Source organism: Photorhabdus heterorhabditis (assembly GCF_018448905.1).
GTDB lineage: Bacteria > Pseudomonadota > Gammaproteobacteria > Enterobacterales > Enterobacteriaceae > Photorhabdus > Photorhabdus heterorhabditis.
Map to the genome: position 1 here is coordinate 1 of NZ_RCWA01000032.1, position 54,676 is coordinate 54,676.

The 54,676-nt window shown below is 40.8% G+C and carries 44 protein-coding genes, 1 rRNA gene and 3 pseudogenes; 17 read left to right on the forward strand and 31 right to left on the reverse strand.

What is annotated here, in order from left to right:
* The first annotated feature begins 4 nt into the window (after positions 1-4).
* Positions 5-120, forward strand: a 5S ribosomal RNA gene (rrf, locus tag EAE89_RS17215).
* A gap of 516 nt (positions 121-636) precedes the next feature.
* On the opposite strand, the gene EAE89_RS17220 is transcribed toward rrf, so the two are convergent.
* The 4 genes from EAE89_RS17220 to acs all read right to left on the reverse strand — a co-directional run bounded on the left by EAE89_RS17220 (position 637) and on the right by acs (position 6,352).
* Positions 637-2,151, reverse strand: a complete 1,515-nt coding sequence (locus EAE89_RS17220; protein WP_235525453.1) for a phosphoethanolamine transferase — start codon at positions 2,149-2,151, stop codon at positions 637-639.
* A 222-nt stretch (positions 2,152-2,373) separates the two neighbouring features.
* Complete coding sequence (gene actP, locus EAE89_RS17225; RefSeq protein WP_054478686.1) at positions 2,374-4,023, reverse strand: cation/acetate symporter ActP; 1,650 nt, start codon at positions 4,021-4,023, stop codon at positions 2,374-2,376.
* Positions 4,020-4,331 (reverse strand): DUF485 domain-containing protein, encoded by a 312-nt coding sequence (locus EAE89_RS17230; RefSeq protein ID WP_054478688.1) that lies wholly within the window; start codon positions 4,329-4,331, stop codon positions 4,020-4,022. Before EAE89_RS17230 ends, actP begins: the two co-directional genes overlap by 4 nt.
* 65 nt (positions 4,332-4,396) lie before the next feature.
* Positions 4,397-6,352, reverse strand: a complete 1,956-nt coding sequence (gene acs, locus EAE89_RS17235; protein WP_054478690.1) for an acetate--CoA ligase — start codon at positions 6,350-6,352, stop codon at positions 4,397-4,399.
* Between the two features lie 374 nt (positions 6,353-6,726).
* Between acs and sodA the strand changes: the two genes are divergently transcribed.
* From sodA to EAE89_RS17255, 3 genes are all read left to right on the forward strand, one after another.
* Positions 6,727-7,353: a superoxide dismutase [Mn] gene (sodA, locus tag EAE89_RS17240; protein WP_054478691.1), complete on the forward strand. Its 627-nt coding sequence runs from the start codon at positions 6,727-6,729 to the stop codon at positions 7,351-7,353.
* A gap of 119 nt (positions 7,354-7,472) precedes the next feature.
* The gene (yiiM, locus tag EAE89_RS17245; RefSeq protein ID WP_054478693.1) at positions 7,473-8,144 is read left to right on the forward strand and encodes a 6-hydroxyaminopurine reductase; all 672 of its coding nucleotides are present in this window, start codon (positions 7,473-7,475) and stop codon (positions 8,142-8,144) included.
* Between the two features lie 654 nt (positions 8,145-8,798).
* A complete protein-coding gene (locus EAE89_RS17255; protein WP_214086303.1) occupies positions 8,799-10,778 on the forward strand; it encodes an autotransporter outer membrane beta-barrel domain-containing protein in 1,980 nt (659 codons plus the stop codon).
* A gap of 269 nt (positions 10,779-11,047) precedes the next feature.
* Here the strand turns inward: EAE89_RS17255 and trpS are convergent, their stop codons facing one another.
* The 11 genes from trpS to pilM form a co-directional block, all read right to left on the reverse strand.
* Positions 11,048-12,085, reverse strand: a complete 1,038-nt coding sequence (gene trpS / locus EAE89_RS17260; protein WP_054478697.1) for a tryptophan--tRNA ligase — start codon at positions 12,083-12,085, stop codon at positions 11,048-11,050.
* 4 nt (positions 12,086-12,089) lie between these two features.
* Positions 12,090-12,794: a phosphoglycolate phosphatase gene (locus EAE89_RS17265; protein ID WP_054478698.1), complete on the reverse strand. Its 705-nt coding sequence runs from the start codon at positions 12,792-12,794 to the stop codon at positions 12,090-12,092.
* Positions 12,784-13,464, reverse strand: a complete 681-nt coding sequence (gene rpe, locus EAE89_RS17270) for a ribulose-phosphate 3-epimerase (protein WP_054478700.1) — start codon at positions 13,462-13,464, stop codon at positions 12,784-12,786. The genes EAE89_RS17265 and rpe overlap by 11 nt, the downstream gene beginning before the upstream one ends.
* Positions 13,465-13,526: 62 nt before the next feature.
* A complete protein-coding gene (gene dam / locus EAE89_RS17275; protein WP_054478702.1) occupies positions 13,527-14,339 on the reverse strand; it encodes an adenine-specific DNA-methyltransferase in 813 nt (270 codons plus the stop codon).
* An 84-nt stretch (positions 14,340-14,423) separates the two neighbouring features.
* The gene (locus EAE89_RS17280; protein ID WP_054478704.1) at positions 14,424-15,341 is read right to left on the reverse strand and encodes an SPOR domain-containing protein; all 918 of its coding nucleotides are present in this window, start codon (positions 15,339-15,341) and stop codon (positions 14,424-14,426) included.
* A gap of 148 nt (positions 15,342-15,489) precedes the next feature.
* The gene (aroB, locus tag EAE89_RS17285; RefSeq protein ID WP_214086304.1) at positions 15,490-16,590 is read right to left on the reverse strand and encodes a 3-dehydroquinate synthase; all 1,101 of its coding nucleotides are present in this window, start codon (positions 16,588-16,590) and stop codon (positions 15,490-15,492) included.
* 46 nt (positions 16,591-16,636) lie between these two features.
* Positions 16,637-17,158 (reverse strand): shikimate kinase AroK, encoded by a 522-nt coding sequence (aroK, locus tag EAE89_RS17290; protein ID WP_012776266.1) that lies wholly within the window; start codon positions 17,156-17,158, stop codon positions 16,637-16,639.
* A 367-nt stretch (positions 17,159-17,525) separates the two neighbouring features.
* Positions 17,526-18,560: a type IV pilus secretin PilQ gene (pilQ, locus tag EAE89_RS17295; protein ID WP_054478708.1), complete on the reverse strand. Its 1,035-nt coding sequence runs from the start codon at positions 18,558-18,560 to the stop codon at positions 17,526-17,528.
* Positions 18,553-19,098, reverse strand: coding sequence for a hypothetical protein (locus tag EAE89_RS17300; RefSeq protein WP_214086305.1), 546 nt, complete (start codon positions 19,096-19,098; stop codon positions 18,553-18,555). Before EAE89_RS17300 ends, pilQ begins: the two co-directional genes overlap by 8 nt.
* On the reverse strand, positions 19,085-19,636 hold the full coding sequence (locus EAE89_RS17305; RefSeq protein ID WP_244866560.1) for a PilN domain-containing protein: 552 nt from the start codon (positions 19,634-19,636) through the stop codon (positions 19,085-19,087). The genes EAE89_RS17300 and EAE89_RS17305 overlap by 14 nt, the downstream gene beginning before the upstream one ends.
* On the reverse strand, positions 19,636-20,466 hold the full coding sequence (gene pilM / locus EAE89_RS17310) for a type IV pilus biogenesis protein PilM (protein WP_054478714.1): 831 nt from the start codon (positions 20,464-20,466) through the stop codon (positions 19,636-19,638). Before pilM ends, EAE89_RS17305 begins: the two co-directional genes overlap by 1 nt.
* Positions 20,467-20,586: 120 nt before the next feature.
* Here pilM and mrcA point away from each other — a divergent pair, with 120 nt between their 5' ends.
* Positions 20,587-23,115 carry a peptidoglycan glycosyltransferase/peptidoglycan DD-transpeptidase MrcA gene (gene mrcA, locus EAE89_RS17315; RefSeq protein ID WP_054478716.1) on the forward strand — a complete coding sequence of 843 codons (2,529 nt, stop codon included), beginning with the start codon at positions 20,587-20,589 and terminating at the stop codon, positions 23,113-23,115.
* A gap of 52 nt (positions 23,116-23,167) precedes the next feature.
* Here the strand turns inward: mrcA and nudE are convergent, their stop codons facing one another.
* Positions 23,168-23,716 carry an ADP compounds hydrolase NudE gene (nudE, locus tag EAE89_RS17320; protein WP_214086306.1) on the reverse strand — a complete coding sequence of 183 codons (549 nt, stop codon included), beginning with the start codon at positions 23,714-23,716 and terminating at the stop codon, positions 23,168-23,170.
* A 335-nt stretch (positions 23,717-24,051) separates the two neighbouring features.
* On the opposite strand from nudE, the gene EAE89_RS17325 reads away from it, so the two are divergent.
* The 4 genes from EAE89_RS17325 (at position 24,052) to pckA (ending at position 29,356) form a co-directional block, all read left to right on the forward strand.
* Positions 24,052-26,157, forward strand: coding sequence for an IgaA/UmoB family intracellular growth attenuator (locus EAE89_RS17325; protein ID WP_149617402.1), 2,106 nt, complete (start codon positions 24,052-24,054; stop codon positions 26,155-26,157).
* 63 nt (positions 26,158-26,220) lie between these two features.
* Positions 26,221-26,637 (forward strand): ribosome-associated heat shock protein Hsp15, encoded by a 417-nt coding sequence (gene hslR / locus EAE89_RS17330; protein WP_054478721.1) that lies wholly within the window; start codon positions 26,221-26,223, stop codon positions 26,635-26,637.
* Between the two features lie 26 nt (positions 26,638-26,663).
* A complete protein-coding gene (gene hslO / locus EAE89_RS17335) occupies positions 26,664-27,536 on the forward strand; it encodes an Hsp33 family molecular chaperone HslO (RefSeq protein WP_149617403.1) in 873 nt (290 codons plus the stop codon).
* Between the two features lie 200 nt (positions 27,537-27,736).
* Positions 27,737-29,356 (forward strand): phosphoenolpyruvate carboxykinase (ATP), encoded by a 1,620-nt coding sequence (gene pckA, locus EAE89_RS17340; protein ID WP_054478725.1) that lies wholly within the window; start codon positions 27,737-27,739, stop codon positions 29,354-29,356.
* 79 nt (positions 29,357-29,435) lie between these two features.
* Here pckA and EAE89_RS17345 read toward each other — a convergent pair.
* Positions 29,436-29,570 (reverse strand): annotated as a pseudogene (locus EAE89_RS17345) (pirin family protein); the annotation flags it as partial.
* A 683-nt stretch (positions 29,571-30,253) separates the two neighbouring features.
* Here EAE89_RS17345 and EAE89_RS23750 point away from each other — a divergent pair.
* The 3 genes from EAE89_RS23750 (at position 30,254) to pulA (ending at position 34,603) form a co-directional block, all read left to right on the forward strand.
* Positions 30,254-30,589, forward strand: a complete 336-nt coding sequence (locus EAE89_RS23750) for a hypothetical protein (RefSeq protein ID WP_054478727.1) — start codon at positions 30,254-30,256, stop codon at positions 30,587-30,589.
* A gap of 152 nt (positions 30,590-30,741) precedes the next feature.
* Positions 30,742-31,014, forward strand: a complete 273-nt coding sequence (locus EAE89_RS24190; protein ID WP_338049382.1) for a hypothetical protein — start codon at positions 30,742-30,744, stop codon at positions 31,012-31,014.
* 316 nt (positions 31,015-31,330) lie between these two features.
* The gene (pulA, locus tag EAE89_RS17355) at positions 31,331-34,603 is read left to right on the forward strand and encodes a pullulanase-type alpha-1,6-glucosidase (RefSeq protein WP_149617405.1); all 3,273 of its coding nucleotides are present in this window, start codon (positions 31,331-31,333) and stop codon (positions 34,601-34,603) included.
* 232 nt (positions 34,604-34,835) lie between these two features.
* On the opposite strand, the pseudogene EAE89_RS17360 reads toward pulA, so the two are convergent.
* Positions 34,836-35,141, reverse strand: a pseudogene (locus tag EAE89_RS17360) (LysR substrate-binding domain-containing protein); the annotation flags it as partial.
* A 90-nt stretch (positions 35,142-35,231) separates the two neighbouring features.
* A pseudogene (locus EAE89_RS23755) lies at positions 35,232-35,385 on the reverse strand (type II toxin-antitoxin system HigB family toxin); the annotation flags it as partial.
* A 174-nt stretch (positions 35,386-35,559) separates the two neighbouring features.
* Here EAE89_RS23755 and EAE89_RS17365 point away from each other — a divergent pair.
* Both EAE89_RS17365 and cynS read left to right on the forward strand, forming a co-directional pair.
* Positions 35,560-35,742: a hypothetical protein gene (locus EAE89_RS17365; protein WP_054478732.1), complete on the forward strand. Its 183-nt coding sequence runs from the start codon at positions 35,560-35,562 to the stop codon at positions 35,740-35,742.
* 51 nt (positions 35,743-35,793) lie between these two features.
* Entirely contained in the window at positions 35,794-36,264 is a 471-nt protein-coding gene (gene cynS, locus EAE89_RS17370; protein WP_054478734.1) for a cyanase, read from the forward strand.
* A 100-nt stretch (positions 36,265-36,364) separates the two neighbouring features.
* Here the strand turns inward: cynS and EAE89_RS17375 are convergent, their stop codons facing one another.
* The 4 genes from EAE89_RS17375 to EAE89_RS17390 form a co-directional block, all read right to left on the reverse strand.
* The gene (locus EAE89_RS17375) at positions 36,365-37,876 is read right to left on the reverse strand and encodes a flavin-containing monooxygenase (RefSeq protein WP_214086307.1); all 1,512 of its coding nucleotides are present in this window, start codon (positions 37,874-37,876) and stop codon (positions 36,365-36,367) included.
* Between the two features lie 26 nt (positions 37,877-37,902).
* The gene (locus EAE89_RS17380) at positions 37,903-38,778 is read right to left on the reverse strand and encodes an alpha/beta fold hydrolase (RefSeq protein ID WP_149617445.1); all 876 of its coding nucleotides are present in this window, start codon (positions 38,776-38,778) and stop codon (positions 37,903-37,905) included.
* Between the two features lie 708 nt (positions 38,779-39,486).
* The gene (locus EAE89_RS17385; protein ID WP_422615517.1) at positions 39,487-39,732 is read right to left on the reverse strand and encodes a DJ-1/PfpI family protein; all 246 of its coding nucleotides are present in this window, start codon (positions 39,730-39,732) and stop codon (positions 39,487-39,489) included.
* A gap of 62 nt (positions 39,733-39,794) precedes the next feature.
* The gene (locus EAE89_RS17390) at positions 39,795-40,979 is read right to left on the reverse strand and encodes a BaiN/RdsA family NAD(P)/FAD-dependent oxidoreductase (protein WP_214086308.1); all 1,185 of its coding nucleotides are present in this window, start codon (positions 40,977-40,979) and stop codon (positions 39,795-39,797) included.
* Between the two features lie 300 nt (positions 40,980-41,279).
* Here EAE89_RS17390 and pitA point away from each other — a divergent pair, with 300 nt between their 5' ends.
* Complete coding sequence (pitA, locus tag EAE89_RS17395) at positions 41,280-42,770, forward strand: inorganic phosphate transporter PitA (protein WP_054478744.1); 1,491 nt, start codon at positions 41,280-41,282, stop codon at positions 42,768-42,770.
* A 53-nt stretch (positions 42,771-42,823) separates the two neighbouring features.
* Here the strand turns inward: pitA and uspB are convergent, their stop codons facing one another.
* The 6 genes from uspB to EAE89_RS17425 form a co-directional block, all read right to left on the reverse strand.
* On the reverse strand, positions 42,824-43,159 hold the full coding sequence (gene uspB / locus EAE89_RS17400; protein ID WP_166308230.1) for a universal stress protein UspB: 336 nt from the start codon (positions 43,157-43,159) through the stop codon (positions 42,824-42,826).
* 473 nt (positions 43,160-43,632) lie between these two features.
* Complete coding sequence (locus EAE89_RS17405; RefSeq protein ID WP_214086309.1) at positions 43,633-44,829, reverse strand: hypothetical protein; 1,197 nt, start codon at positions 44,827-44,829, stop codon at positions 43,633-43,635.
* A 40-nt stretch (positions 44,830-44,869) separates the two neighbouring features.
* Positions 44,870-45,163, reverse strand: a complete 294-nt coding sequence (locus EAE89_RS17410; RefSeq protein WP_214086310.1) for an alpha/beta hydrolase — start codon at positions 45,161-45,163, stop codon at positions 44,870-44,872.
* 148 nt (positions 45,164-45,311) lie between these two features.
* Complete coding sequence (locus tag EAE89_RS17415) at positions 45,312-45,893, reverse strand: ATP-binding cassette domain-containing protein (protein ID WP_054478751.1); 582 nt, start codon at positions 45,891-45,893, stop codon at positions 45,312-45,314.
* 535 nt (positions 45,894-46,428) lie between these two features.
* Entirely contained in the window at positions 46,429-47,319 is an 891-nt protein-coding gene (locus EAE89_RS17420) for a multinuclear nonheme iron-dependent oxidase (RefSeq protein WP_149617442.1), read from the reverse strand.
* The gene (locus EAE89_RS17425) at positions 47,306-48,265 is read right to left on the reverse strand and encodes a hypothetical protein (protein WP_214086311.1); all 960 of its coding nucleotides are present in this window, start codon (positions 48,263-48,265) and stop codon (positions 47,306-47,308) included. The genes EAE89_RS17420 and EAE89_RS17425 overlap by 14 nt, the downstream gene beginning before the upstream one ends.
* A gap of 1,277 nt (positions 48,266-49,542) precedes the next feature.
* Between EAE89_RS17425 and uspA the strand changes: the two genes are divergently transcribed.
* The gene (gene uspA, locus EAE89_RS17430; protein WP_054478764.1) at positions 49,543-49,974 is read left to right on the forward strand and encodes a universal stress protein UspA; all 432 of its coding nucleotides are present in this window, start codon (positions 49,543-49,545) and stop codon (positions 49,972-49,974) included.
* 259 nt (positions 49,975-50,233) lie between these two features.
* Positions 50,234-51,577 (forward strand): NADP-specific glutamate dehydrogenase, encoded by a 1,344-nt coding sequence (gene gdhA / locus EAE89_RS17435; protein WP_054478766.1) that lies wholly within the window; start codon positions 50,234-50,236, stop codon positions 51,575-51,577.
* Positions 51,578-51,612: 35 nt separating this feature from the next.
* Here the strand turns inward: gdhA and rsmJ are convergent, their stop codons facing one another.
* Positions 51,613-52,356: a 16S rRNA (guanine(1516)-N(2))-methyltransferase RsmJ gene (gene rsmJ, locus EAE89_RS17440; protein WP_054478768.1), complete on the reverse strand. Its 744-nt coding sequence runs from the start codon at positions 52,354-52,356 to the stop codon at positions 51,613-51,615.
* A gap of 6 nt (positions 52,357-52,362) precedes the next feature.
* Positions 52,363-54,405 carry an oligopeptidase A gene (gene prlC / locus EAE89_RS17445; RefSeq protein ID WP_149617441.1) on the reverse strand — a complete coding sequence of 681 codons (2,043 nt, stop codon included), beginning with the start codon at positions 54,403-54,405 and terminating at the stop codon, positions 52,363-52,365.
* Positions 54,406-54,676 lie beyond the last annotated feature (271 nt).

A 54,676-nucleotide genomic window follows, 5' to 3' on the forward strand; every position in this document is an offset into this window, starting at 1 on the left:
TATGCCTGGCGGCGATAGCGCGGTGGTCCCACCTGACCCCATGCCGAACTCAGCAGTGAAACGCCGTAGCGCCGATGGTAGTGTGGGGTCTCCCCATGCGAGAGTAGGACACTGCCAGGCTTTAAATCCGGTGAACCCCCTCAGCGTAAGCTGGGGGTGTTTGCGTTTGGGGGTCAGAGACGCGATGACATGTCGGCTCGCCTGGGGTATCCTGCGCGGTTGAGCCGGTTTGAAGGCATTCATGCAGTCAAACATTCGGATAATTGCCTGCACAATCGCTCATGGGACGGCTCCCAGTGGGTAAAGTCTGTATGCGCTAGGTAACCGGCTGATGTGGATGTGGAAACTCGCTTAGCGGTTTTGGGTTTTCATCCGATGGCGGCTTTTTAAGAGTCCGGCAGCTTATCTGCCTGTGAATCATTAAAACCGGTTATAGTCATAGCCGGCCCGAAAAATAACTGAAACCCGGTTTCTTCAGGCTGATAGACAATGGCGAATGCTAAAGCTAGCCCGTTATTATGGCTTACTATTGCATTAAGAGTTTTAAAAATTACGGATTAGTTATATCCTTATCTTATGTCTACGAATTATTCTTTTAAGTTGATGCTAGAGGCAATAGATCTGAGCATCTAGAAATCACTTACCTGAAGCTTTGATATCTTTTTCGTCGGGGAGATTGCTGTATTGCATCAGGTTTTTATTGCCATCTATTACCATTAATTCTTTTGACGGTTTAAAACAGTTGCTTAATGGAGAGCGGCAGTGTTCTGGAGATTTATGGTGAATACCTAGCCAGTCACTAATAAGGTAATAATTATCTGAAGTTGAGAAGTGGGTGTTTATCACGCCGGTGTGGCGATATTGTGGATTAACATTATTGTTATACCAGATAAATAGAGGGATATTATAAGCATCTTTTCGTGGATTACTGACACCATGATGATAACGAATATTGCCATCTTTATCTAAACGTTGTAATCCATGATCTGAAAAATAGAGAATAGATGCTTTATTTCCTTTGATTTTGTTAATTATTTTTCTTATTAACTGATCTGTATAAGCTATTGAGCTATCATAGCAGTTGTCATCCTCATTTGAGGAGAAGGAAATTAGTTTATTGTCTGGAAATCGGTTACAGGATGGTTCATGACTGCCGTAGATATGCATGATGATAAGTTTTTTACCTTTCTGTTCTAGTGTGTCATCTAAATAGGGTAGTAACTCTTCATCATATCCAATATATTTATTCCATTTTTGATTATCAGACATATTAGAAATAGCTGTGATCAGACTGTTACTTTTCCCGGCTTTCCCTTGGTTACTTATCCAGATTGTTTTAAATCTGGCATCTTTAGCTAATGATATAATATTGTCGGCATAGTGCGTTTTATTTCTAAGCTGATATAAGGTGATGTTAGAAAGTGAAATAGGTACGGATAATATAGTCACTGGTGCTGGAGAAATAGCTTGATTAAATATCAGCATATTTTCTCGCATCATGTCCAACGTTGGTGTTGTAGTTTTATCATAACCGTACAGGGACATATGGTCTCTTCTTGCTGATTCTCCTATCAGTAATATATAAAGATCAATATCCTTGTCTTCTTGTATATAATTGAAATTTACTCTAACAGATCCGATTTTCCTGATTTGTTGATTTTCGTATATTGCCCTTACCATTGCTGATGAGTTATAGAATGGTGTTCCCATTAAAAAGTGTTCTGACAAAATAATTTTCCCGGAATGTTTTTTTCCTGAAATATAATAATCAATAGGTACTAATAGGCAGGCAAAGAACAAAGCCCATACACTGGATTTAAGTAATCGGTTATCTATATTTTTTGAGAGCCATCGAATAGATAAGAAATATATTAACAGCATGAAAATAAAGAAGAATACATAGTATTTATTGTAAGACAACATACCTACAGCTTCATTGCTATTCGTATTGATAAAAGTATTTGCAATAGTTGAGGAAAAACTTATCTGGTGTTCGTTGGAGAAAAAAAATGATGTGGATGTATTGATCGACCATAATAAAGAGGTAAGTACAACTAAAGGTTTAAAATATTTTAAATGATAGAAAAAAGCGTTAGTACCTGCTAGCAAGAAACCCAATAATACTATTTTTAACTTATACTCATTAGTCATATTGCCAATGAAAATTATTGGCAATATAGCGAGGACGAAGACAATAAGAATAGACCATTTATTTCGCATATTGGTTAATAATGTTAGGTAGCGAATTGAAATAAAAAGTTAATCATTAACCTAAGAATAAAACAAGAGCTTAATTTGTGAAATAGCTCTGAATTTGGAATGCTTCTTAATAAAACAACCTCTCCCGAAGGAGAGGTTGGGTATAAAATCGTATTAGTGTGTTTTTCCTTGAGCGATACCAAGCCCTGTTTGTGATCGAATAAACTGATTTCTAAATTGTTCTCTTTCTTGTATACCTTGTAGTGAATTATCGGTAATGGAAAATAGCCATGAACCAGTGAAAGCGACAATCATTGAGAATAGTGCTGGATACTCGTAAGGATAAATTGGTTTTTCATGGCCGAGAATGCTAACCCAAATTGTTGGACCGAGAATCATCAGAACCACAGCTGTGATTAACCCAAGCCACCCTCCGGTTAATGCACCTCGGGTTGTAAGTTTACGCCAGTACATAGACAACAGAATGATTGGAAAATTACAGCTTGCAGCAATAGAAAATGCCAATCCAACCATGAAGGCGATGTTCTGATTCTCAAATAAAATACCTAATCCGATTGCGACAAACCCAAGTATCACAACAGTAATTTTTGATACATTTAATTCATCTCGTTCATTGACTTTACCGTGTTTAATGACATTTGCGTACAAGTCATGTGATACAGCTGATGCACCAGCCAGTGTCAGACCAGCTACAACGGCTAGAATAGTGGCAAAAGCTACTGCGGAGATAAAGCCAAGGAATAAATTACCTCCAACTGCACTAGCAAGGTGAACTGCCGCCATGTTAGTACCACCGATAAGAGCACCTGTGGCATCTTTGAATGAAAGGTTTGGGCTAACGAGTAAAATAGCGCCGAAGCCGATGATAAAAGTCAGAATGTAAAAATAGCCTATGAAACCAGTAGCATAAAAAACACTTTTCCGTGCTTCTTTGGCATCATTTACGGTAAAGAAGCGCATAATAATATGAGGTAAGCCAGCAGTACCAAACATCAACGCAAGGCCCAGAGAGAGTGCAGAGATCGGATCAGAAACTAATCCTCCAGGACTCATGATAGCTTCTCCCTTTGAATGAACGGCAACAGCTTCTTTGAACAGTGTGTTGAAATTGAAGTTGACTGCTTTCATGACCATAAGAGCCATAAAGGTGGCGCCAGCCAGCAATAGAATGGCTTTGATAATTTGCACCCAAGTAGTAGCCAACATTCCGCCAAACAGAACATAAAACACCATTAGGATGCCAACCAATACGACTGCAATGTGGTAATCCAGACCAAAAAGTAATTCGATAAGCTTACCTGCTCCAACCATTTGAGCGATAAGATAAAGAGCAACAACAACCAGTGAGCCAATTGCAGATAATGTACGGATTGGACGTTGCTGTAACCGGTAAGAAGCAACATCTGCAAAAGTATAACGTCCAAGGTTTCTTAATCGCTCGGCAATCAGAAACAGAATAATGGGCCAGCCAATCAGGAAGCCTATAGAGTAAATCAGTCCATCGTAACCAGATGTATAGACTAGGGCGGAAATTCCAAGGAATGATGCTGCGGACATAAAATCACCTGCAATTGCCATTCCGTTTTGGAATCCAGTAATACGTCCGCCTGCGGTGTAATAATCGGTGCGGGAGCGTGTTCTTTTTGAAGCCCAGTAAGTGATATAGAGTGTGAAGCCAACGAACAGGATGAACATAATAATGGCTTGAATGTTGACCGGTTGCCTTTCTACGTTCCCAGAGATTGCGTTGGCCCAAGTGAGATTAGAAAATAGTAGTATGACTATCAGCAAAAATTTTTTCATTTTTTTACCTCACTGAGAATTTGTGAGGTAAGGGAATCAAACTCACTATTAGCTCTGATTACATATAGGCCGGTTAAGATGAATGAAATAACAATTAAGCCAATGCCAACTGGTATCCCACGGGTAATATGGGAGCCTGTGTAAAGGGGAGTACCTAGCCATTCGGGTGCAAATGCAATGATGAAAATAAAGCTGACATACAGAACCAATGTAATTATTGATAGCAACCATGCAAAACGGCCTCGTTTTTTAACTAATTCTTTGAAACGAGGGTTATTTTCAATCCCTTGGTAAATGGCGTCATTCATTAGAGTATATCCTCTTATATTTATTATATTAATTGATTACTGCCGCCTTGTGGCGGCATTGTCTGTCACGAAATACTCATTGTTTGTTTTTCTTCCAATAGTTTTTCTACTACTCCTGGATCTGCCAGTGTTGAAGTATCTCCCAAGTTACTAATATCGCCGGAGGCAATTTTGCGCAGGATGCGGCGCATAATTTTTCCTGAACGAGTTTTTGGTAAGGAATCTGTCCAGTGCAGGATATCTGGTGTAGCGATTGGGCCGATTTCTTTACGTACCCAATTACGGACTTCGGTATATAATTCTGGAGAAGGTTCCTCGCCGTGAATTAACGTGACGTAGGCATAAATTGCTTGCCCTTTGATGTTATGTGGGACACCTACGACAGCGGCTTCTGCAATTTTGGGATGAGAAACTAAAGCAGATTCAATTTCAGCAGTACCTAGACGATGACCAGAGATATTCAACACATCATCAACACGGCCAGTGATCCAATAATAGCCATCTTCATCACGGCGTGCGCCATCACCACTAAAGTACATGCCCTTAAAGGTGGAAAAATAGGTTTGTTCGAAACGATCATGATCGCCGAACAGTGAACGTGCTTGTCCTGGCCAGGAATCAGTAATAACCAGATTTCCTTCACAAGCACCTTCTAATGGCTCACCAAGATTGTCAACCAGTGCTGGTTGAACACCGAAAAAAGGTAAAGTTGCGGAACCTGCTTTTAGTTCGGTTGCTCCTGGTAGTGGCGTTATCATGAAGCCACCGGTTTCTGTCTGCCACCAGGTATCAACAATCGGGCATTTTTTATTACCAATTTTCTGGTAATACCATTCCCATGCTTCTGGGTTAATAGGTTCACCAACTGATCCCATAATACGTAGGGAAGTACGTTTCGTTCCTTCAATGGCTTTATCTCCCTCTGCCATCAGGGCACGAATCGCTGTTGGCGCTGTATACAGGATATTAACCTGATGTTTGTCAATAACCTGACTTAAACGGTTAGCTGAAGGATAGTTTGGTACACCTTCAAACATCAGAGTAATAGCACCACAGGAAAGTGGCCCATAGAGAAGATAACTATGCCCAGTAACCCAACCGACATCTGCTGTGCACCAATAGATTTCACCCGGATGATAGTCAAATACATATTTAAATGTTAGGGATGCATATACAAGGTAGCCCCCGGTCGTGTGCAACACGCCTTTAGGTTTACCTGTAGAGCCGGAGGTATAGAGAATAAATAGAGGGTCTTCTGCATTCATTTCTTCAACTGGACAGTCAGCACTAACGCCTGCTGTTAATTCGTGCCACCAAAGGTCTCGACCAGAATGCCAGTTACCAATATTTCCCGTGCGTTTGAAAACAATCACATTGGATACATTGACAACAGCTGTGTTACTTAATGCATCATCAACATTCTTTTTTAGAGGAATGGCACGTCCTGCTCTCAAACCCTCATCGGCGGTAATGACCAGTTTGGTATTTGAATCAATAATACGTCCAGATACTGCATCAGGAGAAAAACCTGCGAAAATAACAGAGTGGATAGCACCAATACGGGCACATGCCAACATAGCAACGGCAGCTTCTGGCACCATCGGCATATAAATAGCAACAACATCGCCTTTTTTAATACCTATATTTTTCAATGCATTAGAAAACTGGCATACATCATGATGTAGTTCACGATAGGTTACAGTTTTGGATTCTGTTGGATCATCGCCTTCCCAAATAATAGCGGTTTGATCTCCACGCTCTTTTAAATGACGATCGAGACAGTTTGCGCTTAGATTTAGTGTTCCATCTTCAAACCAGCGGATATTGATATGTCCGGGATCAAAAGAGGTATTCTTTACTTTGGTGTAGGGTTTAATCCAGTCAACGATTTTACCGTTTTCACCCCAGAACCTTTCGGGATCTTGCAGTGATAATTGGTAGTTTTGCTGATATTGTTGTTTATTCATCAGGGTATGTTCTGCAATGGTAGCAGGAATGGGATATTTCATTATTTGGGTCATATTATATTCTCCTTGCGAATGTTAATATTATGTCAAAACAAAGTTAACTAAAGTGTAAAGAGAATTTTTGTTTTTTTTTTGCGCGGAAGATCACGCAATAAAAAGAATATTTTTCACAATATTGTCATTTAGTGTGGCAGGTTTATTTAGGTTTAATCGCTAAGCAAAAATAGTAATTTAAAATCCTAATCCAATAATAATGTTAAATATAGATAAATTGGCTGATAAGTCACTGAAACACAGTTGCATGATAAAACCATAGTGAGACTATGGTTTTGATAATCATTTCCAATAATATTTAATTAACTATAATGATCATGTTGTTCACAGAGATGTGGACTTGGAATCATTCTTATATGACTGGAGTACATGATATGAGCTATTCATTACCTTCTCTTCCTTATTCTTATGACGCTCTGGAACCTCATTTTGATAAGCAGACGATGGAAATTCATCATACCAAGCATCATCAGACTTACGTTAATAATACCAATAGTGCTCTGGAGGCTTTCCCTGAGCTAGCAAAGCTTGATATTGATGATTTGATCCAGCAATTAGATAAGATACCAGCGGATAAACGTACTTTTGTACGTAACAATGCTGGTGGTCATTCTAACCACAGTCTGTTTTGGAAGGGACTGAAATTAGAAACAACGCTGAAAGGCCCATTGAAAGAAGCTATTGAACGTGATTTCGGTAGTGTTGATGTTTTTAAAGAAAAATTTGAGCAGGCGGCAGCTACCCGTTTTGGTTCTGGTTGGGCGTGGCTGGTACTGAAAGATGATGGTAAACTGGCGGTTGTTTCTACTGCTAATCAAGACAGCCCATTAATGGGTGAAGCTATTTCTGGTGCATCTGGCTATCCGATTATTGGTCTGGATGTTTGGGAACATGCTTATTACTTGCAGTATCAAAACCGTCGTCCTGACTACATCAAAGCGTTCTGGCATGTTGTTAACTGGGATGAAGCAGCAGACCGCTATCAGGCAAAAGTGAAATAACTTTCTAACCCATTTTCTCTTTTCTGCTATGCCGGCTGATATTACTGCCGGCATTTTTATTGGCTAAGGTATTGGTTTATGATGATGCCGGGCTGATTTCAATTTAAGGAAAGTGAATTATGCATTATCCGCAGGTATATACAGGCAAAATTGAAATATCAGAAAAACTGTCTGCCAGTGCAATTAACAAACGGATGGTTGATGGCCGCTTGCATCTGACTTGTCTCGGATTAGAAGGTGATGAACAGGCTGAAACTCGTTTCCACGGAGGCACTGATCGGGCGCTTTGTCATTATCCTCGAGAACACTATGATTTCTGGAAACGTCAATTTCCAGAGCAGGAAGATTTTTTTATTGCGCCGGAATTTGGTGAAAATATTTCTACAATTGGGCTGACTGAAGAAAATGTTTGTATAGGTGATATTTTCAGTTGGGGAGAGGCAATGATTCAGGTAACTCAGCCTCGTTCACCTTGTTATAAACTCAATTCTCATTCCGGTATCAGCAATTTTTCTGTCATTATGCAGGAGAGTGGCCGTTGTGGCTGGCTTTATAGAGTCATTGCTTCGGGAAATATCAGCCCGGATGAGCCTCTTGTTCTTGTTTCTCGTAATAGCGATGTTTCAGTTAAAGAAGCGATAGCTATTGCTTTTAATATGCCATTTGATGAAGAGCAGTATCGGCGTTTAATGAGCGCAGCCGCGCTTTCTGCCAGTTGGAGCTTTACTATGCAAAAAAGGGTAAGGTTTGGAAAGATTGAAGATTTTAATCGCAGGTTGTTTGGGAAATAATAAAATGTGCACGTGGTAAACGTGCACATTGATTGCTGACTTTTGGCATCTCGACTGTTACCACCAGATTTTCATCAATAAAAAAATTTGTACTGGCAGTTTTAAATACCTTTTCATCGAATTTTGTTACTACCAAATGGTTTAACTTTGTGATTTAGCGCTTTTTATTTATTTCACAGAGCCTGACTTGCTCAGGTTAGATCATGTGGACTATCGTTTTTCATGGTATTTAGAAGCAAGAGGGGAGGCTTGTCATGAAAAAACAGGGTAAAAGCTTTAATCAATAAAGATAAAAATAAGTGATTAATGATTTTTTTATCAGGGGTATATTCACATAACAGGTGTAAAATCGTTAATCGGGAAGTAAACATGTTCGTATTCTCTTAAATAATTCATTCGGTGTTTTCCCTCCCCGTATTTTTCGGGGCCGATTATTTAATCAGTTTACTACAAAGCGGAAATATGCCTATCGATATCGATAGGCTGATCGCCGGGATTAAGCTTTGATGAAGACTTATTTGCTGACCTCAGCGGCACAACAATGTGCCATTTGATGACGGTGAACAGGGGTGAATGAAACATCAGAGCATTATCTGAAAGTTTCATACACCAGATTTGGTAATAACTCTTTAGATTCTATAGGGATGTAACTTTATGAAAGTTAATAATTATAAGAAAAGCGCAATATCAATCGGAATCGCTTCATTTCTTATCGGCTTGTCTAATACCGCATGGAGTTGGGATAGGTTAGATAATGAACAAATCAAACCTAATACTACTTATAATGACGCCGATCTCACCTTAGATAAGCAAACAAAAACACAACGGATTAAGATTACAGGCGATACTATCTTCAGAATACAAGGGGATAGTCAGGCCACCGATACGGTGGTTGAAGACAACTCTCATATTCAGATGAGCCAATTTGGCTATAACAATACTCTGGGTAATCCCGTTATCCAGAACACGACTGTCAATGGTCGCGGAAGAATCGATATGGGTGCGGGTTCAGTCTCATTCGGGCAGTTATTTATTGGTAAAGATGCTGAATTATCCATTGATAATAATGACATGTATTTTACCAACGTTTCCGTTAACTCCCCGGTTCCCGCAGGAAATGTCTATATCGAAAACCTGACACTTGCTGGAGTTGCGGATATTGCCTCAGCATGGACGGGCGACGGTGAAGATGGGGATGCTCCACTACCTGAAAAACCTGGCCCTGTACTGGTGACTCGCATTGATAATCTGACAATGCAACTTGGTAGTAAATTAAAAATGGAAGCATATGCTTCCGGTGTGCAGTTTAACCGTCTCGAGTTAAAAAATCTCTCCGGCGAAGGTAATTTTTATCTGACTACCAGTCTGGCTGATGGCCTTAGCGACAAAATATATGTATCAGAACGTGCTTCCGGTAAGTTTGGTTTACAGGTAAATGATAGCGGTCGGGAAGTCGTTAATCCAAAAAACGTCCAGTTGGTCTATATCAACAGCGGTGATGCGCACTTTAATTTACTGAATAATGGCGGGATTGTCGAAGCAGGTGTCTGGCAATACAAACTGCATAACAAAACAGAGAACGGACATACTGAATGGTACCTGGTGGGCGGAAAACTAGGGGAATTGGCACCACAGGAGACGAATACGCCATCTGATACAAATACAGATACACCACTAGGAAACAATAGCGCACCTTTAACACCATCTGTTGTTCCACATCCTGTACTGAGTAACAGCGCACGTGCAGTCATTAACATGGCAACGGCTCCATGGTATATCCTCGAAACGGAAACCAGCACCCTGCGCCAAAGAATGGGCGATTTGCGCCGCAATGATGGAAGTATAGGAGTATGGACTCGTTATCTGAGTGATAATTCTCGCCTGAACGACAAACGTTACAGCGCGTTCCATTCAAATTTAAACGGTATGCAGCTCGGTGCAGATAAAAAAACAGAATTTAGTAACGGAACTTTATTGCTTGGCGTTTTTACATCTTACAGCAAGAGCAACATCAAATCAGACAATACAAATAATGGAAATATCCGAAGTTATGGTGGTGGGGTTTACACCACATGGTTCGATAATTCTGGTTTATACATGGACACTCTGTTGAAAGCGAACCACCTCAGCAATGAGGTACGTACAAACATGAACAGCGGTAACAGCGTCAAAGGAAATTATAGCCAGAATACGATCACCGCATCAACGGAGGCAGGATATTCCATCAAGTTAACGGATGCGTTCAGTCTGACACCTTACGGCAAAGTAGCTTATTCCCGTACAGGAAAGGCTGACTACTCACTGGATAATGGCATGGAAGCAAATGTCCATGCGGCCAACAGTTTACGGGGTGAGGTTGGTACGTTGCTGGAAAGTGAATTCAGTATTGCGGAACACAGCGTCAGACCTTACGCGAAAACCGCAGTATCCCGTGAGTTTATCAAGAATAATGAGATAGAAATCAACAACGTTTCATTCGACAGTAACTATTCTGGCAACGTCGGTAAGTATGGTCTCGGTGTAACTGCAGACGTGGGAGGTAACGCATTGGTTTATACTGAAGTTAACTATCAGAAAGGTAACAAGGTAGAAACTCCGATCTATGCAACAGCGGGATTCAGAGTCAGTTTTTAAAACAGGTGAATGCCAGGAGTTGTCTTCACCGGGATTCACATTAATCCTAACACCCGCTGTAAAAACGTCCTGATGCCTCTCAGGGCGTTTTTAACAAACAACAGGAGAGAACAAAGATTTTGAGTGCTCTGATCTGGAATTCCAATTACAGGCCAGACGGAATTTTCGGCGGTTTGAGCGTGGAACCTCTAAGAAGATACATCTTGTTTTTAAATGGGTTTATCGGCAGCTTGAAATGTGCACGTGGTAAACGTGCACATTTATCTCTATCAAGGGTGGGCTATAAAGCCAATAGCTTCATACACTTTATCTAGTGTAATTTGGGCACGGGCTTTTGCCTTGGCTGCACCTTCTGCCATGATTTTATTCAGTAGAGCCTCATCATTGCGGAAATGATAGAAACGCTCCTGTAATTCAGTCAACATACCGGAAACTGCATCAGCTACAGCACTTTTTAAATGACCATACATTTGGCCTTCAAATTCAGCTTCCAGTTCAGGAATGGTTTTACCAGTAACGCCTGCTAAGATATCCAATAAGTTAGAAACACCTGGTTTTTGTTCCAGATTGTAACGAACGCGAGGGGGTTCTTCCGAATCTGTAACTGCACGCTTGATCTTTTTAGCAGCTGATTTTGGATCTTCCAACAGGGCGATAACATTATTGCGGTTATCGTCTGACTTGGACATTTTCTTTTCTGGGTCTTGCAGAGCCATAACACGAGCGCCACCTGTTGGGATAAATGGCTCTGGTACAGTGAATATATCGCCATAGATAGCGTTAAATCGCTGAGCGATATCACGACTCAGTTCAAGGTGCTGTTTCTGATCAATACCTACCGGAACTTGGTTTGTTTGATATACCAAAATATCCGCAGCCATCAGTACTGGATAATCAAACAGACCTGCGTTAATGTTTTCGGCATGACGAGCTGATTTGTCTTTGAACTGAGTCATACGGCTGAGTTCACCGAAATAGGTATAGCAGTTCAGAACCCAGCTTAATTGAGCATGTTGTGGTACATGGGACTGAACAAAAATGGTGCTTTTCTTCGGATCAATACCACAAGCCAGGTAGAGTGCCAATGTATCCAGAGTGCGTTTTCTCAATTCTTTTGGGTCTTGGCGGACAGTGATTGCATGTTGGTCGACGATGCAATAGATGCAGTCATAATCATCCTGCATTTTAACCCACTGACGTAACGCCCCCATATAGTTACCGATGGTTAATTCACCGGAAGGTTGTGCGCCGCTGAATACAATAGGTTTTTGGGAGTTTGGTTTTTCAGATACAGTGGGTTCACTCATTTTATTATGCTTCCTGAAGTTTCAAAGATGGGAGTCCAATTGTGGATAGCAGATCCGAGAAATTCGTTAATAGGTAGTCTGGATTGCTTAATTCAATAGATTCACCGTAGTTATATCCATAGGTTAAACCAACACAAGGGCAACCTGCCGCTTGCGCCGCTAAAATATCATTACGAGAATCACCGACAAAGAGCAATTCTTCCTTACGTAGTCCGAATGTGCCCATTGTTAGATAAATAGGTGCTGGGTGTGGCTTTTTCTCTTTAACATCGTCACCACCTAGTACCAATGAAAAATATTCACTGATGCCTAAAGAGGCCAGCAGAGGGGCAATAAAAGCGGTGGGTTTATTGGTGATGATACCCATTGGCAGGTTGTGTTTTGCCAATTCTTTTAATGTGGTTTTGACTGCCGGGAACAACTGACTACCTGTTGTTACGGTTGTTTCATAGAAATGGTCAAACAGCTCACGGGTTTCTTTATGCAATTGTGCAGTCAAGTTGACTTTAGCCCATGTCAGTGCACGTTCGACCATAATGTCTGCACCGTTACCGATCCAAACAGCAACTCGCTCTTTTCCCGCTGTGGGAAAACCTTTAGCTAACAGTGCCTGATCCAGTGCATCGGCTAGACCACCGGCGCTGTCTACTAATGTACCATCTAGATCAAAGGCGATAGCACGGATACCTTTTAATACCTTATTTGCCATGAGATACCTTTGACAATTCACTACGCATATTATCAATTACTGTTTTGTAATCTGGCTGACTGAAGATGGCTGAGCCAGCAACGAACATATCTGCACCAGCGGTTGCTGCCGCTGCAATATTGCTAGCCTTAATACCACCGTCTACTTCAAGACGAATGTCATAACCGCTTTTATCGATGATTTTACGAACCTGACGTAGCTTATCCAGTGTTCCAGGAATGAAAGATTGGCCACCAAAACCAGGATTTACCGACATCAACAGAATAATATCTAGTTTATCCAGGATATAATCAAGATAACTTAATGGAGTTGCAGGATTGAATACCAGACCTGCTTTACAGCCATGTTCTTTGATAAGTTGTAGACTACGGTCAATATGCTCACTAGTTTCTGGGTGGAAGGTAATGTAAGTGGCTCCTGCCTTGGCGAAATCAGGGATAATGCGATCAACCGGTTTTACCATCAGATGAACATCAATTGGTGCAGTAATGCCATAATTTCGTAGAGCCTGGCAGACCATAGGCCCGATAGTCAGGTTAGGAACATAATGATTATCCATGACATCAAAGTGAACGACGTCAGCACCTGCTGCCAGTACCTTAGCGGTATCTTCACCCAACCGCGCAAAATCCGCAGATAAAATGGATGGGGCAATTAGAAAATCTTTCATTATCTTCTCCAAATCGTTTCTATCATCCCTTAATTGCAAGGCAAAAAGGGGGTGGATAACAGTCAGCGATATAATGCTAAAAGTTCGTCTACTTTACTGCGAGCAAGAATATTCCTGCTGATAGTACGACGTGCTTTGACAATATGAAGTGAAGCCTGGTAGTACCATTCTCGGGTCATTGGCGTATCGTGGTTGGATATCAAAACAGGAATCGCACGTTCTGATGATAACTTAAATGCAATATGCGCCAGATTTTCCTGATCAGTAATGTTAAAGCTGTTGGTGTGATACGCCGTAAAGTTTGCGGTTGCTGATAAAGGAGCATAAGGAGGGTCGCAATAGATAACTGAACCTTTCCGTGCTTTATTCAAGGTGTATTGATAGTGCTCACAGATAAAAGTCGCATTTTGGGCTTTTTCAGCAAACCAATATAATTCATCTTCAGGAAAGTAGGGTTTTTTATAACGACCAAATGGTACGTTAAACTTACCATGAGAATTATAACGGCAGAGGCCGTTGTAACAATGGCGATTGAGATAAAGGAATAACACGCTGCGGTGAAACGGGTCAGTGCTTTGGTTAAATTGTTCCCGTAACTGATAAAAATGTTCGGCTGTGTTGTATTCTTGGGTAAACAGAGGGCGCGTATGAACGATAAACTCATTAGCCCTTAATTTTACTGTGTTGTACAGATTAATCAGGTCACTGTTGATATCAGCGAGGATGTAAGAATCGTAGTCTGTGTTCAGAAAGACAGAACCTGCGCCAACAAATGGTTCTATCAGACAACTACCGGCTGGCAGATGACGTCTGATGTCATCTACCAACGGGTATTTTCCACCGGCCCATTTTAAGAAAGCGCGTTTTTTTTTCATGCTGTCAATTAATTACTCAATCATTCCAGAGCCGCAGATTGTACTCTGTTTAGGACAGCATATCAGCGCCTAATAAATATTGTTTTATTTTCTCAGGTCTTGTTGCACTTGCTGCATCGTTCTGACCCAAGGTTTCTTTGCCTGAATTTCAGCCGGTAGAGATGAAACAGCCTGCTTCGCTTCAGAAACGGAATTGTAATCACCGTGAATCAAGACAAACCAGGTTTTTCCATTACGTTTAGTTTCGTAAACTTTGTAGTGGATGAGGTTATGCTTTTTAGCAAAAGCGGTCAGGGTATCTGAACGGCTGGCACTACTTAATTGCAAAGTGTAGTGGCTTACCGGGGTTTTCAGCAGATTATTGCCAGTGTTGGTCACATTATTTTTACTGTTAGTGTGACTTGTTGATGGTTTTGATTTAGCCGATTCCTCTGGTTTCAGTGGACGGATATTTTCCGGTTTCTGTTGTACCTCAGGTGGCGGTGTTACTGTTTGCGGTTGTTGGGTTTGATTCAGATTCTGCACCGCATGGTTTATATTACTTTGTTGCTGAATCAAAGCATCAGGAATCTTTCCTGATAATTCAATTCGTTGACTTTCGCCATTGTTAACTTGGTGCTGTTGAGGTTGTGTTGGAGTACCACTGACAGGAGGAATATTAATTTCCTGTGACCTGTTAATTGTATCTGAGGTGGTATTCTCTGATGTTACGGATTGATGGTTATCATCCTTGGATGGTGAACCCGATAAATCAATATTTTTCTCTGCAACATTTGGTGATTGCTGTTTTTCATGTTCAGTTGGCGCTTTTAAAGCAGAGCTGATAGCTATAATCAGTAGTAGCAGTACTAAAATCCCAATACCGAGCATCATTTGCTGGCGCGAGATTGCAAACTTGGGTTTGTTTAATTGCTGACGTGATCGTGAAGGGCGGCGATCTGAGGTATCTGGTTTAAACTCACTATCTGCCCTTTGCTCGTTTTTTGATTTGAATTCGTCCATATGCCCTCCAAACAGAGCTAATACTGCCAATTGCAATTAAAATCGGTCCGGTAGGTTGATCTAACTAGAATAAAAATTCGTCATTAAAGTAGCTACTTTATGACACAACAACCAGATGTATGCAAAAAAACATTTAATTTATTGATAATTACACATTCTCGGATGGTAAACACTGATGAATAGCTTCAAGAACACAATCATGTCTAATATCTGAGCATAGACCAGCTTTGCCAATTGCAGTTGGAAGAATCAGACGTAATTTCCCTGCTATAACTTTTTTATCTCTCATCATATGTGGAAGATAGGTTTCCGGCGGCATATTTTGTGGCCCGTGTACAGGTAGATTTGCCCTTCTCAGCAATCGGATAATGCGTTGAGTGTCTTGCTCAGAGAAATTCCCTGCGAGCTGGGCTGTTTTTGCCGCCATAACCATTCCCGCAGCAACAGCTTCTCCATGTAGCCAGATGCCATATCCCATTTCTGTTTCAATTGCGTGACCAAATGTATGACCAAGATTCAGCAGGGCACGCAGGCCGCTTAATTCTTTTTCATCTGCGGCGACAACTTCTGCTTTTAATTCGCAGCAGCGACGGATGCAGTAAGCCATTGCTTTGTTGTCGAGAGCCAGCAGTTTATCCATATTATCTTCAAGCCAGCTGAAAAACTCACTGTCGAGAATGATGCCGTACTTAATGACCTCAGCCAGACCAGAAGAGAGTTCGCGGGCTGGAAGCGTTTGCAGGCAATTGAGATCGACCATCACAGAAACGGGCTGATAGAACGCGCCTATCATATTTTTGCCGAGAGGATGATTTACTGCGGTTTTTCCTCCAACAGAAGAATCAACCTGAGCGAGAAGAGTGGTAGGGACCTGAATAAAACGGACACCACGTTGATAACAGGCAGCGGCAAAACCGGTCAAATCACCGATTACGCCGCCGCCGAGAGCGATAAGTGTTGTATCTCGACCGTGGTTATTTTCCAGCAGAGCAGAGAATACATCGTCTAATATGGAAAGAGATTTGTACTGTTCACCATCAGGCAGAATAATTTCATCTACCCGAACCCCGGCTTGTTGCAAAGTGGCTTTTACTTTTGCCAAATACAGTGGAGCCAGCGTTTGATTCGTCACCAGCATAACTTGCTGGTCTGCTTCTAGTGGTGCAAAAGCAGAAGGATCATCGAACAATCCTTGTGCAATGGTAATCGGGTAGCTACGCTCCCCTAAAGTAACAATTATCTTTTCCATAGCAGCTTTAGCCTTAATTATTTATCGCTGTACAGACTTGCCTAAATCAGTTTTTTTCCAGTAACTCGATGATTTGGTTAGCAACAACTTTCGCGCTTTGCTCATCGGTACGGATAGTGACATCAGCAATTTCCTCATACAGAGGATTACGTTCGTCCGCTAAATTTTCTAAAACTTCACGTGCTGGTGCATCAACTTGAAGTAAAGGACGTTTTTTATCGCGCTGGGTGCGTGCTAGCTGTTTTTCAATGGTGGTTTCCAGGTAGACTACGACACCACGGGCAGACAGACGATTTCGGGTTTCTCTGGATTTTACAGAGCCTCCACCAGTCGCCAGTACAATGCCTTGTTTTTCAGTGAGTTCGTTAATCACTTTTTCTTCGCGTTCGCGGAAGCCTTCTTCGCCTTCCACATCGAATACCCAGCCCACGTCAGCTCCGGTACGTCGCTCAATTTCTTGATCGGAGTCGTAAAACTCCATATTGAGTTGCTGAGCTAACTGACGACCAATAGTGCTTTTGCCGGCACCCATAGGCCCAACCAGAAAGATATTACGTTTCTCTGCCATGTTTTTGGTATTACTAAGACTATTCGTTAATGATAACCCGCCCCGCTAATCAAATCAGCAGCGGGACCTAAACTGAAACCTCATGAGCGGTAATGTGAGATCAGATGATGAAATTATCTCAGTTCACCAGCCAGTTTTGCAACTATATAAATCAATGATGAGCTTCCTGTAGCAGAAGCTCTAGTTTTATTGGCTTATTATTGTGATGTTAACCCGACCGCTCAATTAGCTAACCCTTGTATGCTAAATCGGACTCAGCGTCAAATCTATAAACAGGGTTAGCTGAAAAAATCTGCGCATGATCATACTGAATAGTCGTTTTTTTATTTTCAATTCATTGATATAACTGTTTTATTATTTTTTGTGGTTAAATATCCATCAGTTGAGGTGTGATAAATATTATCAGCTCTCGACGGCTGTGTTTATGACCTTTCTGATCAAATAGTGAACCGAGCAGAGGAATGTCTGATAGATAGGGGACTTTCTGAGTTTTCTCACCTTTTTTTTGTTGGAAAATCCCACCGAGAATAAGTGTTTCACCATTTTTTACAGTGACTTGAGTCATTATTTCCTGTTTGTCGATGGTCAGGTTTTCACCTCCTCCCTGACTTATTGAGATTCCTGGCATATTTTGACTAATTTTTAGAGAGAGTCTGATTTTGTCTTTTCTGAGTATATGAGGGGTGACTTCCATTCCCAGTACAGCTTCTTTAAATTGCACGGTACTTTTATCTTTTTCCTGACTGACATAGGGGATATCCGAGCCTTGCTTAATGCTGGCTAACTGTTGATGTGAGGCTGTCAGTCTTGGGCTAGCGATGATATCCAGTTGATTTTCTTGTTCCAGGGCGCTGAGTTCTAGTTCCAGTAAGCTGGTGTGAATACGGGCAATATTGAGCGAAAATCGATGCATATTGTCGTTGGCTGTTTGGTTGATATTGAGGCGATTTATACCTGTTGATGTATTAAGCTGTTCTCCTATCGGCATTCCCCAATAAATTCCCAGTTCATGCAGTGCTTCTCTGCTACTGGTCACGATATGTGCAGTAATCTGCACTTGCTGCTGTGGAGTATCTATTTCTTTCAGCCAACTTTTTATCTGCGCGATTGCGATGGGAGTATCTTGTAAAATTAGGCTGTTAGTTTCAGGATCAAAATCGGCTTTACCCTCTTTTGTCATGAGTGCCGGTATATTTTGTCTGAGATTAAGGGCAATTCTTTCTGCATCTGCATATTGTAATGCTGTTGCAAGGTACTGAATTTCAGTCTCATAGACTGACTGAGTAATTAGCTCAATGGGTTGTTCTTCTGCCTCTGTTATGGGGGGAGCAAAAGGATTTCTTATCTCTGCAACACAAATAACGGGCAGAAAAATCATAAATAGAATAAATTTCTTAGTCATAAAGTTCCTCATGTGAGGTTTCTGACAAGGTCATTTTGACATTTAGAGACTCACCTGACGGCGAAATAGAAAACTGTTTGATTAGCAGCGGTGGATATAACGCTTGTAATGCACTAAGAAAATCCAACATTTGTTCGTAGTTTAAATAAATCATTATTTGCCAGAGTGTTTTTTCTCCTTCTTTCTTACGCTGCCATTCAAGAACTTGCACACCAGAATTCATCAATGGTTGTTGCAGTTGTTTTACTGCGGAAATTTTCACGGTACTTTGTGATGACTTACTAAGTTCATGTTCTATTTGGTTTATGTGTTGTTGTATATTTTCCAATAAAGGTAACTGATTTAGTCGGTCATTAGTTGATTTTGTATTAATTTCCTGGGCTGCTATTTTCTGTGTCAGGTTTATTTCCTGTTCAATTCTCTCTTGCCAGAAGAAAAAATAAAACAGAATTAGAAATGGGGTAATGATAGTTTGCTGCCAAATAAAGAGTAACCAGACTGGTTTGGCAAACCACCATAAATTATCACTTTTTATCATTGGGTATCTCCGCCTGCCAGTTAGCGTCAATAGTAAATTGCTTGATTTGTTGCTCGGTTGTGGTCATTTTTTTTAGTTGAATTTCAGAAAGTTGTTCGTTGTTTTCAAGATTATCCAGTAGAGATGTCATACTGGAATAATCCAGACTATTAGCAACGAGTTTCAATTGACCTGCATGGTCATCGAAAGCTGTCAGCCAACTCCCTCCCGGAAGCAAATCCGGTAGTTGATTAAATAATTTCAAATGCTGCTGATTCTGTTTCAGCCGTGTTTGTTGTTGCTTTAATTTATAGGCCAGCTTGTTGTGAAGATTGAACGCTTCTTCTGTCTGAGTTATCTGTTGTTGCAAATGTAATTGCTGCTGGTTGAGTTGTTGCAGTTGCCTTTGATGCTGGTTAATCGTTTCCTGTTGTTTAAAAGAGATCCAAATAAATACGATTAGCCACAACATCAATTGCAGTAAGAGAAGAACAACCCACCAGCGATAGCGATGTTTCAGCCGTGTTTGTCGCCAGGGTAGAAAATTAACTTGATACATTATTTATCATCCGGTCTGAGTGCTAAACCACCGGCTATCACATACTCCATTAGTTGAATTGGAAGTGGGGGATGATAGTGACGGAATGCTGCCAGCATGTCCCAAGAGCAGGTTCCTTCAGGTAGAGCTTCCTGCTGGAAGCTGCTGTAATAAATATTTTTTTCAGTAATGGATGAGGCCGGTAATTGGCTAATAACCTGTTGTGGAGAGACAACAGTATTTGCTGATACCAAATCATAGGCAAAAGGTGCATTAGCCGGAGATACCCATAACCAACCGGATTGTTGCCTATGTAATAACCAGCTATCAATTGGCACGCCAGAATATTGCGCCATATAGCGAAGTGCGCAGGGAGCAATGTCAATGGCATCTGGGCATATTCCTGCTTGTGCAAGACATTGTAGCCAGAGGTCTAGGTCTTTCTGGCGAGCTGCGCTGATATAGGCATTTTGCTCAATAATACGATAATCCAATGTCAATTCACGGGTGTTAAAGGGAAATTGTTTTTCGGCACTGGCATTGATAAACCAACCTTGTTCCGGCTCTTTAAGACTAATATCTGAAGGTAAAATCAGATTCCGCTGCAACGTTTGCTGTACAGGTAAGGCGAGTCTGAAACTGATTTTTTTAGGTAATTTCTGCCGCCATTGATTTAAAATATCACGTAATATTTCTGGTCGTTGTAAACGACCTTCTGGCATAACCACATCAGGTAAAAGATATTGCCAGCAATGGCGAAGCTGCCAACCATCACGGCGTTTTATGGCTGCGACGGCACGAACGATGCCATTTTGGATGTCCAATCCGACATACCACTTTGGTGAGTACATATTGGTGATCTCCATATCAGTAATTTTAATAAAAGACCATATTCAAGGTGCTGTGTAACCTTTATACTACGCGCCGATTGTTTATAAACCACCCAACTAACGTGGCATGGGAAATTTCAGGTGAAGTTCGTAAAGTATTTTCTAATCCTTGTTGTGTGTTGCATTTTTCTGGGAACGGTCTCGATTTTTGGTATGTACAAATATATCGAGCCTCAGCTACCAGATGTGGCGACATTAAAAGATGTTCGATTACAGACACCAATGCAGGTGTTCAGTGCGGATGGGGAGCTTATTGCTCAGTATGGTGAAAAGCGCCGTATGCCTCTTACACTGTCCGAAATTCCACCGATTATGGTGAAAGCATTCATTGCAACGGAGGACAGTCGTTTCTATGAACACCACGGCGTTGACCCTGTAGGAATTATCCGGGCTGCATCTGTAGCGCTGAGTTCAGGACGTGCTTCTCAGGGGGCAAGTACTATTACTCAGCAACTAGCGAGAAATTTCTTTCTCAGTCCTGAGAAAACGTTGACGCGTAAAATCAAGGAAGTTTTTCTCGCTATCAGGATTGAGCAGTTACTGAATAAAGATGAGATCCTCGAACTCTATCTTAATAAAATTTATCTTGGTTATCGGGCTTATGGTGTTGGAGCTGCGGCCCAGGTTTATTTTGGTAAGAATGTCAATGAGTTGACTCTGAGCGAGATCGCCATGATTGCCGGTTTGCCAAAGGCACCTTCTACTTTTAACCCGCTTTATTCTTATGGCCGGGCAATTAATCGCCGGAATGTGGTTTTAGGTCGTATGTTCGATCAGGGTTACATTACTCAGCAGCAATATAATCAAGCCAGAAGTGAAAAGCTGGTGGCTAATTACCATGCTCCTCAAATTGCTTTTTCTGCTCCATATTTATCTGAGATGGTGCGTCAGAACATGATTGAGCGCTATGGTGAGAATGCTTATACCGACGGTTATAGAGTTTACACTACCATTACCCGTAAACTTCAGTTGGCCGCTGTAGAGGCGGCTCGTAATAACGTCATTGATTATGATGTCCGTCATGGTTATCGTGGGGCGCAGGAAGTTTTATGGAAAGTGGGTGAACCAGCTTGGGCTCAGGAGCAAATCCTCAAGAAGCTTAAGACGCTGCCAAATTATGACCCGTTAATGCCAGCAGTGGTGACCAGAGCAGGTACTGATCAGGCAACAGTGATGTTAGCTGATGGCAGTAATGTAGAATTACCAATGGCTGGTGTTCGTTGGGCCAGAAAGTTCAGATCTGATAGTACGCAGGGTGCTGTTCCTCGTAATGTGAGTGAAGTGGTTCAGGCGGGTGAACAGGTTTGGGTACGGAAAGTAAAAGATATTTGGTGGCTGGCACAGATACCGGAAGTTAATGTTGCTCTAGTTTCTATTGATCCTAATGATGGCGCTGTGAAGGCGCTGGTGGGTGGGTTTGATTTCAACTTGAGTAAATTTAACCGGGTCACTCAATCATTACGTCAGATTGGTTCCAATATTAAACCGTTTCTTTATGCGGCAGCAATGGATAAAGGGCTGACGCTGGCCTCTTTGCTCAATGACCTGCCAATCAGCCGCTGGGATGCGGGAGCGGGTACCGATTGGCGTCCGAAAAACTCACCACCAACTTACGTTGGGCCAATTCGTTTGCGTCAAGGGTTAGGGCAATCGAAGAATGTTGTGATGGTTCGGGCAATGCGGGCAATGGGGGTTGATTATGCTGCGGACTACCTACAACGATTTGGCTTCCCAGGGAAAAATATTGTTCGTACAGAATCTTTGGCTTTGGGGTCCCCATCGTTTACACCAATGCAGGTGGTACGTGGATATTCGGTGATGTCTAATGGTGGCTATCTGATTGATCCCTACTTCATTACTAAGATTGAAAATGAGGATGGAAATATTCTGTTTGAGACCAAACCTAAGATTGCATGTCTACAATGCGATATTCCAGTGATTTATGGTGATACTGCACGTTCAATCGAACTTTCTGAAAACTCGATTGAAAATGTCGCTCAATCTCACGTTAGCCAACAGGAGATATTGCCGTTACCTGAATTGGAAAAAGTGCCGGTAATTGATGGTAATGGAAATGAGCAAAAATATGCTCCTCATGTTATCAGTACTCCTCTAGCGTTTTTGATCCATGATGCTCTGAATACCAATATTTTTGGTGAACCGGGTTGGACTGGTACGGGTTGGCGTGCCTCACGTGATCTGAAACGTCGTGATATTGGTGGTAAAACGGGTACAACTAACAGTTCAAAAGATGCTTGGTTCTCAGGTTATGGGCCGGATATTGTGACAACCGTCTGGATTGGTTTTGATGACCACCGTAGAAGCCTTGGCCGTACTGCCGCCAGTGGTGGTGAGGCGGGAGCGAAGAGCGCACAGCCAATTTGGGATGACTTTATGAAAGTGGCGCTGGAGGGGGTTCCTGAAAAAGACATAGCGCCTCCGCAGGGCATTGTTTCTGTCGTGATAGATCGTAGGACAGGTAAACTTGCTGGTGGAGGCGGGGATACTCGCAGTGAATACTTCATTGACGGAACTCAGCCTACAGAAAGTGCGATACAGGAAGTTGGCACAACCTTGATTGAAGATGGTGAAAGCCAGGAATTGTTCTGATAATAAGACAGGCACAACTGGGAAAGATCTGTTGTGCCTGTTACTGTTAGCTTCAGCGACGCTGTAAGTATTTTTGTGCCAGAAACAGGGCACTAACATTTCGTGCTTCGTTGAAGTCAGCGTGATCCAGTAATGACATCATATCTGCTATTGGCCAGCGTATTTGTGGCAATGGTTCAGGTTCATCTCCTTCCAGATTTTCTGGGTAGAGATTCTCAGCAATAACAATGTTCATTTTATTAGAAAAATAGGAGGGGGCCATGGTGAGTTTGGCTAATTGTTCCATTCTTTGCGCACCAAAACCGACTTCTTCTTTTAATTCACGGTTAGCTGCTTCAAAGATACTTTCACCAGGGTCGATAGCACCTTTAGGAAAACCTAATTCGTATTGTTCAATACCTACTGCATACTCACGAATAAGTAACAATTCGTCTCCAAGGACTGGGATTATCAGAACGGCTTCCCGATTGGCCGGACGCATCCGTTCATAAACGCGTTTTACACCGTTACTGAATTCGAGATCTACTGATTGAATATGGAATAAACGTGAATGGGCAATATTCTCTATGTTCAAGATTTTAGGGTTTTTCGGGTCATTCATAATTGCCCCTGATGGTATTAATATTGGTTGAGTTGAGTATCTATGCATCATGAATTGTTTTGTTAACTTTAGATTTCATGGCGAAATTAGAGCTACTCCATAGCTTGACTAAATATGGCCGATTATTTTAATAAATGATAGTGATTATCGCTTGTCATTTCTGTTGCTGCTATCTTTAATCCTCATAGGGAATAGAGTTATGTTATAAATAGTTTAGGGTGTGATTACATAACTTGTTGTAAAGTAGATTAAAAAATGGGAATGGTCTGATTCAGAACTTAACGTGTGGTTGTTATTCTGCAAACAGTAATATTGTCATGGATGTGGGGGGAGAAATGAGCGTAACGGTCATTATATTGGTTATCTTGATCATTAGCCTGATTATAATGGCTTCCTTTCTGATTTTCAGATGGAAGCTGCATGATAATGTCCGTTATCTGCCTTCTGTTGCTGAGCCAAGCTGTCGTAAACTTAATGCTGATGAATATCAGGCTATTGAATGTTATCTGAACCGTGTATTACCTCCGGTTATGACTGATCGTATCAATAAAACAGGGCCAGCCCAGGTAGGCAAAAATGACACGATTTATACTATCTGTAATTCCATTACCCGGTTTGCTATTGCTACAGATGAACCACATAGCTGGCGTTATTATATTGATATGGCAGAAGTTCATTTGCCGTTTTTCTTTGAGCCTTTTATCAAACAGCAGAATATTATTGACGTAGTTCATACTGCGACAATACCGCTTGTCATTTCGATTAATGGTCATTTTTTAAAAGATTTTCAGCGGGATTTCCTTTCAGCTCTGGTCGTTTCAGATGTGCCTCATCAACAGGCATCGATCCAGAAAAATGATGATACCAGCGTAAGATTACAAAGTATCCGCAAAGAGACGCCGGAAGAATACCGGTTGAATCACTCATCGGGTGTTTGGGAAGGAGGATTTTTGTGTCTCGGATTTTTTATTTGGTTCCTTGCTTTGTTTTCACCTGCATTATTTTTGCCTTGGCTGATATTGATTGCAGGCAGTTTAATGGCTGTTAGCTTCTGGTTGTTGTTCTGCCCATTCTCAGTACGTCGGCGTCAGGATATTCATTGTTTTACCGGCATACCAAAACGATGGGGATTATTTGGAGAGTTTGAACAAGGGCAAATGAGTAATATTTCTCTTGGTGGGATTGATTTGATTTACCCACCTCACTGGGAACCTTATGTTATTCACAATCTTGATCAAAAAACTAATATTGATATTTACACTAATGGTCAGGTAGTCAGGCAAGGGCATTATCTTTCTCTGCATGATGAAGAGAAGAATTATCCTTATCACCGTTATGGAAAGAATCTGATGATGATTAGTAGCAGCTTGCTTATTATGTTACTGCTCTATTTTTATCAGCCAATTAGTGTCCCAATGAAGCTGAGTTTTGCCTGGTTGCATGGTAGCAGTACAAAGGTTGTCACCGATGCTAATGTGATGGAAGGGATGGAGTTGCGAGTTGGGGATGTATTGAAAGCAAAAGGCGTTGGTATGTGTTATGTGCCGCCAAATAATATGAATGGCAAAGCAGACGCACATTTTTCTCCATTCGATTGCTCAGGAATATATTGGAATAGTGCTAACCCACTGCCAATGCCAGAATCAGAAATTATAGAAGATGCGGCTAAACTCATTGCAACCGTTAATAAGCAACTGCGCTTACAGGAAAACAGTGATGTAATTAATCTAGGTCTTGCTCAGGAAATTTCCAAATCTGGTATGATTTTGTTAGATAATTTCTCTGATATCATATTGAAAACTAAAAGCTTATGTGGGAAAGACGCAGACTGTTTTCGATTGAAGAATGCTTTGGTTAACCTTGGCAGTGCCAATGATTGGGTAACTTTGTTAAAAGATGCAGAAAGTGGCAAGTTTGACGATACCCACGTTTTATTGCGTCCGGCAGGGGCTGAAGCGCTGGGAAAGCTAGTTGATGCTACCACATCGTCCTTTATCTATCGGGAAATAGACAAAGCAGCAATGTTGCTTAATAGCCCTTCACCGGGAGGGGTTCTGCTGATCAGTGATGAAGGCAAACAGTTGGTTGAATATATGATGCCGTTAATCATTTCTTATGATCATAATGCGTTGGAACAGTGGCGTGATTTACAGCGGTTATCAGAAATGTTGTTGCAAACGCCCTTTGAGACAACGGGAATTATCACGGAATTATCTGAGGATACTAGTGGAACCCGTCGGGTTGTGTTGCACAGTGTGCTGGATTCTATGACACTTGCTCGTTGTATTAGTACAACCCTTTTACTCCTGGCTCTTTTTGTCACTTTGATCATTAATCTTGTATTCGTTGTTAAGAAAAACCGGCAAAACAAGCAACGCTTCAGCAAAATCAGGCAGTATTATGATAACTGTTTCAATATGACTTTCCCGCCTACGCGTTAGCGATAATCAGTAATGGTGTGTTACGCTCTGTTTTTTTACCAGCGCTGATATTGGGAGATAAAGATGAAGGATAATTCAGACTCCGATCAAGCTGTCCGTCTGGATAAGTGGCTGTGGGCTGCCCGCTTTTATAAAACGCGGGCTGTTGCACGGGAAATGATAGATGGTGGTAAAGTTCATTATAATGGTCAAAGAAGTAAACCGAGTAAATTGGTTGAACTGAGGGCTGAGATTAAACTACGTCAGGGTAATGATGAACGTATTGTTGAAGTTCTTGCATTAAGCAGCTCTCGGCGCAGTGCGCCAGAAGCTCAGTTACTTTACCGAGAAACTGAAGCAAGTATGGCTAACCGGGAGAAAATGGCAATAGCGCGTAAAATGAATGCATTAACTATGCCTCATCCTGATCGTCGGCCAGATAAAAAAGAAAGGCGCACGCTGATTAAGTTTAAGAACACTAAATTGAGTGAGCTGGAATAGCTTGCTCATAAAGATGAGAGATATTTATGTCTAAACAAGACCAATTACACCGCTTTTTATTTGAGAATTATTCTGTACGTGGTGAGCTGGTTTTAGCCAGTGAAACTTACCAGCATATTCTGGAAGATCATGATTACCCGCAGTCAGTACAACAATTATTGGGAGAATTGTTAGTAGCAACCAGTTTATTAACTGCGACACTGAAATTTGATGGAGATATTACTGTTCAGATTCAGGGAGATGGGCCGGTGAAACTGGCCGTGATTAATGGTAATCACCAGCAACAGATGCGTGGTGTTGCTCGTATTGATGGATTAATTGCTGAAAACAGCGGCCTGAAGCAGATGGTTGGGACAGGTTATATGGTAATTACGATTACCCCAACGCATGGTGAGCGTTATCAAGGTGTGGTTGCTTTAGAAGGTGAAACTCTGGCGGACTGTCTGGATGATTATTTCAGACAGTCTGAGCAGTTACCAACCCGTCTGTTTATCCGTACCGGTATTCAGGATGGAAGTATCGCTGCTGCGGGTATGTTATTACAGGTTCTGCCGACGGCGGGACAGGATAGTACAGAAGCATTTGATCATCTGGTGCAACTTACTGCTACCATTAAAGGTGAAGAACTTTTCTCACTGGAAGTTAAAGAGATTCTGCATCGTCTTTATCATGAAGAAGATGTGACATTATATGAGCCGCAATCGGTTGAATTTCGTTGCACTTGTTCCCGTCAACGTTGTGCTGACACGTTAGTGACACTTTCTGACGAAGATATTCATCATATTTTGCAGAAAGATGGCAACATTAACATGGGGTGTGAGTATTGTGGTACACACTATATTTTTGATGCTGATGATATCACTGCAATTAGGTCGGAAAAAAAGGGTCGATTACACTAATCTGTTTCAGCTTTTAGGGCGCGGGTTCGCGCCTTTCTGCCAATATCCATAATATTCAAAGTCTTCCTTTCGTGCATTTCGCCTCAAATTAACCTTAAAAAAATGATAGGTTTTCAATTTTTTGATAACAATCGCTGTTAATTAATCGTAATTATTTATTATTGCTCACAGAAAAAGTGTGACTACCCAGGAGCAATAACATGAGTGTTAAAGGCATTACCCCGCAGGAACTCGCGGGCTACGGAATCCATGATGTTAGCGAAGTTGTTTATAATCCAAGTTATGAGCTGTTATTTTCAGAAGAAACTGAACCTTCACTCGAAGGCTACGAAAGTGGCACTCTGACCAACCTGGGGGCTGTAGCTGTCGATACGGGGATCTTCACTGGTCGTTCTCCCAAAGATAAGTATATTGTTCGTGATGATGTAACCCGTGATACCGTATGGTGGTCTGATCAGGGGAAAGGCAAGAATGATAACAAGCCATTACATCAGGAAACATGGACACATCTAAAAGGGCTGGTCACTAAACAACTTTCAGGAAAACGTTTGTTTATTGTCGATGCTTTCTGTGGGGCGAATGCAGATACACGCCTGAAAGTCCGCTTTATTACTGAAGTTGCGTGGCAGGCTCACTTCGTTAAAAACATGTTTATCCGTCCATCAGATGAAGAACTGGCTGGATTCAAACCTGACTTTATTGTGATGAACGGTGCAAAATGCACTAACCCACAATGGAAAGAGCAGGGTTTGAACTCTGAGAACTTTGTTGCATTTAACCTGACAGAGCGTATGCAACTGATCGGGGGTACCTGGTACGGTGGCGAAATGAAAAAAGGGATGTTCTCAATGATGAACTACCTGTTGCCATTGAAAGGGATTGCTTCAATGCACTGTTCTGCCAATGTTGGAGAACAGGGGGATGTTGCTGTCTTCTTCGGCTTGTCCGGTACAGGTAAAACCACACTTTCTACTGATCCAAAACGTAAACTGATTGGTGACGACGAACACGGTTGGGATGATGACGGTGTATTTAACTTTGAAGGTGGTTGTTACGCAAAAACTATCAATCTGTCCAAAGAAGCGGAACCGGATATCTACAATGCGATTAAACGTGATGCATTGCTGGAAAATGTTACTGTACTGGCAGATGGCGCAGTTGATTTCAATGATGGTTCAAAAACCGAAAACACGCGTGTTTCTTATCCTATCCACCATATTGAAAACATTGTTAAGCCAATTTCCAAAGCGGGACATGCTACCAAAGTGATCTTTCTGACGGCTGACGCATTTGGTGTGTTACCTCCGGTATCCCGACTGACACCAGAGCAGACTCAATATCACTTCTTATCTGGCTTCACGGCAAAACTGGCAGGTACAGAACGTGGTGTGACTGAACCAACGCCAACATTCTCAGCATGTTTCGGTGCTGCATTTTTGACTCTGCATCCTACCCAATACGCAGAGGTATTAGTAAAACGTATGCAGGCCGCAGGAGCTAAAGCTTATTTGGTAAACACTGGCTGGAATGGGACGGGGAAACGAATCTCTATCAAAGATACCCGTGGGATCATTGATGCCATTTTGAGTGGTGATATTGAGGAAGCCGAGACTATCGAATTACCGATCTTCGAGCTGGCAGTTCCTACTGCATTGCCTGGTGTTGATACCAATATTCTTGATCCACGTAATACTTATGCAGATAAATCTCAGTGGGAAGAGAAGGCGAAAGACTTAGCACACCGTTTTGTGGATAACTTTGATAAATACACGGATACCCCGGCAGGGGAAGCTTTGGTAAAAGCAGGCCCTAAACTGTAATTGCAAATTTTTTAAACCTCATCCGTATGGGTGAGGTTTATTTGGGATTTATCCAATGCGCCTTATATCTCGCTCCTGAGTCACGAAGTGCGAAGGTGGGGGAGGATGTCAAAAAGTTGGCGTCATAGTAGTTGGCAAATGAGACGGTATGCCAACTATTTAACCATCCATGGTTATCATGACCGCGATCTGATGCTTTACGTAAATAGATCATATTCAGTTCTCCTCAATGTTTTTTTACAGTCTAATTGAGAGGAGAGAGCATAAAATCTTAAAAATATAACCTTATAATTCAAATATTTTGAATCAATAATGATCGCATTGATCCAATAAAAAAAAGCCAGCACCCGGCTGGCTAAAGTAAACACTGGAAGCAATGTGAGCAATGTCGTGCCTTCATATGTCCCCTGAAGGTGGTTCATCTGAAAGCGATACGAATGATAATAATTATCACTATCGATTGTAAAGCGTTTTTTCTGATCAAATAGGAAATAATTATGGGGAATTTAATTAATTGATTGATAATATTGGTATTTTTTAGGGTGAAATTTGTGAGTTTATTGAACGAGAATCATTTCATATGGTCTGTTCACTAAATAGCGTTCTAATTACCTTCAATTACTTAGCGGAAATCTCTATAAATACTCGCCTTTTCCCTATGTCAATGTTTTATCTTAGGTTAAAAAATGTGTAGGTAAAATGAACAAGGCTAACCCAGTACTGGAATCTGATAGCCATTTCCTTTATACCTGTTATCTTTCAAGTTGCCTCTTTGTTGGCTGCACTCACTCACCCCGGTCACAGAGTTATCTATGCTCCCGGGGATTCGCTCCCTTGCCGTCGCGATGCATCTTGAAATCTATTGGGTATATATATTCTGATTACGTCTTTAACGTCATGAAAGATATCTTTTCAGGTAATCATAGGTGGCATTTTTTTGCGTGGATTATATTAACTGTCTTGACCGCTTTGGGAATGATTAATCATTCATTAAATCAAAATTATCAACAACAAACTGTTTCATTTAATATTCTTTATCGAGAATTGAGCGAAAAGCTTGCACAGCATGATGCCATTGTTTCGCTCATGGATGCGAATATCGGATTAAAGCAGTTACAGGAAAATTTTCCGCAAATTGTCGGATTACAAGAGATTCCTGTGTATGTATTAATTTTCCCTATGCTAAACTGCCATGGGGTTATATTACTTGTCTCAGTTTTTTATGGGCAGTAATTATCTATTTTATCTTTTTAATTCAGAAAAATAGAAGACTGAGAAAGGCTTCTGATTTACGGGCACATTTCTTTGAATTCACTCGCCTGAATACGATAGATGAAGTGGCAACAGGGATCGTTCATGAATTAAACCAGCCTTTGACAGCGATTATGAGTTATAACCAGAGTGCACTGCGACTAATGAAAAATCAGCAATATGATGAAATTATTGCAATATTGGATTCATCAGTTTTGCAAACTCAACGTATCGCGAATTTATTAACGCAATATCATGATAAACTGAAAACTGGTAGCTCTATTTTACAGCCTGTGAATATTCTCTCGATATTAATTACCTATTCTAATGGAAGGTTGGTTGATAATATACCCAATAGGTTTCAATTTGCAGCGCGGTGGCAAGTGAACGCATTCCCAGGAGCATAGATAACGATGTGACTGGGATAAGTGAAAGTAGCCAACAAAGCAGTAACTTGAAGGATGAAGGGTATAACAGTGATTTACCCGAGTATATAATGTATGAAGTAATACATATAAATTCACACCAGTCTTATGTAATAAAAGATAATTACATTATTATCGTGCGCAATGTCACGAAAAAACAGCTCCCCCTGCGTTCTCCTCCCTCTTTGTATTAGGTGTAGGAGGATGTTGACCTGTCTGAGACATTATTTAATATTTCATTCTTATTTTATTAACAATAGTATCATCGATGATTTATTTCTATTAAAAAGGTCTGATTATGGTGGAGCATTTTTGGAAAAAGGCTTACCTAGCCCTATTAAGCAGTACATTTGTTTTACTACTGGCAAGCTGTGATAACAATAGTTCTTTACCCAAATCCCCGGAGGAGCCGATGGCGTATATTCCTAATAAGGTACCTAGTGAGGCTGCTATTGCTGGCAATTTTCAGGCAGTGATCCACTTGGTGGACATTGCTAAATTAGGTCAAAGTCCAACAACAAATCATGACTACAGCACTAACACACTTTATCTATGGAACGATAAAAGCTGTGACGCCTTAGATTCTCCCTCATTGAGCTGGGATGATATCAGTGCAACTCCTACAGGTAGCGATAGTTATGGGCCTTACTGGGTAGTACCCTTAACTAAGAACGAGGGTTGTATCAATGTTATTGTGCGTGATGGTAACAATAATAAATTGATCGACAATGATCTGAAAATTTCCTTCTCTGATTTTAGTAACCGTACCGTCTCTGTGATACCAGGTAATCATCAAATCTATGGCAGTCGTGCGGAAGCTTTTAATTCTGTGTTTGGCGTTTCTCAAGCTTCGGCACATTGGGTTGATAGCCGGACTCTATTATGGTCGGGCGGAGCAGATAAGCCTTATGTCCGCTTATATTACAACCGGAACGGTAAGGTAGAAGCGAATGACGAAGGAAACTTCACTGATGGCTATCTGATGTTAACACCGACAACTCTAAGCCAGAAAACGGCAGATCGATTCCCTCATTTGGCGAAGTTGACAGCATTCCACCTGCCAACGGACGTGGATGTTGATACGTTACTTACTGGCGATCTGGTGGCGTTGGCGACCAACAAAGAGGGCTTACTATTATCGGCTACTCAAGTACAAACGGCTGGCGTGTTGGACGACCGCTTTGCCAGCGCAGCGGACACACTGGAATATGGTGCATTAATCAACGATGCCGGTGTTACCTTCCGCTTGTGGGCGCCTACGGCTCAGCATGTTGGGTTGGTTATCTATGATGCAAATAAACAAGTTATCGCCAATCATACAATGAACCGTGATCCTGCTAGCGGCTCTTGGTCATGGCAAGGCGATAAAGATTTGATCGGGGCTTACTACCGCTACGCTTTAACGGTGTACCACCCACGTTCCCGCAACGTGGAGCATTATGTCGTTACCGATCCTTATTCACACAGTTTGTCTACGAATTCGGAATACAGTCAAGTTGTTAACCTGGATGACGAAGCGTTGAAACCACAGAACTGGGATAGCTTGATTATGCCGCGTTCGCAAAGTACACCGGCGGATATTGCGCGTATGACAATATACGAATCTCATGTCCGTGATCTCTCCATTGCAGACAGCACGGTACCGGAAGCTTGGCGTGGTAAATACCTGGCTTTGACAGCGAATAACAGCGATATGTTCAAACATCTCAAGGCGCTAAGTCAGGCTGGGGTTACTCATATGGAGCTATTACCTGTATTTGATGTGGCTTCCATTAATGAATTTAGCAACCAAGTGGCTGATCTTAATCACCCATTCAGTCGTTTATGTCAGGTCAATGCGGCGGTGAGGAACAGCCGTTTTACTGCTTACTGTAATGGCTTACAGACTGTGGGCGAAGTGTTGCAGGAGCTGAAGAGTGGTGACAGCGCTAATAACCCGCAGGTACAAGAGCTGAATGCAATGATTGCAGAAACCGACTCCTATAACTGGGGCTACGATCCGTTCCATTACTCGGCGCCGGAAGGTTCTTATGCCACTGATGCTGAAGGTTCAGTACGCATAAAAGAGTTTCGCGCTATGGTTCAAGCTATCAAGCAACAGCTGGGAATGAATGTAATCATGGATGTAGCGTACAACCACACCAATGCTGCGGGTCCAACAGACAGATCTTCCGTGTTGGATAAGGTCGTCCCTTGGTATTATCATCGTCTGAATGAAATTAGCGGTAATGTTGAATCCAACACTTGTTGTCACGATACAGCGCCAGAACACCGTATGTTCGCTAAGCTCATTGAAGACTCTTTGGTGACTTGGGTTAAGGATTATAAGATAGATGCATTTCGATTTGACCTCATGGGCTTCCATCCCAAGGCTCAGATGTTATCGGCGTTGGCAAAGGTACGAACGATTAACCCATCGGTCTACTTTTTGGGCGAAGGTTGGAACTCTGGGCAAGATGACCGTTTCGAGATTGCTTCACAGATTAATCTTAAAGGCACGGGGATTGGCACTTTCTCTGATCGACTGCGCGACGCGGTGCGAGGTGGCGGACCGTTCGATTCCGCTGCCAGTATTCGCATTAACCAAGGTGTGGGTAACGGTGCGGGCACACTACCGAACGAAATAACTGGGTTAAACGTTGATGAAGTACGTCATCTGGCGGATCTGGTACGCCTTGGTATGGCGGGTAATCTGGCTGATTTTGTGTTGATTGATAAAAATGGGGCGGTGAAAACTGGTAGAGAAATTGACTACAAAGGGGCTATAGCTGGTTATGCCGCTGATCCGATTGAAGTAATCAATTATGTCTCCAAGCACGATAACCAGACATTGTGGGACATCATCAGTTATAAAGCTTCACGTGAGGCGAATTTAGCGACACGGGTTCGTATGCAGGCGGTATCCCTCGCTACCACGTTCCTTGGGCAGGGACTGGCTTTTTCCCAACATGGATCGGAGCTACTGCGTTCAAAGTCTTTTACTCGTGATTCCTATAATGCCGGTGATTGGTTTAACCGTGTTAGCTACACCTATCAGGACAACAACTATGATGTTGGGATGCCGGGCCAAATCGGTGACGGCGAAAACTATGCATTGATTGAACAAGTGAAAAACGCAGTAGATAAGCCGGGGCAAACTGAGTTATTACAGATGACCGCTTTCTATCAGGAACTGGTGCGTTTACGTCAATTTTCACCCTTGATGGTTTTGGGGGATGGTGCATCAGTTAAGCAACGCATTGATTTTCGCAACGTCGGGCCGCATCAGCAACTTGGACTGTTAGTGATGACGATAGATGATGGTAATACCACTAATGATGACCGAGATTTACGGTTTGACGGTTTGGTGGTGATGATTAATGCTGCGTCGCAGCCGGCCACGGTGAGAGATCTTAACGTCAGGGGATTGAAGTTGAATGATATTCAGAGCGAACTGGGCAGTGTTTCTCTGGCGGCGGGTATCAGAATAGCTGAGGATGGTTCTGTCACTTTGCCGTCTTGGTCGGTGGCTGTGCTAGTTCTGCCGCAGGATGGCGTTCGTGGCATAGGTTTGCCAGTCCGTAGTAAGTAATACAGGCGTTTTCCATTGTTTGCATCGGGGCGGTTTGGACAAACCGCCCATTTTTACCTTGCAAGGGGACTCCAACCGCTTTTCTTGTTGATGATAATTGAGACACTATTTAGCTTCCTTAATTATCTGTCTGCGCTAGCAGTTTTTGTTTTTCACTATTATGTTGCCGCTCTTCTTCACAAAATAGGTGACTTTAAAGGGAAGCCGCCAGATGAGATGTGTTTTCTATTTATCAGAAATCGTCACTTTCTTGGTGTACATCGAAACGGTGCGTGATTAGATTGGCGAATGCCTGACTCGCAGCACTTCGATATGCACCACGGCGCCACAACAGTACGGCATTGCGTTGCGGTAACGTAGGTCGAATTGCAATGGAATAAAGCCTGGTCTGTTCGTGGGCTATGACATCAGGTAACAGAGTCGCGAGTCGCCCCCGACGGACAATTTCTACGATTGTACTGATGGAGTTGGCCTCAATTGCAATGCGTGGTGTGATCCCCTGTTTCTGGAAGTACAAATCAATATGGCTTCGCGTTGCAAAGTCTTTACTTAGTTAATTTGTTATACCCTTCATCTTTCAAGCTGCTGCTTTGTTGGCTGCGTTCACTTACCCCAGTCACACAGTTATCTATGCTCCTGGGGAGGCGTTCTCTTGCCGCCGCGCTGCAACTTGAAATCTATTGGGTATATATTCTGCGTGAGTGGCTATATGCTTGACATACTAGGCGTTTATTAACGAAATTTATATAGGCAATCATTCGTAAGTTTTGCCCGTCTATATCATTTGCCGTTTATAAGATGCAAACAACAAAAAACAAATACGTCGCCGCAGAATGACAATAAACTATTGGAAAATACTATAGAGATGATAGAAATTCGATCTTTGACGCTATAAATAAATTCGTTCATTCTTTATCCATCCGCTTTCTTACCGATCACGATGGAGTAGTGAAGACATGCAGGATATTATTGAAAGCTTTTTACAATTCCAGCACGAGGTATTTCCAAAGCGTTACGAGCTTTTCAAACGGCTTGCCACCAGCCAAAATCCGCGTACTTTGTTTATCGCGTACTCCGAAGACGGTTTGGTTGGTCAATTTGTTTCTCTTGCGGACTATCCGCATGTTTCTGCAACGTAATCCGTGTTTTACCACGGTACTTGAATAGTTCATCAATCTAAAGGAATCATCATGACACAATCACAATATTCCCAAATGCCCCGCCAGATCCTTACCGATGCTATCATCGACGCTAAGACACGCAAAAATTTGACGTTTGAGGATATTGCCCAAGGAACTGGCCTAAGTCTCGTATTCGTCACTGCTGCACTGCTTGGTCAGCACCCATTGCCTGAAAGTGCCGCGAAGATTGTGGTTGAGCGACTTGAACTTGGCGAAAACGCTCTCCGTCTGCTGCAAACTATCCCTGTGCGTGGCAGTATCCCCGGTGGTATACCGACTGATCCGACTATTTACCGATTCTATGAAATGGTGCAAGTTTATGGTTCAACGCTGAAGGCGTTGGTTCATGAGGAGTTTGGTGATGGCATTATCAGTGCGATTGATTTCAAACTTGATATCAAAAAGGTCGATGACCCTAATGGCGGCTCGCGGGCTGTAATTACACTAGATGGAAAATATTTACCGACCAAACCGTTCTAAAGCGATTAATTAATATTGGCAAAGGACTAAGTTCGAGGGGAAAAGTCCTTTGCCAATTCAATAATGAATATCCGAGCTCATTGCTTTTGGTGTTTATTGGTTATGTTGTAATGTGATGTATATAGGGAGCAGGATCAAAATTGCTATTACGTTTCCTGAACGTATGAGCAAAATCCGGCCATACCAGTGTCAGACGCTTACTTCGGGGATCAAGGTACCAGTTTGTACAGCTACCGCTAACCCATATCGTATCTTTAATCTGATTTTGTAATTCAGTTACATAACGCTCCTGAGCTTCGGCAGAAACTTCAAGGACATAGTTGCTATTTTGCCTGCTGTATTCAATAGCGCCAAGAATGTATTCTATTTGAGATTCAATTATGTAGATAATTGAGTTATGGGTAAGCGTCGCATTTGGCCCGTTGATAATAAATAGATTTGGGAAACTTGTAACTGCGGTTGATGCAAAAGCTTCCATACCTTGGGTCCAGTGATCTGCGAGGCTAAAGCCATCACGACCATGAACCAGATGGGTATAAGCCGGCTGGGTGGCTTGAAAACCAGTACAGAAGATAAGTACATCAAGTGGATAACTGTTGCCAGACACTGAGATTGCATTTTGTCCATCAACTTGCTTTAAGGCTGATGTTTCGAGTTGAACGTTATCTCGGAGAAAGGCAGGGTAATAATTGTTTGCGGACAGGATTCTTTTACAACCAGGTTCGTAATTGGGGGTGAGTTTTATGCGTAATTCTGGATCGGAGATTTGCTGTTTAAGATGATTGAAAGTTATACGTTTTAATTCTGCCAAATATTGCGGAATAGAACGGCAAGCGGGATACAGAGATTCAAAGTGCCAGAATATATCTGAACGAAGACTAGAAATAGACTCTGGATCGCGTCGGAACAACTGCTTTTCAGCCTCTGAATAACGTCGGTCAGGACGCGGTAGGACGTAGGGGGCGCTGCGCTGGAAAATAACGAGTTCAGAGACATTGTTAGCCACTTCAGGAATTACTTGTGCTGCTGAAGCACCCGATCCAATAATACCCACGCGTTTACCTTGAAGAGGGATGTGATGTTTCCAACGGGCTGAATGGAAAACGTCCCCAGTAAAGCTGTTCAGTCCTTCAATCTGTGGAATATTTTCATCTGTTAAATGCCCGGTGCCTGCGACTAAGAAGCGGCCACTGAAAACCCCTGTGGTTGTGACAATTACCCAGCGTTCTTCTTGGTTATCCCAGTAAGCTTTTTTAACGTTGGCGCCCAAACGGATATGGGGCCATAACCCTTCATCTCTGGCTGTAGCTTGAAGATAGGCAAGTATTTCATGTCCCGGTGAAAAAACATGAGACCAGTCAGGGTTGGGACGAAATGAAAACGAATAAAGATGTGAAGGGATATCACAGGCTATGCCGGGGTAAGTATTAGCGCGCCAGGTGCCTCCGACATCATTGGCACGTTCGAGAATAAGAAAACTGTGCTGAGATCTGCGCTTAAGCCGGGTTCCCATACCAAGGCCAGCAAAGCCTGCGCCGATGATAATAATTTCTACATCAGTGGCCCGCGATATATCTGTTTGTCGATTATGGTCTGGTGTACTTTTATTCATCATAGTTCTCCAGAGGGTAAGAGAGATTATGGCTGATCTGTAGGGATAATAGTTCCGGCAGGATAAAACGAAGGGGCCGTACAGAACTGGTCAATAACCTGCACTAACTGGAAAGGGCGTTCATAAATGACTGCGTGCCCACACTCTATCTCTGTATAACGTGCATCCTGAATTGCACCAAAAAGTGCTTTGCTATGGTAAGTAGGAATGATGTGATCATATTTGCAACCAATAATCAGAGTTGTGGCTTTTATGGCAGGAACCAGTTGGGTGATATCAACTTGGGCATCAAGAGTTATTTGCAATGCATCAAATTCCCCCGGATGGGTATTTTCAAATCCGTGTGCAATTTGGTCTGGAAGCATGTTCACATGACAGGGACCTCTGAACGCGCAATACATCATAAAGTCGGTAATAGCGGGTGACTGGATTGCATATAACTGATGCCAGACAGCAGCAAATCGTTTTAGCTGTAAATCTGATTGCATCCATCCTGCGATCAGAACTAAATTACGAACCAGATCCGGACGTTTAGCGGCAACAGCAGCAACAACGGCTGCACCCAAAGAATAACCAATCAGTGTGACCGACTCTCCTGATGCCGCTGCTTCAATAACGGCTTCGACCTGCTTTCCAAGGTGTTCAAGAGTCAGCGTTTCGTCTGCGTTTACTGGTTGAGTAAAATCCAGTGATATAACCCAGTGTTCTGTAGCAAGTAATTGAAACAGAGAACTGAAATGTATCTGTGTACTTCCGCCAGTACCATGCACTAAGACCACCGGATTTTTCTTTTCATTATCCTTAATTGGCTCTAGGGGTTTAGAGGTAAAAAACTTTACATCTTTTCCATCTACTTTTATAACACTTTCATTGGCATTGAATTTTTGTTCGGATCTATTCATAGTAGTTAAACACTCCTGATATTCCCGTCATCTTTCAAGTTGCTGTTTTGTTGGTCGCTTTCTCTTGCCGCTGCGCTGCAATTTGAAATCTATTGGGTATAAATAATTAAGTCATTGTCTTATCATTGCTTAATTAAATTAATAACTAATGATAGAGTTATTGTCAAATTATAAAATTAAAATAGTATCGTGATTGAATATTATTATTATAAAGTTCAATATTAGGACTTGTTTATTGTATTTTATACCTGTTATCTTTCAAGTTGCCTCTTTGTTGGCTGCACTCACTCACCCCAGTCACATAGTTATCTATGCTCCCGGGGATTCGCTCCCTTGCCGTCGCGATGCATCTTGAAATCTATTGGGTATAGAGGTGATTGAAAATAAAATCATGAACTGCTAATAAATCTGAAAAAATTATGATGATTGTCGTTTGTTAAGTAGTTTAAAGGAACAAGGGGTATCGACCAACTATTTAATTAAAGGGCAAATGCACAGAATTATTTACAGGGTCTTTCATTTTCATACCATAGTAATTACATTGAATATAGTCTTTATTTTTCCTGTTTGATTTGTTTTTTGTTGAATAATTTAATTTTCTTATTATTTTTACTTTATTGGGTAATAATTCACATAATTAAGTATAGACGGCGCAATTTAAGCTTCATTATTTTCCGCGATTCCGGCTCAGGGTCCCATGTCTGGCCCTCAGTTTTCTTCATTTGTACCGGTCTGCTGTGTTTGTATGAATATTTTTCTGTAAACAGAGGGGGTCACCCCCACAGCCGTTCTCAGAGAACCGTCAGCCATGTAGAGCACATCTGGTTCAACAGTGATTTCGGGAAAACGCATTGCGAGCAGTTCGGTACATGCCCAGTGGGTTGTCACCCGACGCTGCTTCAGCAGTCCGGTCTGTGCCAACAGCAGGGCACCAGTACAGATGGGACGAATCACTCCACACGGTTTAAAGTGCAAGACAGATACTATGTCCCTGTACTAAACAAGCATCGAGATTGTCACAACGCCTGCGCACATGCCCAGGCGGAACTCCATGCCCATTGAAAATTGTAGCCACCAAGCCAGCCAGTGACGTCTACCACTTCACCAATAAAATAGAGTCCTTTTACTTGATTAGCCTCCATCGTTTTAGATGAAAGCTGGTGAGTATCAATGCCGCCCATTGTCACTTCGGCGGTGCGATAACCTTCAGTGCTGTTGGGTTGCACTTGCCATGATTGAAGGTTGGTTACTAGCTGCCTTTGCTGAGCTGAGTTAAGTTGTTTAAGCGAGATATCCGGGAGCTGGCTGAGCGTTTGCAGGCATTCTGTTAGCCGCTTCGGTAATAATTTTGCCAAAGAATTTTTTACACTTTGATTTGGGTGAGAACTTTGTTCTTGTTCTAGAAAAGTTGCCAAATCAATATCTGGAAGTAAGTTAATACTCACAAACTCTCCGGGCTGCCAGTAACTGGAAATTTGTAAAATTGCCGGGCCAGAAAGCCCTCGGTGGGTAAACAGGATATTTTCTTTGAACAGAGAGCCATCTTCTGCGGTGACAATAGCGGGAACAGATACACCGGAAAGCACATGGAGTTGTTCCAGTAGTGGCTTATGCAGAGTAAAAGGGACGAGAGCGGCGCGGGTTGGTAAGATTTTCAGACCAAACTGCTCTGCAATCTGATAACCAAAAGGGGTAGCGCCAAGCCCTGGCATAGATAATCCACCGGAAGCAATGACGAGTGAGCGGGTACTTACTTCTTTTCCATTAACGGTGATAACGAAATCCTGCTCCTTTTTTTCTACGTGGCTGACGTCACTGCGCAGACGGATAGTAACTTGACTGGCTTCACACTCTTTTAGCAACATATCAACTATCTGTTGGGCAGAATCATCACAAAAAAGCTGCCCCAAGGTTTTTTCGTGGTAGGCAATACCATGACGCTGAACCAGTTCGATAAAATCCCATTGTGTATAGCGGGCCAGTGCAGACTTACAGAAATGAGGATTAGCAGAAAGATAAGCCGATGGTTCTGTATACATATTAGTGAAGTTACAACGCCCACCACCGGACATCAAAATTTTACGTCCGGCTTTTTTACCGTTGTCCAGAACCAGCACCCGTAAACCGAGTTGCCCGGCCTGAGCTGCGCAAAACAGACCAGCTGCACCGGCGCCAATAATAATTGCATCAAATCTTTCCACTATTTTTCTCTTTATAACTGAATAATTTAGTGGGGAATTTCCCCTAACATGTTGCATTTTTGATAAATTTACAGAGAAAAAGCTCCATATAACCTGAATTTGTCAGGTAAACTTTTTTTTTGTCTTAAAATTGTCAATTTTTCAAAATATATATAAGTGTATGATATATAAAATATATTCCTATTTCTTATTGTTGTCTGGTTGTCATGAAATCAAAAAAAGTTCATATTTCACTTTCCCCGCTAGCATTTGTCACTGATAATGCGCCGCGTTCATGTCCAACTAACTGGCTTAACGTTTATGCTACATCTTTTTACTGGCCTGGATTTTCACACCAGCCTCATGTTAGTACTGGCACTGCTGTTTGTGCTGTTTTATGAAGCCATTAATGGCTTTCATGATACCGCGAATGCGGTAGCAACAGTTATTTATACCCGTGCTATGCGAGCACAGTTTGCTGTCGTCATGGCTGGGGTATTTAACTTTTTCGGTGTTCTTCTTGGTGGATTAAGTGTCGCCTACGCGATTGTACATTTACTCCCTACCGATCTTCTCCTCAATGTCAGTTCTGCTCATGGTCTTGCTATGGTGTTTTCCATGTTGCTGGCTGCGATTGTCTGGAACCTTGGTACTTGGTATTTCGGTTTACCTGCTTCCAGCTCTCATACCCTGATTGGTTCCATCATTGGTATTGGTTTGACTAATGCCATTGTGACCAGCTCTTCTGTGGTTGATGCGTTGAATGTGCCGAAGATGATACAGATTTTCCTGTCGCTGATCCTCTCTCCTTTAATTGGATTGATTATCGCTGGGGCAATGGTATTTCTGCTGCGTCATTATTGGAGTGGAACCAAGAAACGCAAACGTATTCATCTGACGCCTGCTGAACGCGAAAAGAAAGATGGTAAGCGTAAGCCACCTTTCTGGACGCGCACTGCGCTAATTCTGTCTGCGGTGGGAGTAAGCTTCTCACATGGGGCGAATGATGGTCAGAAAGGTATTGGTTTGATTATGCTGGTGTTGATTGGCGTCGCTCCGGCGGGATTTGTCGTAAACATGAATGCTAATGGTTATGACATTGCCCGTACTTACGATGCTGTTACTCACCTGCAACAATATTATCAGCAGCATGGCACAGCGTTATCTCATGCCATTGAGCTGACGCCATCGGTAGCTGTTGTTAAGAATGAACCGGAAGGGAGATTCCATTGTGATAGCACCCGTGCCGTAGTTGTTCTTAATCATACAGAAAGCATATTGAAGGGCATTCAGAGTTACAGTGAGCTGAATCCTGAACAGCGTAACAATATGCGCCGTATGTTGATGTGTATTGCTGATACTGCGGAATCTGTGGCTAAACTGCCGGAAACCAGTGGTGAAGATGCTCGTTTCCTGAATAAACTGCGTAAAGACTTATTACATACTGTTGAGTATGCACCGGTCTGGATCATCATTGCGGTAGCACTGGCTCTGTCTCTGGGCACTTTGGTTGGCTGGAAACGTGTTGCGGTGACTATTGGTGAGAAGATTGGTAAGAAAGGCATGACCTACGCGCAGGGTGTTTCAGCTCAGATGACTGCGGCTGTTTCAATCGGTGTTGCGAGTTATACCGGGATGCCGGTTTCTACTACACAGGTATTGTCTTCTGCGGTTGCAGGTACGATGTTGGTTGATGGTGGTGGTGTTCAGGGTAAAACAATCAAGAACATCATGTTGGCCTGGATACTGACATTGCCAGTTTCAATCGCGCTGTCCGGTACTCTCTACTGGTTCGCTTTGAAATTGATTTAATTGTTCAACGGATAATTGAAAGGCGGTATGGGTTAACTACACCGCCTTTTGTTTTAGTACCAAATCAACATAGAAATAAGGCAAACAACAACTAACCCACTCAGTGCACTTGTCAGAATAAATTGCTTCCTCAGCCTTTCACAGCGAAGCACCACTTCTGGATCATGATGGTCAAGATAACGTTGTGAATTGATATAGCGCACTAACCGAATCTGCTTATTGAGCTGTCCATGAGTAGTAAAAAAACCGTTACCGTCTACTGATTGGTAAAGCAAGGGATCGGACTGGCGAAGAATAGACAGCAATGCCCGCAGCGAAGAGAAGTAGCGCATCATATTCATAATGCAGACAAGACACAGCGCCCAAAACAGCGCAATTGTACTGAACATAATCCCCTCCTTAGAATGGTTAGCCAAAGCTGTCACAAAAGGAAAAAATCAAAATTGCAGGCGGCGACGTCTTATATTTATTGTAGGAAAGATAGTCAGATAGTACAAAAAAACCTTCTTTGGAGCAAAGTTATTGTCTTTCTTTAGAGTGGCGGTTAAGTCGTGGTGATTGTAGTAATAGTCAGAAGCTTTAAGCCTTTCAAGTGATGGCCTGCTGGTAGTGAGCGTGGAAAGGGCAATCCATCCTCCAGGCTTTCTGAGCAGGACTCTGGACATCAGGGAAAATTCGATTGTATTTGTGATAATATGCATTTGAATAGGATTGAAGGGCTTATCAGAAGTGACTCCTGTCAGAATCACACGGTTAGAGTTGAAACATTTATGAACATTTTTTGGTGGAAGTGGAGAAGCATAATTATTCCATCAAATACGCCTGAAGAAAGATTATTAACATAATCCACAATAAAGAAAAATTAATTAACTAAGACTTGGTGTATAAGGAAAACATATAGCGACCAAGAAAATACATTTGTTATGACTAAGTATTTTTTCACAGAATTGATCCTGTCTATAATAAAAACAAAAAATAATGACAACAAAAATAGACAAAGAGAATGATGGATATTTATTAAAGACAAAAATATACTTACAGGGACAAAAAAAACAAACATTAAAATAGTAAGCCAGAAAATTCTAGTTAGATATAAATATTGATTAGTGATACCAATTGAGGTTAGGTAAAGGAAAAAGTCTTTCATTATTACATCAAAATATGATGCAGAGCTTATTATATTAAGAGAAAGCATCAGATAAGAAAGAACAATAAGATATGTAAATTCATTGAAAGAAATATATTTTTCATTAAAGAAAAGAACAATTATAATTGAAAAAAAAGATATTAAGAGTTTAGCTATTAATCTAAATGAATAATCAGGACTAAATATGAATTTTAATAATATAAAGGTGATGTTTTTAAAGAAAGAAGAGTTTTTTATAGAGTGTGTTTTTTTGTCTTTTTTAAGAATAGAGAAATTTATCCTGAAATTATCCGATAAATATAAAGATGAAAAAATTAAAAATAAACAAAGAAATAATAAGGGGTAATAATTATATAACAATAAAGGTATAGATAAGGATATAATAAATAAAATAAATCCCATTAATATAGACTTTAAGAATAAAATTTGCAATGAAACTAATAAAAGCAAAATTGCGATAATTAATACATTAGTTTCTATTGAAGAAGATAATGATTCATTAGTGTAATCTCTGAAAAAAAGGCTAGAAAGGAAAGGTAATAACAAAGGAATATCAATTATAAGATATGTAATATAATCAACTAATCTACGCGCATTTCTCTTTAAAGGCAAAGTTTTTAAAAATAGATCGCTGTCATTACTCATTATAGATTTTTTTTGCGCTCCTATCCAAAACACAAAAATACCTACAATTAATGACCAATAAATAAGGGAGCTATATAATTCCCTCATTGAAAGAAATGACATTATTGGTATTGATAACAATCTCATTTGTGAAATAAATGGGACTGCCATAGGAGAAATCATTAACAATATAAGTAAAAAAAATAACACTCTTTTCTTTAATAAATTAAATGTATTATTAATATAATACATTATTCTCCATGATATAATTTTATATATACTAAACATCTGTTTCACCTCAACTTTATCGTAAAAAAATGCAACGCGGTTATTGTTTAATATTATCAACAAAATCTAATATTTCACGACGACATATATTCCATGAGTTCCCAAAATTAAATATATGACCTTCGTTCTCAATGGTAACTAATTTTCTATTTTGGTGACCAATAGTAAATTTAACTGATTGTTCCCAAGGCGCTACTTCATCTTCTCGTCCATGCAATATTAGCATATCAGTTGTTACTATTGCTATAAATAAGATAAGATGAATGAGTAACGAAAGCATTGTTGAAAGAAATTTTTTCTGAGCTGTATAAAAATTTTGTTTTATTATCTTCAATTGAAAACCATTCTTGAAGTGTTTTTCCGTTTTTATATATAATCCATGATAATAAAGTTTCTCCTTGAATGGTTTTTAGGAAAGACACATATGGTGCACAGAATAGGTTATTTTCTGAAGAGGCGTTCTTTATTGGTTTGTTCATAATTTATCTCTTGAAGTAGGTTATAGAGATAGTATTTGGATCAATAATATTATTGAATTTCAAATCATGAGAGGCAAAGATAATTAAATTACGATCTTTAATTTTCATAAGAATTGAAATAAGATATTTAATTGAATCTTGATCTAATCCATTAGTGGGTTCGTCCAACACGAGAAGAATATCTAAATACATGAGAGCTGTTACCAACATAAATTTCTTAGCGGTACCTAATGACATGTCAGAAAACCTAACATTCATAAATTCACGTAATTTGAAGCCGTTGATTAGATCATTTTTTGTTTGAGGAGAGCAAGGTTGCAATGATTCAATTAAATTTATATACTCATATCCTTTAATAAAACCATATATAGGACATTTTTCAGGGACATATAATTTTTTTTCTTTATAGATAATCTTACCAGAATCAGGTTTAATTATACCCGCTAAGATACTTAAGAGAGTTGATTTGCCAGATCCATTAATACCATCAATACGGACTAAACCATTTGATGGAAATTTGTAACTAGCATTGCTAATTATTTTATTATTACTAAAGCTCTTATTAATATTAATTATTTCAATCATCTTCATAATCACCTGATAATATAAAATCAATATTTTCTTGATACGACTAAACGTGACAATACATTAGATGTGTAAATCATTTAAAAGTTCAATTTAATTTTGGAGTTGTAAAAGAATACAAAGAAATGGATTAAAAATATCATTAACTATTTCATAATGTCAGTATATACCCAATGGATTTCAAGATGGATCGCGGCGGCAAGGGAGCGAATCCCCGGGAGCATAGATAACTATGTCGTAGAGAACTATGTGACCGGGGTGAGTGAGTGCAGCCAACAAAGAAGCAACTTGAAAGATAACGGGCATAACATTTAATTCAATATACTTAAGGTTATAAGGTTTAATTGCAATTTATTTATTGTTTTTTGCTGATGAATTCTAAACAGTGGATCTATCATTTATTAACAAAAAATACTACTCAATATTATGATATTCATCCACCTTTTGCCTGTGGGAATATCAAAGATGATTCACATAGATAAATATCTAACTTATATAGTATTACGTAAAGGTATATAAAATTGATGTTTAAAGTTTATATTCTACACTCCCATGAAGCGTTGTTATTAAGATCAAGATAATATGGACTAGAGGATAAAATATTTTTAGCCTTTTCTAAAGTGAATAAAATATCCTTCATATCAAAATTAGCGTCTCGTTCTAAAACTATTCCATTCGGGGTGATTTCTGAACAGGTGAATTCTAAAAGTTCCCATACTGGTTGAGAGATACTATGGGCGTGACTATCTATATAGAGGCCGTCACGTAGAAAACCGCCAGCAATATGTATTTCATAAACATATGATAAATCAATTTCACTTAAAAATTGATAGGGATCAAAATTATGATTTTTGGAATTCAAATAGAGGTTATTAAGATCTAATAATAATCCACAACTTGTTTCGTTTAGTATATTATTGATGAATTCGGATTCTGTGAACTCGTCATCACCCATGTTAAAGTAATATGTTATATTTTCTATCAGAAAAGGCAAATTTGTTTTTCTTTTTATATATTTTATTTTTTCTACAATTAAATCTAAATTCTTCTTGTTACGTCGTATAGGTAAAAGTTGATTAGCATCAATATCAGATATTTTTATGTATGATAAATGGTCACTGAACCAATAAGGTTTCCATTTGTTAATACAATTTATGGTGTTTTCTATATAACTTTCATCAAGTGCTTCAGCTGAACCTAATGAAGTTTTTAGACTATGAAAAACACATGGTTTTATTTTCAATAAGTTAGCCATAGCATCAGGAATAGTATTAGTCACGAAAAATAAATCTGTTATTATTTCTATAAAATCGAAAGAGTTTAAATTTAATAATAAATCGTTCATAATTTCATGGCGGAAGTTAATGCCGACACCGGAGGGTAATTTGTCAGACATTTTTCTTATCATAATATCATTTAAAATCATTATTAATCACCCCGTATATTTTTAATTTGTTTATTAAATGGATTGTATTATTGTGTTCTTTATGAAATTCTAATTCTTTCATAATATCATTAATAAATGGAAGATTAAAAAAATATTTACTTGAATTTTCAATGAAAATAGATGTTTTATTATCTATTCTTAATGTATGGACTTTTTTATTTTTCCATGATTTATAAATTAGTATTTTAACCTCACTGCAATGCTCATCATCATAGGAATTATGTTTAATTTTCTCTGTTTTATTATTTCTCAAATCATGTATTTTTCTTATAATATGGGGAGGTAAGTTTATAATAATAGGTTGGGATAAATAAAGTAAATTATACTGATTGTTTTTTTCTCCTTTACATATGGAATTTAACTCATTATCTATTAGCCCTAAAGATACATGTAATATGTTTTTTTCATATTCAAATATATTTTTACAATCAATATTTAAAAGACTCCATAATTCAGTTTCATGAGGCATTGATAATAAAAGATCAAACGCGTACTGAGCTGTGTTGTTTCTGTATTCTTTTTTTTGTTTTCTATAATGAATCCAAAATTCATTTAATAGAGAATTTTTTAATTTCATATTTAATAATGGTATATAGCGTTTAACGTTATTTAGCAATCTTTCATCTAATATATTGCTGATAATCAACATATTCTTATGGTTTTTATTTATTATATCTTCGACTTCTTTTTTAATATTTTTGTCAGGAAAATCATTTATGGCTTCAAAACTTCCTCCTTTTATAATGTCCATTAATCTATATGGATTTGTAATAATTATCCCTAAAGCTTTTTGAACTTCCTTGTCATGATAAAAATCACTAGCGTTCATAATTCTATACCCTTCATCTTTCAAGCTGCTGCTTTGTTGGCTGCGTTCATTTACCCCAGTCACATTGTTATCTATGCATCCCGGGGATGCGTTCACTTGCCACCGCCCTGCAACTTGAAATCTATTGGGTATAGTTATGCTTAGATAATTATCTTATTTATAATTCATGTATTCTGTTTACGACGAGCAATGATATATGGGATACAACATGAATACGCAAGGACAAATGAAGCATAATGTAAAAAATCATCATTTGTTGTGTCTATATTTAGTAAAGGGATAAAATCAAAATGAAAAACATAAAGATGAAAAGCAGATAGAGATAATGGTAATATTATAGCATAAAGATGATGATAGATATTATCTGATATTAAAAGCTTTTTTATGAAAACATATGTAGGTCTTAGTATTATCAAAGATAATAATATATAGAGAAACCCCATTAATTACTCCTCATATATCCATATGCAGTACTTATATCGCTAACAATCTCAATAATGATTTCTTCTATACTCATCATTTTTATTCCGCGATTCTTTAATCCGTATAGGAGATCTGTATTTATATATCGATATATACCTGTTATCTTTCAAGTTGCCTCTTTGTTGGCTGCACTCTCTCACCCCGGTCACATCGTTATCTATGCTCTCGGGGATTCGCTCCCTTGCCGTCGCGATCCATCTTGAAATCTATTGGGTATATATAGATGACAAATTACATATTAATTAATTTCGTTAATTAATCTATATCAAATGATTATCAGGCTAACAATGGTCATCTATTTTCCATATATTATAATATGAATAATATTGACCATTTCTCCTTTTTATCCTTAATATTTTTTAATGTCAATGATATTTTAACATTAAAAATTAAGCTTTCTTTATTTTTTGTTAACTTATTGAAATATTATAAAAATAAAATAATTATTTTACCCTTGTTGAAGAAAAAATTAACACTAGCATATAAGAATTTAAATAATGTTTTTAAAATTAGTAAAATCAGATGGATAAGTAATGATTTAGTGAATGAACACAGATTAATTGGAGATGTCCTGTTCCTGTTTGCGAGCCGTATCAGTAATATCTACCTCAGATTATTAGGATTTCACGTAAGAAATGCTATTTGAGAATGGAAAGACATAAGGTGGACAAGAAAGACCATAAAACCAGAGTCTGATTTTGTTCTCCATCAAGTGGCAGGAATAGCGATTGTGGTATATGTTGTTGGGTGAATGTTCTTTGTTCGATAGCTAAATACGATGAGTTGTGATCGAAACAACACTTTCAGGACATTCTAAACAGTAATAAACATAGGATAGTGGCAATTTTCCCTGCCAACTCATTAATTAGCATTATGGAAGGAGTTCGCTTATGGCTTACAAACATATTCTTGTTGCGGTTGATTTATCCCCGGAAAGTCAGGTGTTGGTGCAAAAAGCTGTTTCCATGGCAAAACCGTACAATGCTAAAGTTTCCTTGATCCATGTTGATGTTAACTATTCTGATCTCTACACCGGTTTGATTGACGTTAATCTCGGTGACATGCAGCAACGTATTACTGATGAAACCCGCAATGCGTTAAAAGAGCTTTCCACAGAGTCAGATTATGACATTCAGGAAACTTTGAGTGGTAGCGGTGATCTGGGCCAAGTATTGGTTGATGCAATTAAAAAATATGACATAGATCTGGTTGTTTGTGGGCATCATCAGGATTTTTGGAGCAAACTAATGTCTTCTGCTCGTCAGTTAATTAACACTGTTCATGTTGATATGTTGATTGTTCCTCTGCGTGATGATGAATAACCACAAATTGAAAAATTATTCGGTTAAAATGCCTGCTTATGCAGGTATTTTTTTTGATGAGATGAGGTGTAGTTTGGTTTGTTCCCAGTGCCATCAAGAAATTTTTTTTACCATTCTGTAAAAAAACTTCTTGAAAGATGAATATAGAACAGTGATATATTCAAAGAGCAAACACAACTTACCTCACATTTTCGACAAAAATAATTATCAGAAAATGGTGGGGGAGACATCACAACTGAAGTAAAAAAGGAAGGGTTAAATGAGCTGTTTACTATCTTTGTCTTCATTTCTTGGATCAATTCAGCGCAGGGATGAGTATCAACCCGAATATCTCCAAGCTGTCCGGGAAGTTTTCACCTCACTTTGGTCGTTCCTTGAACAAAACCCAAAATATCGAGAACAAAGCTTACTGGAACGTATGGTAGAACCGGAAAGGGTTATTCAGTTCCGGGTTTGTTGGGTAGATGATCAGGGCAAGGTTCAGGTAAACCGTGCATGGCGTGTACAGTTCAACTCGGCCATTGGTCCATATAAAGGTGGTATGCGTTTTCATCCATCGGTGAACCTTTCTATTCTGAAATTCCTTGGCTTTGAACAAACATTGAAAAATGCACTGACAACCTTACCAATGGGTGGGGGTAAAGGGGGTTCAGATTTTGATCCTAAAGGAAAAAGTCAGGGCGAAGTGATGCGATTTTGTCAGGCGTTAATGACAGAATTGTATCGCCATCTGGGACCAGATACCGATGTTCCGGCGGGTGATATTGGTGTGGGTGGCCGTGAAGTGGCCTTTATGTCAGGGATGATGAAAAAGCTCTCTAATAATACGGCTTGTGTATTCACTGGCAAAGGTCTCTCTTTCGGCGGTAGTTTGATTCGCCCGGAAGCAACCGGTTATGGTCTGGTTTATTTCACCAATGCCATGTTGAAACGCCATGGTATGGGCTTTGAAGGTATGCGTGTATCGGTTTCCGGTGCAGGCAATGTTGCACAATATACGATCGAAAAATGCATGGCATTGGGTGCGAAAGTGGTTACTGCTTCTGATTCAGGCGGTACAGTGGTTGATGAGGAGGGGTTCACGCTGGAGAAATTGGCTCATCTGGAAGAAATTAAAAACCAACACTATGGTCGTGTGGAAGAGTATGCCAAAGAACGGGGACTGACTTTCTTAAAGGGGTTACAACCTTGGTCTGTGCCAGTTGATATTGCTTTGCCATGTGCCACTCAGAATGAGTTGGATCTGGATGCGGCCAAAGTGCTTATCAAGAATGGCGTTAAAGCTGTTGCTGAAGGGGCAAATATGCCTGCAACCATTTCAGCGACTGAAGCCTTTATTGAAGCGGGTGTGTTGTTTGCGCCAGGTAAAGCCGCTAACGCGGGGGGGGTGGCAACGTCTGGCTTGGAAATGGCACAAAACGCAGCACGTTTAGGCTGGAAGGCTGAGAAAGTGGATGCACGTTTGCATCACATCATGCTAGATATTCATCACGCTTGTGTTGAGTATGGTGGCGAGAACAAACAGACCAATTATGTTCAGGGGGCGAATATTGCTGGATTTGTAAAAGTTGCCGATGCCATGCTTGCCCAAGGCATTTTGTGAATTGAAGATATCAGCCGCAATATGCGGCTGACTTTTCAGCAAGGATAAATATCAAAACGGTGGTTTTTCGTAGTGATAGCTGCTGATGCAGCTATTCCAGCTAAAGGCTCTGCATAATCAGGCCGTTTTACTACTACACGACGTTTTGCTAAAGCGCGAGCAGGGGATAATAAATTATCAGCATCTTCATCAGCGCCAACCAGAGACTGAAACACTCGCATCTCTTTTTTCACCAATGCACTTTTTTGCTTGTGTGGATACATAGGATCGAGATAAACGACATCAGGCTGTGGCGTAATATCGGCCAGCGCTGTAATGCTCGAGGCATGGAGCAGAGTCATACGTTCTTGCAACCAGCCACCAATTTCTGCATCCTGATAACCGCGTTGCAGCCCATCATCCAGCAATGCCGCGACTACAGGATGGCGTTCCAGCATCCTTACATGGCAACCCAATGATGCCAATACAAAGGCATCTCGCCCCAGACCTGCGGTAGCATCCACAACTGTCGGCAGATAATCTTTTTTGATCCCTATGGCTTTAGCGACTGCTTCGCCGCGACCGCCACCAAAGCGGCGGCGATGTGCCATGGTACCTGATATAAAATCGACATAGATACCACCTAGCTTTGGCTCATCCAGTTTGCGAAGTTCAAGGCGTTGAGGGGTAAGAACCAACGCCATAATAGCGTTTTCATCATGTACCAACCCCCAGCGCTCCACTCGTTGAGATAAGGCGCTGTTATCAGCGCCTTGTTCACAGATTAAACAGATACCCACCTTAAATTATCCTTTAATACCGGCCTTGCGCAGCATTGCATCCAGTTTTGGTTCACGGCCACGGAAGCGTTTGAACAGCTCCATTGGCTCTTCTGAACCGCCACGGGACAAAATGTTATCAAGGAAAGATTGCCCGGTTTCGCGGTTAAAAATGCCTTCTTCCTCAAAACGGGAGTAAGCATCGGCTGCCAACACATCAGCCCATAGATAACTGTAGTAGCCAGCGGCATACCCACCGGAAAAGACGTGGGTGAATGAGTGAGGGAAACGACCCCATTCAGGTGAAGGCACTACGGAGACCAATTTCTTCACTTCCTTTAAGGTCTTCATGGTCTGAGCACCTTTCTTTGGATCATACTCAACATGTAGACGGAAATCGAACTGACCAAACTCAAGCTGACGTAAGATCCGCATAGCAGCCTGATAGTTTTTCGCGGCTAAAAGGTTATCCAACATGGATTGTGGTAGCGGTTCTTGAGTTTCGTAGTGACCAGAGATAAATGCCAGTGCTTCTGGTTCCCAACACCAGTTCTCCATGAACTGGCTTGGCATTTCTACCGCATCCCACGGTACACCACCAATACCGGAAACGCCGGCGGTTTCAATCTGGGTCAACATATGATGTAGACAGTGACCGAACTCGTGGAACAGCGTGTTGACTTCACTGTGAGTGAACAGCGCTGGTTTATCGCCAACAGGTCTGTTGAAGTTGCAGTTCAGATAAGCGACAGGCTTTTGCAGTTCGCCGTTGGAACGACGCATTCTGCTGATACACTCATCCATCCAGGCGCCACCACGTTTATTCTCACGTGCGTATAGATCCATATAGAAGCTACCGCGCAACTCATTGGTGTCATCATACAGATCAAAGAAACGGACATCTGGGTGCCAGGTTTCTACATCATGGCGTTCTTTGGCAGTAATACCATAGATACGACGAACAACCTCGAATAGCCCTTCAACAGCTTTTTGTTCAGGGAAATAAGGACGTAACTGCTCATCATTGATAGAGAACTCGTACTGTTTTTGTTTCTCGCCATAATAAGTCATATCCCAAGCTTCTAGCTTGTGGGCACAATGATGCCATTTAGCAAAACCTTTTAATTCATCTACCTCTTCTTCGCCTTGTGGATGAGCACGTTTTGTCAAATCATTCAGAAAATCCAATACTTCCTTAGGATTTTTTGCCATTTTGGTAGCAAGGGATTGTTCAGCATAATTTTTAAAACCAAGCAATTGAGCTTGTTCGTGACGCAGCGCAAGAATTTCGGCGATCACTTCGCTGTTATCCCACTTACCTGCATTTGGTCCCTGTTCGGATGCGCGGGTATTGTAGGCATAATAAATTTCCTGACGCAGTTCGCGGTTATCTGCATAGGTGATAACTGGCTGGTAACTTGGTGCTTCTAAAGTCAGTAACCAGCCTTTTTGCCCTTTGGCTTCTGCTTGGGCTTTAGCGGCGGCAATCGCACTTTCAGGCAGACCAGACAGATCCTTCACGTCAGTAATTAACTTGGTCCAGCCCATAGTGGCATCAAGCACATTATTGTTGAATTGCGAACTTAAATCCGACAAACGGGCACTAATCTCGCCATAGCGTTTCTGCTTCTCTTCCGGCAGACCAATACCTGATAATTTAAAATCACGCAGTGAATTTTCGACAGCTTTGCGTTGAGGTTGAGAGAGTTTCTCAAATTCAGCACTCTCACGTAATGACTTATACGCTTGATATAACCCCTTGTGTTGACCTAGCCAGGTACTGAATTCGGACAGTAATGGCAAACTTTCTTCATAGACGGCGCGTAATTCTGGACTGTTTTTCACCGAATTCAGATGATTGACAGGTGACCATGCACGGGACTGCTTATCACCGGCTTCGGCCAAGGGTTGACACAGATTATCCCAGGTAAAAACAGTATTCTCGGCCAATATTTTTTCGACAGTTTGGCGATAATTGGCAATCACTTCTTTCACAGCGGGAACAACATGTTCTGGTTTAATAGAAGAAAATTTTGGTAAACCTGATGGAACGAGTAACGGATTAGTCATATAAAGCGTCCTTTATTATGTGTTGGATACATTGCTGAGCGGAGCAACCTTGTATCGTAATGGGTATCGGCTAATAAGATGTAGGTAAAATTCGACAAACTCAACGCGAATGTTGAGTTTATGAACAATAAAATTTAATGCTTTTTAGCGAAAAACGCCGTAAACCCTCGGCCAGTGCGGGCGGGGATATAAGGCGAAAAGCCCGCAGGGCTTTAAAGATCAATCTGGCGTTGACTGACTCTGAACGTAGGCTCTGAGCGTTTCAATCGTT

Bases quoted from the DNA above. Each gene is read 5' to 3' on its own strand.
- EAE89_RS23750 (WP_054478727.1), top strand. From the start codon at position 30,254: ATGAAAGATATCTTTTCAGGTAATCATAGGTGGCATTTTTTTGCGTGG.
- dam (WP_054478702.1), bottom strand. From the start codon at position 14,339: ATGAAAAAAAAACGCGCTTTCTTAAAATGGGCCGGTGGAAAATACCCG.
- EAE89_RS17420 (WP_149617442.1), bottom strand. From the start codon at position 47,319: ATGATTTTAAATGATATTATGATAAGAAAAATGTCTGACAAATTACCC.
- EAE89_RS17300 (WP_214086305.1), bottom strand. From the start codon at position 19,098: ATGATAAAAAGTGATAATTTATGGTGGTTTGCCAAACCAGTCTGGTTA.
- nudE (WP_214086306.1), bottom strand. From the start codon at position 23,716: ATGAATGACCCGAAAAACCCTAAAATCTTGAACATAGAGAATATTGCC.
- pckA (WP_054478725.1), top strand. From the start codon at position 27,737: ATGAGTGTTAAAGGCATTACCCCGCAGGAACTCGCGGGCTACGGAATC.
- EAE89_RS17255 (WP_214086303.1), top strand. From the start codon at position 8,799: ATGAAAGTTAATAATTATAAGAAAAGCGCAATATCAATCGGAATCGCT.
- acs (WP_054478690.1), bottom strand. From the start codon at position 6,352: ATGACCCAAATAATGAAATATCCCATTCCTGCTACCATTGCAGAACAT.
- EAE89_RS17230 (WP_054478688.1), bottom strand. From the start codon at position 4,331: ATGAATGACGCCATTTACCAAGGGATTGAAAATAACCCTCGTTTCAAA.
- rpe (WP_054478700.1), bottom strand. From the start codon at position 13,464: ATGAAAGATTTTCTAATTGCCCCATCCATTTTATCTGCGGATTTTGCG.
- sodA (WP_054478691.1), top strand. From the start codon at position 6,727: ATGAGCTATTCATTACCTTCTCTTCCTTATTCTTATGACGCTCTGGAA.
- pilQ (WP_054478708.1), bottom strand. From the start codon at position 18,560: ATGACTAAGAAATTTATTCTATTTATGATTTTTCTGCCCGTTATTTGT.
- EAE89_RS17375 (WP_214086307.1), bottom strand. From the start codon at position 37,876: ATGAATAAAAGTACACCAGACCATAATCGACAAACAGATATATCGCGG.
- pilM (WP_054478714.1), bottom strand. From the start codon at position 20,466: ATGTACTCACCAAAGTGGTATGTCGGATTGGACATCCAAAATGGCATC.
- hslR (WP_054478721.1), top strand. From the start codon at position 26,221: ATGAAGGATAATTCAGACTCCGATCAAGCTGTCCGTCTGGATAAGTGG.
- EAE89_RS17365 (WP_054478732.1), top strand. From the start codon at position 35,560: ATGCAGGATATTATTGAAAGCTTTTTACAATTCCAGCACGAGGTATTT.
- pitA (WP_054478744.1), top strand. From the start codon at position 41,280: ATGCTACATCTTTTTACTGGCCTGGATTTTCACACCAGCCTCATGTTA.
- yiiM (WP_054478693.1), top strand. From the start codon at position 7,473: ATGCATTATCCGCAGGTATATACAGGCAAAATTGAAATATCAGAAAAA.
- cynS (WP_054478734.1), top strand. From the start codon at position 35,794: ATGACACAATCACAATATTCCCAAATGCCCCGCCAGATCCTTACCGAT.
- gdhA (WP_054478766.1), top strand. From the start codon at position 50,234: ATGAGCTGTTTACTATCTTTGTCTTCATTTCTTGGATCAATTCAGCGC.
- prlC (WP_149617441.1), bottom strand. From the start codon at position 54,405: ATGACTAATCCGTTACTCGTTCCATCAGGTTTACCAAAATTTTCTTCT.
- hslO (WP_149617403.1), top strand. From the start codon at position 26,664: ATGTCTAAACAAGACCAATTACACCGCTTTTTATTTGAGAATTATTCT.
- EAE89_RS24190 (WP_338049382.1), top strand. From the start codon at position 30,742: ATGAGTTATAACCAGAGTGCACTGCGACTAATGAAAAATCAGCAATAT.
- EAE89_RS17325 (WP_149617402.1), top strand. From the start codon at position 24,052: ATGAGCGTAACGGTCATTATATTGGTTATCTTGATCATTAGCCTGATT.
- aroB (WP_214086304.1), bottom strand. From the start codon at position 16,590: ATGGAAAAGATAATTGTTACTTTAGGGGAGCGTAGCTACCCGATTACC.
- EAE89_RS17305 (WP_244866560.1), bottom strand. From the start codon at position 19,636: ATGTATCAAGTTAATTTTCTACCCTGGCGACAAACACGGCTGAAACAT.
- uspA (WP_054478764.1), top strand. From the start codon at position 49,543: ATGGCTTACAAACATATTCTTGTTGCGGTTGATTTATCCCCGGAAAGT.
- actP (WP_054478686.1), bottom strand. From the start codon at position 4,023: ATGAAAAAATTTTTGCTGATAGTCATACTACTATTTTCTAATCTCACT.
- EAE89_RS17415 (WP_054478751.1), bottom strand. From the start codon at position 45,893: ATGATTGAAATAATTAATATTAATAAGAGCTTTAGTAATAATAAAATA.
- uspB (WP_166308230.1), bottom strand. From the start codon at position 43,159: ATGTTCAGTACAATTGCGCTGTTTTGGGCGCTGTGTCTTGTCTGCATT.
- EAE89_RS17220 (WP_235525453.1), bottom strand. From the start codon at position 2,151: ATGACTAATGAGTATAAGTTAAAAATAGTATTATTGGGTTTCTTGCTA.
- pulA (WP_149617405.1), top strand. From the start codon at position 31,331: ATGGTGGAGCATTTTTGGAAAAAGGCTTACCTAGCCCTATTAAGCAGT.
- aroK (WP_012776266.1), bottom strand. From the start codon at position 17,158: ATGGCAGAGAAACGTAATATCTTTCTGGTTGGGCCTATGGGTGCCGGC.
- EAE89_RS17265 (WP_054478698.1), bottom strand. From the start codon at position 12,794: ATGGCAAATAAGGTATTAAAAGGTATCCGTGCTATCGCCTTTGATCTA.
- EAE89_RS17405 (WP_214086309.1), bottom strand. From the start codon at position 44,829: ATGTTTAGTATATATAAAATTATATCATGGAGAATAATGTATTATATT.
- EAE89_RS17280 (WP_054478704.1), bottom strand. From the start codon at position 15,341: ATGGACGAATTCAAATCAAAAAACGAGCAAAGGGCAGATAGTGAGTTT.
- trpS (WP_054478697.1), bottom strand. From the start codon at position 12,085: ATGAGTGAACCCACTGTATCTGAAAAACCAAACTCCCAAAAACCTATT.
- EAE89_RS17380 (WP_149617445.1), bottom strand. From the start codon at position 38,778: ATGAATAGATCCGAACAAAAATTCAATGCCAATGAAAGTGTTATAAAA.